This window comes from Plantactinospora sp. B6F1, from assembly GCF_040120695.1.
Classification (GTDB): Bacteria; Actinomycetota; Actinomycetes; order Mycobacteriales; family Micromonosporaceae; genus Plantactinospora.
In genome coordinates this window covers 1-57,310 of sequence record NZ_JBEEAC010000033.1, presented here as the reverse complement: position 1 = coordinate 57,310, position 57,310 = coordinate 1, and the positions used below count along the sequence as shown (strand labels likewise).

Annotated in this window: 48 protein-coding genes, 3 tRNA genes, 1 other RNA gene and 2 pseudogenes (1 of these 54 cut by a window edge); 27 read left to right on the top strand and 27 right to left on the bottom strand. The window is 69.9% G+C overall.

What is annotated here, in order from left to right; all coding sequences use genetic code 11:
- Together ABNF97_RS28375 and ffs are read right to left on the bottom strand one after the other, a co-directional pair.
- Positions 1-1,182, bottom strand: the beginning of a protein-coding gene (locus tag ABNF97_RS28375) for a DNA polymerase III subunit gamma and tau (RefSeq protein WP_349340414.1). It extends 1,404 nt beyond the left edge of the window; the window shows 1,182 of its 2,586 coding nt (coding positions 1-1,182); the start codon lies at positions 1,180-1,182; its stop codon lies beyond the left edge, outside the window.
- A gap of 191 nt (positions 1,183-1,373) precedes the next feature.
- An RNA gene (ffs, locus tag ABNF97_RS28370) (signal recognition particle sRNA small type) lies at positions 1,374-1,463 on the bottom strand.
- 85 nt (positions 1,464-1,548) lie between these two features.
- Between ffs and ABNF97_RS28365 the strand changes: the two genes are divergently transcribed.
- Positions 1,549-1,633, top strand: a tRNA-Ser gene (locus ABNF97_RS28365).
- A gap of 928 nt (positions 1,634-2,561) precedes the next feature.
- A complete protein-coding gene (locus ABNF97_RS28360) occupies positions 2,562-2,846 on the top strand; it encodes a MerR family transcriptional regulator (RefSeq protein ID WP_130465499.1) in 285 nt (94 codons plus the stop codon).
- Between the two features lie 146 nt (positions 2,847-2,992).
- Here ABNF97_RS28360 and ABNF97_RS28355 read toward each other — a convergent pair whose 3' ends face one another.
- The gene (locus tag ABNF97_RS28355; protein ID WP_130465500.1) at positions 2,993-5,434 is read right to left on the bottom strand and encodes an HAD-IC family P-type ATPase; all 2,442 of its coding nucleotides are present in this window, start codon (positions 5,432-5,434) and stop codon (positions 2,993-2,995) included.
- 155 nt (positions 5,435-5,589) lie between these two features.
- Between ABNF97_RS28355 and ABNF97_RS28350 the strand changes: the two genes are divergently transcribed.
- Positions 5,590-7,374 carry a sensor histidine kinase gene (locus ABNF97_RS28350; protein ID WP_349340413.1) on the top strand — a complete coding sequence of 595 codons (1,785 nt, stop codon included), beginning with the start codon at positions 5,590-5,592 and terminating at the stop codon, positions 7,372-7,374.
- Between the two features lie 59 nt (positions 7,375-7,433).
- On the opposite strand, the gene ABNF97_RS28345 is transcribed toward ABNF97_RS28350, so the two are convergent.
- A complete protein-coding gene (locus tag ABNF97_RS28345; protein WP_349340412.1) occupies positions 7,434-8,249 on the bottom strand; it encodes a hypothetical protein in 816 nt (271 codons plus the stop codon).
- 168 nt (positions 8,250-8,417) lie between these two features.
- On the opposite strand from ABNF97_RS28345, the gene ABNF97_RS28340 reads away from it, so the two are divergent.
- The 4 genes and pseudogenes from ABNF97_RS28340 to ABNF97_RS28325 form a co-directional block, all read left to right on the top strand.
- Complete coding sequence (locus ABNF97_RS28340; protein ID WP_502930560.1) at positions 8,418-8,930, top strand: hypothetical protein; 513 nt, start codon at positions 8,418-8,420, stop codon at positions 8,928-8,930.
- A 101-nt stretch (positions 8,931-9,031) separates the two neighbouring features.
- Positions 9,032-9,676: a flavin reductase family protein gene (locus ABNF97_RS28335; protein ID WP_349340410.1), complete on the top strand. Its 645-nt coding sequence runs from the start codon at positions 9,032-9,034 to the stop codon at positions 9,674-9,676.
- 154 nt (positions 9,677-9,830) lie between these two features.
- Positions 9,831-11,201, top strand: a complete 1,371-nt coding sequence (locus tag ABNF97_RS28330) for a glycoside hydrolase family 18 protein (RefSeq protein ID WP_349340409.1) — start codon at positions 9,831-9,833, stop codon at positions 11,199-11,201.
- Positions 11,202-11,231: 30 nt separating this feature from the next.
- Positions 11,232-11,546: pseudogene (locus ABNF97_RS28325) on the top strand (NUDIX domain-containing protein); the annotation flags it as partial.
- Positions 11,547-11,688: 142 nt separating this feature from the next.
- Here the strand turns inward: ABNF97_RS28325 and ABNF97_RS28320 are convergent.
- Positions 11,689-12,171, bottom strand: coding sequence for a hypothetical protein (locus ABNF97_RS28320; protein WP_349340408.1), 483 nt, complete (start codon positions 12,169-12,171; stop codon positions 11,689-11,691).
- A gap of 350 nt (positions 12,172-12,521) precedes the next feature.
- Positions 12,522-12,646 (bottom strand) — tRNA-Ser (locus tag ABNF97_RS28315).
- 413 nt (positions 12,647-13,059) lie between these two features.
- On the opposite strand from ABNF97_RS28315, the gene ABNF97_RS28310 reads away from it, so the two are divergent.
- The 3 genes and pseudogenes from ABNF97_RS28310 to ABNF97_RS28295 all read left to right on the top strand — a co-directional run bounded on the left by ABNF97_RS28310 (position 13,060) and on the right by ABNF97_RS28295 (position 16,722).
- Complete coding sequence (locus tag ABNF97_RS28310; RefSeq protein ID WP_349340407.1) at positions 13,060-13,950, top strand: DUF4231 domain-containing protein; 891 nt, start codon at positions 13,060-13,062, stop codon at positions 13,948-13,950.
- A gap of 1,349 nt (positions 13,951-15,299) precedes the next feature.
- Positions 15,300-15,503 (top strand): helix-turn-helix domain-containing protein, encoded by a 204-nt coding sequence (locus tag ABNF97_RS28305; protein WP_349340406.1) that lies wholly within the window; start codon positions 15,300-15,302, stop codon positions 15,501-15,503.
- A 10-nt stretch (positions 15,504-15,513) separates the two neighbouring features.
- Positions 15,514-16,722: pseudogene (locus tag ABNF97_RS28295) on the top strand (tyrosine-type recombinase/integrase).
- Positions 16,723-17,589: 867 nt separating this feature from the next.
- On the opposite strand, the gene ABNF97_RS28285 reads toward ABNF97_RS28295, so the two are convergent.
- Complete coding sequence (locus ABNF97_RS28285; protein ID WP_349340403.1) at positions 17,590-18,474, bottom strand: hypothetical protein; 885 nt, start codon at positions 18,472-18,474, stop codon at positions 17,590-17,592.
- Between the two features lie 332 nt (positions 18,475-18,806).
- Here ABNF97_RS28285 and ABNF97_RS28280 point away from each other — a divergent pair, with 332 nt between their 5' ends.
- Together ABNF97_RS28280 and ABNF97_RS28275 are read left to right on the top strand one after the other, a co-directional pair.
- Entirely contained in the window at positions 18,807-19,295 is a 489-nt protein-coding gene (locus ABNF97_RS28280; RefSeq protein WP_349340402.1) for a winged helix-turn-helix domain-containing protein, read from the top strand.
- Positions 19,274-19,879 (top strand): transposase, encoded by a 606-nt coding sequence (locus ABNF97_RS28275; protein ID WP_349340401.1) that lies wholly within the window; start codon positions 19,274-19,276, stop codon positions 19,877-19,879. Before ABNF97_RS28280 ends, ABNF97_RS28275 begins: the two co-directional genes overlap by 22 nt.
- A 97-nt stretch (positions 19,880-19,976) precedes the next feature.
- On the opposite strand, the gene ABNF97_RS28270 is transcribed toward ABNF97_RS28275, so the two are convergent.
- A tRNA-Ser gene (locus ABNF97_RS28270) sits at positions 19,977-20,066 on the bottom strand.
- Positions 20,067-20,142: 76 nt separating this feature from the next.
- Between ABNF97_RS28270 and deoD the strand changes: the two genes are divergently transcribed.
- Entirely contained in the window at positions 20,143-20,850 is a 708-nt protein-coding gene (gene deoD / locus ABNF97_RS28265) for a purine-nucleoside phosphorylase (protein WP_130465509.1), read from the top strand.
- A gap of 67 nt (positions 20,851-20,917) precedes the next feature.
- Here the strand turns inward: deoD and ABNF97_RS28260 are convergent, their stop codons facing one another.
- From ABNF97_RS28260 to ABNF97_RS28245, 4 genes are all read right to left on the bottom strand, one after another.
- A complete protein-coding gene (locus tag ABNF97_RS28260; protein WP_207230857.1) occupies positions 20,918-22,093 on the bottom strand; it encodes an FtsX-like permease family protein in 1,176 nt (391 codons plus the stop codon).
- A 101-nt stretch (positions 22,094-22,194) separates the two neighbouring features.
- Entirely contained in the window at positions 22,195-22,866 is a 672-nt protein-coding gene (locus ABNF97_RS28255) for an ABC transporter ATP-binding protein (protein ID WP_486485000.1), read from the bottom strand.
- A 62-nt stretch (positions 22,867-22,928) separates the two neighbouring features.
- Positions 22,929-24,122 carry an efflux RND transporter periplasmic adaptor subunit gene (locus tag ABNF97_RS28250; RefSeq protein WP_349340400.1) on the bottom strand — a complete coding sequence of 398 codons (1,194 nt, stop codon included), beginning with the start codon at positions 24,120-24,122 and terminating at the stop codon, positions 22,929-22,931.
- Positions 24,119-24,661 (bottom strand): hypothetical protein, encoded by a 543-nt coding sequence (locus ABNF97_RS28245; RefSeq protein WP_349340399.1) that lies wholly within the window; start codon positions 24,659-24,661, stop codon positions 24,119-24,121. Before ABNF97_RS28245 ends, ABNF97_RS28250 begins: the two co-directional genes overlap by 4 nt.
- A 131-nt stretch (positions 24,662-24,792) precedes the next feature.
- On the opposite strand from ABNF97_RS28245, the gene ABNF97_RS28240 reads away from it, so the two are divergent.
- Positions 24,793-25,449, top strand: coding sequence for a response regulator (locus ABNF97_RS28240; RefSeq protein ID WP_130465513.1), 657 nt, complete (start codon positions 24,793-24,795; stop codon positions 25,447-25,449).
- The gene (locus ABNF97_RS28235; RefSeq protein WP_130465514.1) at positions 25,446-26,678 is read left to right on the top strand and encodes an ATP-binding protein; all 1,233 of its coding nucleotides are present in this window, start codon (positions 25,446-25,448) and stop codon (positions 26,676-26,678) included. Before ABNF97_RS28240 ends, ABNF97_RS28235 begins: the two co-directional genes overlap by 4 nt.
- 111 nt (positions 26,679-26,789) lie before the next feature.
- Here ABNF97_RS28235 and ABNF97_RS28230 read toward each other — a convergent pair whose 3' ends face one another.
- The 4 genes from ABNF97_RS28230 to ABNF97_RS28215 all read right to left on the bottom strand — a co-directional run bounded on the left by ABNF97_RS28230 (position 26,790) and on the right by ABNF97_RS28215 (position 28,642).
- Positions 26,790-27,266, bottom strand: coding sequence for a nucleoside deaminase (locus ABNF97_RS28230; protein WP_349340419.1), 477 nt, complete (start codon positions 27,264-27,266; stop codon positions 26,790-26,792).
- 74 nt (positions 27,267-27,340) lie between these two features.
- Complete coding sequence (locus tag ABNF97_RS28225) at positions 27,341-27,877, bottom strand: tRNA adenosine deaminase-associated protein (RefSeq protein ID WP_130465516.1); 537 nt, start codon at positions 27,875-27,877, stop codon at positions 27,341-27,343.
- A gap of 160 nt (positions 27,878-28,037) precedes the next feature.
- Positions 28,038-28,205, bottom strand: coding sequence for a hypothetical protein (locus tag ABNF97_RS28220; RefSeq protein WP_165436896.1), 168 nt, complete (start codon positions 28,203-28,205; stop codon positions 28,038-28,040).
- Between the two features lie 110 nt (positions 28,206-28,315).
- Positions 28,316-28,642 (bottom strand): hypothetical protein, encoded by a 327-nt coding sequence (locus ABNF97_RS28215; RefSeq protein WP_130466391.1) that lies wholly within the window; start codon positions 28,640-28,642, stop codon positions 28,316-28,318.
- Between the two features lie 362 nt (positions 28,643-29,004).
- Here ABNF97_RS28215 and ABNF97_RS28210 point away from each other — a divergent pair, with 362 nt between their 5' ends.
- Positions 29,005-29,781: a M23 family metallopeptidase gene (locus ABNF97_RS28210; RefSeq protein ID WP_349340398.1), complete on the top strand. Its 777-nt coding sequence runs from the start codon at positions 29,005-29,007 to the stop codon at positions 29,779-29,781.
- 28 nt (positions 29,782-29,809) lie between these two features.
- Positions 29,810-30,814 carry a prephenate dehydrogenase/arogenate dehydrogenase family protein gene (locus ABNF97_RS28205; RefSeq protein WP_349340397.1) on the top strand — a complete coding sequence of 335 codons (1,005 nt, stop codon included), beginning with the start codon at positions 29,810-29,812 and terminating at the stop codon, positions 30,812-30,814.
- Here the strand turns inward: ABNF97_RS28205 and mtnA are convergent.
- Positions 30,786-31,871 (bottom strand): S-methyl-5-thioribose-1-phosphate isomerase, encoded by a 1,086-nt coding sequence (mtnA, locus tag ABNF97_RS28200; RefSeq protein ID WP_349340396.1) that lies wholly within the window; start codon positions 31,869-31,871, stop codon positions 30,786-30,788. The two genes, ABNF97_RS28205 and mtnA, sit on opposite strands and share 29 nt — an antisense overlap.
- 105 nt (positions 31,872-31,976) lie before the next feature.
- On the opposite strand from mtnA, the gene ABNF97_RS28195 reads away from it, so the two are divergent.
- Positions 31,977-33,050, top strand: coding sequence for a PHP domain-containing protein (locus ABNF97_RS28195; RefSeq protein WP_130465520.1), 1,074 nt, complete (start codon positions 31,977-31,979; stop codon positions 33,048-33,050).
- On the opposite strand, the gene ABNF97_RS28190 is transcribed toward ABNF97_RS28195, so the two are convergent.
- Positions 33,036-34,010, bottom strand: coding sequence for a DMT family transporter (locus ABNF97_RS28190; protein ID WP_349340395.1), 975 nt, complete (start codon positions 34,008-34,010; stop codon positions 33,036-33,038). The two genes, ABNF97_RS28195 and ABNF97_RS28190, sit on opposite strands and share 15 nt — an antisense overlap.
- A 115-nt stretch (positions 34,011-34,125) precedes the next feature.
- On the opposite strand from ABNF97_RS28190, the gene ABNF97_RS28185 reads away from it, so the two are divergent.
- Both ABNF97_RS28185 and ABNF97_RS28180 read left to right on the top strand, forming a co-directional pair.
- A complete protein-coding gene (locus ABNF97_RS28185) occupies positions 34,126-34,722 on the top strand; it encodes a Uma2 family endonuclease (RefSeq protein WP_349340394.1) in 597 nt (198 codons plus the stop codon).
- A 79-nt stretch (positions 34,723-34,801) separates the two neighbouring features.
- Positions 34,802-36,472: a DUF885 domain-containing protein gene (locus ABNF97_RS28180; protein WP_349340393.1), complete on the top strand. Its 1,671-nt coding sequence runs from the start codon at positions 34,802-34,804 to the stop codon at positions 36,470-36,472.
- 206 nt (positions 36,473-36,678) lie between these two features.
- Here the strand turns inward: ABNF97_RS28180 and ABNF97_RS28175 are convergent, their stop codons facing one another.
- Positions 36,679-36,966 (bottom strand): flavin reductase, encoded by a 288-nt coding sequence (locus ABNF97_RS28175; protein WP_349340392.1) that lies wholly within the window; start codon positions 36,964-36,966, stop codon positions 36,679-36,681.
- Complete coding sequence (locus ABNF97_RS28170) at positions 36,963-37,133, bottom strand: hypothetical protein (protein ID WP_349340391.1); 171 nt, start codon at positions 37,131-37,133, stop codon at positions 36,963-36,965. Before ABNF97_RS28170 ends, ABNF97_RS28175 begins: the two co-directional genes overlap by 4 nt.
- A gap of 346 nt (positions 37,134-37,479) precedes the next feature.
- Between ABNF97_RS28170 and ABNF97_RS28165 the strand changes: the two genes are divergently transcribed.
- The 4 genes from ABNF97_RS28165 (at position 37,480) to ABNF97_RS28150 (ending at position 39,166) form a co-directional block, all read left to right on the top strand.
- Entirely contained in the window at positions 37,480-38,298 is an 819-nt protein-coding gene (locus ABNF97_RS28165) for a helix-turn-helix domain-containing protein (RefSeq protein ID WP_349340390.1), read from the top strand.
- The gene (locus ABNF97_RS28160; protein WP_349340389.1) at positions 38,258-38,449 is read left to right on the top strand and encodes a DUF397 domain-containing protein; all 192 of its coding nucleotides are present in this window, start codon (positions 38,258-38,260) and stop codon (positions 38,447-38,449) included. The genes ABNF97_RS28165 and ABNF97_RS28160 overlap by 41 nt, the downstream gene beginning before the upstream one ends.
- A gap of 193 nt (positions 38,450-38,642) precedes the next feature.
- Positions 38,643-38,906, top strand: a complete 264-nt coding sequence (locus ABNF97_RS28155; RefSeq protein ID WP_349340388.1) for a hypothetical protein — start codon at positions 38,643-38,645, stop codon at positions 38,904-38,906.
- Positions 38,903-39,166, top strand: a complete 264-nt coding sequence (locus ABNF97_RS28150; RefSeq protein WP_349340387.1) for a type II toxin-antitoxin system RelE family toxin — start codon at positions 38,903-38,905, stop codon at positions 39,164-39,166. The genes ABNF97_RS28155 and ABNF97_RS28150 overlap by 4 nt, the downstream gene beginning before the upstream one ends.
- Positions 39,167-39,185: 19 nt before the next feature.
- Here ABNF97_RS28150 and ABNF97_RS28145 read toward each other — a convergent pair whose 3' ends face one another.
- From ABNF97_RS28145 to ABNF97_RS28130, 4 genes are all read right to left on the bottom strand, one after another.
- Complete coding sequence (locus ABNF97_RS28145; protein ID WP_349340386.1) at positions 39,186-39,737, bottom strand: Uma2 family endonuclease; 552 nt, start codon at positions 39,735-39,737, stop codon at positions 39,186-39,188.
- Positions 39,738-39,805: 68 nt separating this feature from the next.
- Positions 39,806-41,977 carry an ABC transporter transmembrane domain-containing protein gene (locus tag ABNF97_RS28140; protein WP_502930559.1) on the bottom strand — a complete coding sequence of 724 codons (2,172 nt, stop codon included), beginning with the start codon at positions 41,975-41,977 and terminating at the stop codon, positions 39,806-39,808.
- Positions 41,974-43,707, bottom strand: coding sequence for an ABC transporter transmembrane domain-containing protein (locus ABNF97_RS28135; RefSeq protein ID WP_130465529.1), 1,734 nt, complete (start codon positions 43,705-43,707; stop codon positions 41,974-41,976). The genes ABNF97_RS28140 and ABNF97_RS28135 overlap by 4 nt, the downstream gene beginning before the upstream one ends.
- A gap of 35 nt (positions 43,708-43,742) precedes the next feature.
- A complete protein-coding gene (locus tag ABNF97_RS28130; protein WP_349340385.1) occupies positions 43,743-44,411 on the bottom strand; it encodes a TetR/AcrR family transcriptional regulator in 669 nt (222 codons plus the stop codon).
- 198 nt (positions 44,412-44,609) lie between these two features.
- Between ABNF97_RS28130 and murD the strand changes: the two genes are divergently transcribed.
- The gene (gene murD, locus ABNF97_RS28125; RefSeq protein ID WP_349340384.1) at positions 44,610-45,989 is read left to right on the top strand and encodes a UDP-N-acetylmuramoyl-L-alanine--D-glutamate ligase; all 1,380 of its coding nucleotides are present in this window, start codon (positions 44,610-44,612) and stop codon (positions 45,987-45,989) included.
- Positions 45,990-46,052: 63 nt separating this feature from the next.
- Here murD and ABNF97_RS28120 read toward each other — a convergent pair whose 3' ends face one another.
- The 3 genes from ABNF97_RS28120 to ABNF97_RS28110 all read right to left on the bottom strand — a co-directional run bounded on the left by ABNF97_RS28120 (position 46,053) and on the right by ABNF97_RS28110 (position 53,882).
- On the bottom strand, positions 46,053-48,086 hold the full coding sequence (locus tag ABNF97_RS28120; RefSeq protein WP_349340383.1) for a cell wall-binding repeat-containing protein: 2,034 nt from the start codon (positions 48,084-48,086) through the stop codon (positions 46,053-46,055).
- Between the two features lie 258 nt (positions 48,087-48,344).
- Positions 48,345-49,364, bottom strand: a complete 1,020-nt coding sequence (locus ABNF97_RS28115; protein ID WP_349340382.1) for a hypothetical protein — start codon at positions 49,362-49,364, stop codon at positions 48,345-48,347.
- A 138-nt stretch (positions 49,365-49,502) separates the two neighbouring features.
- Positions 49,503-53,882 carry an ExeM/NucH family extracellular endonuclease gene (locus ABNF97_RS28110; protein ID WP_349340381.1) on the bottom strand — a complete coding sequence of 1,460 codons (4,380 nt, stop codon included), beginning with the start codon at positions 53,880-53,882 and terminating at the stop codon, positions 49,503-49,505.
- A gap of 458 nt (positions 53,883-54,340) precedes the next feature.
- Here ABNF97_RS28110 and ABNF97_RS28105 point away from each other — a divergent pair, with 458 nt between their 5' ends.
- Together ABNF97_RS28105 and ABNF97_RS28100 are read left to right on the top strand one after the other, a co-directional pair.
- Positions 54,341-56,239, top strand: coding sequence for a VanW family protein (locus tag ABNF97_RS28105; protein ID WP_349340417.1), 1,899 nt, complete (start codon positions 54,341-54,343; stop codon positions 56,237-56,239).
- A 139-nt stretch (positions 56,240-56,378) separates the two neighbouring features.
- The gene (locus ABNF97_RS28100) at positions 56,379-57,182 is read left to right on the top strand and encodes a trypsin-like serine protease (protein WP_130465535.1); all 804 of its coding nucleotides are present in this window, start codon (positions 56,379-56,381) and stop codon (positions 57,180-57,182) included.
- The last annotated feature ends 128 nt before the right edge of the window (positions 57,183-57,310 follow it).

Below are 57,310 nucleotides of genomic sequence, written 5' to 3'. Positions count from 1 at the left end.
CGGCGGAGCGGCGTCGCCGGAGAGGGTGAGCCGGCGCTCCATGCGTTCGAGGCGTTGCAGCAGGCTGCCGGTGGAGTCCTCGGCGCCGGGCAGCAGCATCCGGGCGCAGATCAGTTCGAGCAGCAGTCGCGGTGCGGTGGTGCCACGCATCTCGACCAGGCCGTTGTGCACGATGTCGGCGCACCGGGACAGCGTGGCCGGGCCGAGTCGTTCGGCCTGGGCGGCCATCCGCTCGATCTGGTCGGCCGGGCCGTCGATCAGGCCCTTGGCGACCGCGTCCGGCACCTGGCGCAGGACGATCAGGTCACGGAGCCGTTCGAGCAGGTCAGAGGCGAACCGGCGCGGATCGTGCCCGGCCTCGGCAACCCGGTCGATGGTGGCGTACGCGGCGGCGCCGTCCCCGGCGGCCAGCGCGTCGCACATCTCGTCGATCAGGGCGACGTCGGTCACCCCGAGCAGGGCAACCGCGCGGGAATAGCTGACCCCCTCCGGGCCGGCACCCGCGATGAGCTGGTCGAGCACCGAGAGCGAGTCCCGGGCGCTGCCGCCGCCGGCCCGGACCACGAGCGGAAAAACCGCCGGCTCGATCTTGACGCCCTCGGCCGAGGCGAGCTGCTCCAGGTAGGGCCGGAGCACGCCCGGCGGGATCAGCCGGAACGGGTAGTGGTGCGTCCGCGACTTGATCGTGCCGAGGACCTTCTCCGGCTCGGTGGTGGCGAAGATGAACTTGACGTACTCCGGCGGCTCCTCGACCAGCTTGAGCAGGGCGTTGAAGCCCTGGGTCGAGACCATGTGCGCCTCGTCGATCACATAGATCTTGAACCGGCTGCTGGCCGGGGCGAAAAAGGCGCGTTCGCGCAGTTCCCGGGCGTCGTCCACGCCACCGTGACTGGCCGCGTCGATCTCGATCACGTCGATCGAGCCGGCCCCGTCGGTGGCCAGGCTCTTGCAGGAGTCGCAGACCCCGCAGGGCTCCGGGGTCGGCCCCTGCGCGCAGTTGAGCGAGCGGGCCAGGATCCGGGCACTGGAGGTCTTGCCGCAGCCACGCGGGCCGGAGAAGAGGTAGGCATGGTTCAACCGGCCGGTACGCAACGCCTGGGACAGCGGCTCGGTGACGTGCTCCTGGCCGATCACCTCGGCAAACGTGCGGGGCCGGTACTTGCGGTAGAGCGCCAGTGCCACTCGTCCCGCCTCCTCTCGACCGGGCCATTCTCCACCCGCCGCCGCGCTGCCGAGTGCCAAGGTTGTCACGCGCCCCCGACGATTTCCACGTCGACCACCCGTTCGCCGACCGGTGGGCGGCGAGGGAGCCCGTAGGAGGCGGGCGGTGGGCGGTCTGGGTAGGTGGCTGCCAGGGACGCTCAGCGGGAAGACAAGGCCCCCCGTGCACCCGCCAGAGCTCGCTTATCCTTGCTGCCTTCCGGCCCTGGGGAGGTTCACGAGGTGACGCCACACGGGGGGTGCCGCCAAGTGTACCCGGCCGCTCGCGGGATCTTCGGGGGACCGGCCGGGGTGGGCGTACGGCGGGGAGCCTGTATCCTGTCGGACGGAGGATTCGCCTAGAGGCCTAGGGCGCACGCTTGGAAAGCGTGTTGGGTTCACACCCTCACGAGTTCGAATCTCGTATCCTCCGCTCGCCTGAGCAGCGCAAACGCCCGGCAGATCCTCGCGGATCCGTCGGGCGTTGATTTTGAGGCCGCAGTTGACCGCCGGCCACGGGTTCCGTCGGGACGTCGACAGGCCGTCAGTATCGAGGCCCCGACCAACTACTCGTGCCGAGGCCGCTCGACGAAGCCACTCTTTCAGCAAAAGAGCACGATCTTGCCCGGCGGCGGCGTGGGTGGGGCGGATGGCGGGTGGGCGGGACAGCGGTCTGTCCGTCGCGCCCGGTGGCAGGCCGTGGCGGGGTTGGGCCAGGTGCGTTGATGATCTTTGCTCGACGGCAAGCTGGGCGCGGCCTGCGAGCAAATCTATGTGTTAAGTAGTAGATATTCTCGCCGACAGCGGCTAGTCTTCTTCAGGTCAAGGGTGAAGAAAAGACGCTGACGCAGCCGCCCCACCCGAGGGCGGAGGGGCAGGGCCGAGGATCGTTCCGGCTCCGCTCGGCAAGTAGTTGGTAGGTAGTGCCCGGACGTGATCCACGACCGGGCAGTGACAGCGGGTGGGGCCGATGTGGGATTCAGGGCCGCACCCGAGGTGAGGGACGTCCGTCGCACGTGTGCGGGGCCATGAAGTCGCGTGGGGCTCCGACACCGGCGGACAGCACGGAAGTACGACAGAGGAAGTCAGAGGAAAGGGAGGGCTCGCACACCGTTGGATCGCCCGCTGCCGGCCGCAGTGCCGGGCTGGCGCGGACACCGCAGCTTCCATCGAACGAGAGGTGGTCTCCGGTCACGCTTATGCGATCCTCGCACCCGCTCCCGTCACGCACGGGCGGTGCGGATACGACAAGCCGGCAGCTCTGCCGGTAGATGGTGTTATCGACCCGTAACCCCTGGGCCCCGGCGCTTTCCAGCGCCGGGGCCCTCGTGATGGAGGTTTCATTGGCCCAAACCGACGACATGCTCGACGACGAGGACTATCCGGCATACACGATGGGCCGCGCGGCGGAAATCGTGGGTTGCCCGCCGGATTTCCTGCGCCGGCTCGGCGAAGCGAAACTGATCGACCCGTACCGCTCCGGTGGCGGACACCGCCGCTACTCCCGCTATCAGCTGCGGCTGGCCGCGCGGGCGCGGGAGCTGTGCGACCAGGGCACCGACATGGCGTCCGCCTGCCGCATCATCATTCTCGAGGACCAGCTCGCCGAGGCCCTGCGACAGAACGAGCGCTACCAGCAGGGCTGACCGCACCCGCCCGGGCGGCGCGCCTGGAACGACACGAAGACCGCACGGTCCCTCCCGCCAGGGCAGGGACCGCCCGTCGTTCCTGTGCCGCCAATCAGTCCAGTTTCGAGGCACCGCCCGCTGGCGAGTAGGCATCGGAGAGGTTGTCAGCGCGCTTCCCGGCGTACCGCCGGGTTGTCGGCACCGGTGCGGCGCAGCGCGACCCGGACCAGTTCCAGCAGCGTTCCGGCCGCGACCGCCAGCCCCGCCGCCACCACCGGCGCCGTCGTCCCGACCAGGCTCAGCTGGAAGAACTCCTGGAGGAACGGCACCACCAGGATGGTCAGGAACGCCAGGCCGAGGGCGAGCACCAGCAGGATCCGCCACCAGGTGTACGGCCGGGCGATGATCGCCACCACCCAGAGCCCGACCAGGAACAGGGTCAGCGTCGCGGCCGAGGTCTCCGCGGCCAGGTCGCCGTCGTAGACGCTCCGGGCGAACAGGTACGAGGTGATCGTCGCCGCCATCGCCACCGCCCCGGACGGTACGGCGAACCGCAGCACCCGGCCGACGAAACCGGGCCGGGCCCGCTCGTGGTTCGGGGCCAGCGCCAGAAAGAACGCCGGGATGCCGATGGTCAGCGACGAGATGATGGTCAGATGCCGGGGCAGGAACGGGTACGGCACCTGGCTCAGCACCACGATCACGGCGAGCAGCACCGAGTAGACCGTCTTGGTCAGGAAGAGGTTCGCGACCCGCTCGATGTTGCCGATCACCCGCCGTCCCTGCGCGACCACCGCCGGCAACGCGCCGAAGTTGTTGTCGAGCAGCACGATCTGGGCCACCGCCCGGCTGGCCGGACTGCCCGAGCCCATCGCCACCCCGATGTCCGCGTCCTTGAGCGCGAGTACGTCGTTGACCCCGTCCCCGGTCATCGCCACCGTGTGCCCGGCGCCCTGGAGCGCCGCCACCATCTCCCGCTTCTGCTGCGGCCCGACCCGGCCGAAGACGGTGTTCCGGCGCACCGCCTCGGCGAGTTCCACCGGATCGGTGGGAAGCTCCCGGGCGTCGACCGGATGCTCGGCGCCGGGCAGCCCGAGGCTGCGGGCCACCGCGCCCACCGAGAGCGCGTTGTCGCCGGAGAGGACCTTCACCACCACCCCCTGCTCGGTGAAGTAGCGCAGCGTCTCTGACGCCTCCGGCCGGAGCCGCTGGGCGAGCACCACCAGCGCGACCGGGTGCAAGGAGGGCCCCCCGCTCATCGTTTTCTGTTGTATAGGGGGCCCTTCCAAACACATCAGCCGGTGCGGCGCGTGCGCATGCGGGGTGTTGGCGCCGGCCCGGGCCAGCAGCAGCACCCGCAGGCCCCGGGCACCGTACGCGTCGACCTCGGCCAGGGTCGGATGCCCGGCCGGCAGGAGTACGTCGGGGGCGCCGAGCCGCCACTGCGCGCTGATCCCGTCCGGGCTGGTGAGAGTGGCCCCGCCCCACTTCCGGGCGGACGAGAACGGGATCCGCTCCCCGATCCGCCACGCCGCCCTCGATCCGATGCCGTGCGGCGGCGCCGGGTACGCCTCGACGATCGCCCGCAGGCTGGCGTTCGGCCGCTCGTCGGCCGCGCCGAGCAGACCGAGCAGCTCCGACACCGGGGCGGTCGGATCGAGCTGGCGTACCTCGGAGACCGTCATCGCCGCGTCGGTGAGCGTGCCGGTCTTGTCCAGGCAGACCACGCTGACCCGGGCCAGCCCCTCGATCGCCGGCAACTCCTGCACCAGGCAGCGCCGCCGGCCGAGCCGGATCACCCCGACCGCGAACGCCACCGAGGTGAGCAGGACCAGCCCTTCCGGCACCATCGGCACCAGCCCGGCGACCATCCGTCGGATCGCCTCCGGCAGGTCGTCGGAGTTGACCAGGTACTGGCTGGCGATCAGGGCCAGTCCGGTCGGGACGATCAGCCAGGTGACGAACCGCAGGATGGTGTTGAGCCCGCCGCGCAGCTCCGAGTTGACCAGCGTGAACCGGCTGGCCTCCTCGGTGAGCCGGGCCGCGTACGCCGCCCGGCCGACCCTGGTGGCCCGCATCGCACCGGCACCGGCGGTGACGAAACTGCCGGAGAGCAGCGGGTCGCCGACCCGCTTCACCACCGGATCGGCCTCGCCGGTCAGCAGCGACTCGTCCACCTCCAACTGCTCCGCCTCGACCACCACCCCGTCGACCGCGATCTGGTCGCCGGATCCCAGCTCGATCAGGTCGTCCAGGACCAGGTCGGCGGAGGTCACCTCGACGGCCTGACCGTCCCGGCGTACCACCGGACGGGCCGCACCGACGATCGCCAGCCGGTCCAGGGTGCGCTTGGCCCGCAGCTCCTGGACCACCCCGATCAGGGTGTTGGCGATGATCACACCGCCGAAGAGGGCATCCTGGATCGGGCCCACCGCGAGGATCACCCCGAACAGCACGCCCATGATCGCGTTGATCCGGGTGCAGAGGTTCGCCTTGACGATTTCCCCGACGCTCCGCCCGGACCGCACCGGTACGTCGTTGACCTGTCCCGCGGCGATCCGCTCGGCGACCTGGGCGGTGCTCAGCCCGGCCTCGGTTGTCAGCATGGCCCGAAGCTACGAACCCGGGCCGTCGATCGGCTGCGCCCGATCGTCAGCCGCCGACCCTGACCTTTCTCAGGGTCGGCGACGCCGATATTTCCGGGTCGGCGGGGCGGCGTCCCGGATCGTCGGGAGCGGCGCCGCTGCGTACCGTCGGAACGGTGCGAGCCGTGGCGCAGGCAGACCGGATCGGCCGCGAGCTGCGGCGTTACCGGGCCCTCCTGCTGGACGTACTGCTCTGGGCGGCGCTGGCCGCCGCCGTTGCCTGGTCCTGGACCGGACATCGGGCGTACCCGGTCGGGCTGCTGCTCGGCGGCCTGGCGCTCTGGGGTGGCGCGGTCGCGGTCCGGCGACGCCTGCCGCTGATCCCGCTCTTCGCCGTGGTGCTGCTCTGCACGGTGGACGGGAACTACTGCCTCGGCCTGCCGCTGGTCAGCTACCTGCTCGGCCGGCGGATGGACAGCACCTGGCCGGCGGCGGCGAGCTACTGCGCGCTGGCGGTGCTCGGCACCCCGCTGGTGTTGAGCTGGTCCGGCTTCGTGGACTGGGCGACGATGGCCGGCGCGCTGGTCTACGCCGGACTGTTTCCGTGGCTGGTCGGCCGCTACCGGCGGCAGCAGCGGGCGCTGATCGCCGCCGGTTGGGAGCGGGCCGAGCAACTCGAACGCGAACAGCGGATGCTGACCCGCGAGGTACGCCTCCGGGAGCGGGCCCGGATCGCCGAGGACATGCACGACTCGCTCGGCCACGAACTGAGCCTGCTCGCGCTCCGGGCCGGTGCGCTGGAGCTCTCCGCCGATCTGGACGAGCGGACCCGGGCGGTCGCCGGGCAACTCCGGGCCGGCGCGGCGGCCGCCACCGAGCAGCTTCGGGACATCATCGACGTACTCCGGGACGACGCCGCACGACGGATGACGGGACCGGATCCGACGGCCGGTCCGGTACGGCCGGCCGGCGGGGACATCGCCGACCTCGTACGCCGGGCGCAGGCCGCCGGGATGCCGGTGCGGCTGCACGACAGCCGCCCGGCCGAACCGCTGCCGCCGTCGACAGGGCGGGCCGTCTACCGGGTGGTGCAGGAGTCGCTGACCAATGCCAACAAGCACGCGCCCGGCGCGGCGGTCCGGGTCCGGCTCGAAGCCGCCGGCACCGGGGCGGTCCTGGTCAACGTCACGAACGCGCGGCCGCCCGGTGCGCCGCGGTCCGCGCCGGTCTCGGTCCGGGGCGGGCGCGGCCTGGTCGGGCTCCGCGAGCGGGTACGGCTGGCCGGCGGCACCCTGCGCACCGGCGCGCGGGACGGCGGCTTCGAGGTGGTAGCCCGCCTGCCCAGCCACGCCAGCCGCCCCGCGACGGCAGCACCGGCGGATCCGCTCTCCTCCGCCAGCCGGAGCAGGGCGCCGAGCGGGGCGTCCCGGACGTCCGGCCCGCCGCCAATGGCCGCCGCCGCCAATCACCGTCACGGCCCGCCACTGGCGACCGGGTCCGCCGCCGAACAGCGTCACTGCCTGCCACTGGCGACCGGGTCCGCCGCCGAACAGCGTCACTGCCTGCCGTCAGCAGCCGGGTCCGCCGCCGAGCAGCGTCGGCGGGTGCACCGGGAGGCTCGGCGGGGACTGGTCGGCGCGGCGATGGTGCTGGCCACGTTCGCCGCGACGCTCGGCGGTGCCGCCCTCGGCTACTACCTCTACGCGACCAGCAACTCGGTACTCAGCCCGGAACGGTACGCGGCGCTGCGGGTCGGCCAGGACTGGGCCACCGCGATCCCGTTGCTGCCTCGCCGGGAGATGCTGGAACCACCCGACCCGGATCCACTGCCGACACCGGTCGACGCGGACTGCCGGTACTACCGCTCGCACGGGGACGTGCTCCAGCCTCGACTGGACGTCTACCGGCTCTGTGCCGCGCACGGCCGGCTGGTGGCGAAGGACCAGCTCCCGCCCTCGTGACCAGTTGTTCGTCACCAGCTTCGGCCGCCGACGGTGTCGTGTCGAGTGGACGTGTGGGGTCAGCGGTGTCGGACCCAGACGTTGGGTTCGACGTAGGTCCCCCGATCGGCGCCCAGGTCGATTCGGAGCGTGCCCAGACCGTCCGGGATGACGTACTCGCCGGAGTCGGGAAACTCCAGGCCGGTCCAGCGCTGCCATTCCGCCACGGTGCCGGTGATCACCTGCGACCGGGGTGCCGTCGCCAGGATCCGCCCGCCCAGCCTGACGTGGGTACGCAGCCACGGGTCGAACGGTGTGCCGTCCGGTCTGGTCCAGCCGGCGTACCGGTCGATCGGGGTGAGTGGATAGCGGGCCTTGCGGGTCGGCCGTACCGGGCAGATCACCCGGTGCTGCGCGGGGACGAGGTCACCGAGTGCCCGCAGCAGCTTTCCGGCCAGTCCCTGCCCCTGCCGGTCCGGGCGGACCTGCGCGGCCAGGATCGCCAGCGTGTCCGGCGAATGACCTGCGTCGTACGCGCCGAGCGCCCGGGCCAGCGCGTCGGTGTAGCCGGTCGGCAGGTCGTCGACGGCACCGCTCCAGCACAGCGGCACCGCCCAGCCGGCAGCCACGATGCCACCGCCGTTGCCGGCGTCGTTGTTGTCGTCGTCGGCGTCGGCGTCGTTGTTGCCGGCGTCGGCGTCGGCGTCGGCGTCGGGGGGTCGGTCGGCGTCGTCGAGGAGTACGAGTTCCAGTCCGGCGAAGAGTTCGCGGATCCGGCCGAGGAGTCGGGCGGTCCCCTGGTCGTGGAAGATGAACTCCGGCCAGCCGTCGCCGAGCCAGGCCAGTTCGCCGCTGGTTCGAGGCCGCGCGTGCAGGGGCTCGGCGATGATCACCATGGCTGGAATTGTGCCGGTGCGCTGCGCGCGGCGTAACCGACTTTGCTCGTACACATGTGCTATCCACAGGGTGTGGACGGCGGTCCACACCCCGACCAACCGGACTAATCAGGGATAAACTACGCTGTGCTCCCGGAGGGTTACATGGAGGCACGGAAAGTCGTACGTCTGGTGGCGGTACTCGTGGCGGGTGCGGTGGCGGTCTGTCACGCGTACCGGACGGTGTCGGACGAGCCGGCGACGACGCCCGGCTACGGGCCGGACGTCCTCCATCTCAGGGGCGTGCGCGACATCGAGTTCGGTGACACCGAGCAGGAGCTGCTCCGACGCGGTGAACTGCACGCCGAACCCGCCTCCGCCTGCGGCCCGCGCCTGACCGACCCGGCCACGGTCAGCCCGGTCTTCGCCGACGATCGGCTGGTGCTGCTCTGGGCCAGCCCCCCGGTGCGCACCCCGGAAGGGGTAACCGCCGGCACCCCAGTGGACCGGGTCGAGGCCGCCTATCCGGCCGCCACCCGGCTGACGGCGCCGCCCGGCAGCTACCGCTACGACGGGCTACTGGCGATGCAGGGCGACCGGGCCTACCTGTTTCTGCACGATGGACGGACGGTGCGGAAAACCGTCGCCGGCTACACCGACTACGCGAAGCGCCTCTTCGACGAGGGCTTCGGCACCTGCTGACCGCTCCGGGCCAGGGCCCGGGATCTGCGGGGCAGACCTGCCGGAACGCCACGTCCGATGCCCGCCAGCAATCGTCCGCCCCGGCCGGCGAGAGTTGCCGCATGCACATCGTTCCCGGGCTCAGGGTGCTGTACTTCGGCACCCCGGTGGTATTGATCAGTTCCCGTAACGAGGACGGCAGCGCCAATCTCGCGCCGATGTCCTCGGCCTGGTGGCTGGGCCAGTCCGGCATGCTCGGGCTGGGCAACAGCGGCCAGACGACGGCCAACCTGCGACGGGAGCGGGAGTGCGTACTCAACCTGCCGTCGTCGGCGATGGTCGACGCGGTGGACCGGATAGCGCTCACCACCGGAAGGCGGGACGTGCCGGCGCACAAGCTGGCGCAGGGCTACCGGTACGAGCCGGACAAGTTCACCCTCGCCGGGCTGACCGAACAGCCGTCCGAGCTGGTCCGGGCGCCCCGGGTCGCCCAGTGCCCGATCCAGTTGGAGTGCCGGGTCATCGCGGTACTGCCGATGGCGGAGCCGACGCCCGAATGCACCGCCTTCCAGGTCGAGGTACTCCGCGCGCACGTCGAGGAGTCCCTGGTCATCCCCGGTACGCAGTACGTCGACCCGCTGGGCTGGGATCCACTGATCATGAAGTTCTGCGAGTTCTTCGGCGGCGGCCGCAACGTGCACCCGTCGAGGCTCGCCGACGGCTGGCGGATGCCGCACCGGCTCCCGGCGCTGTCGACGTCTGAGTGATCCGACCAGGCGTCGTACCTTCGGTGCGATCCGGCGCGGCGCACTTGACCACCCCACATCGACGGCCCTACCTTTCAGGACACCGGAAACTTTCCTAACTGTTCTGCCGACCGCCGGTGTCCTGCCGACGCTCCATCCCCGTTCAGGAGTGCGTATGCGCGGATCTCTTCTCCGTCGACTCAGTACCGTCACCGCGGCCACCGCCGTCGCCGCCCTGCTCGCCAGCGTCGCCGTACCCCCGGCTTCGGCCGCTCCCGACGCGGCGTCCCGGCACGACGGCGGCCAGCGGGACGACTTCGTCAAGGTCGGATACTTCACCCAGTGGGGCATCTACGGCCGGGCCTTCACGGTCAAGAAGCTGCACGACTCCGGCGCGGCCAGCCGGCTGACCCACCTCAACTACGCCTTCGGCAACGTCAGCCCGGACGGTCGGTGCTACGTCGACGGCGGGCCGGGCGAGGGCGACGCCTGGGCCGACTACCAGCGGCCGGTACCGGCGCAGGAGAGCGTGGACGGCGTCGCCGACACCTGGGGCGAGCCGCTGAACGGCAACTTCGGGCAGCTTCAGAAGCTGAAGGCGCTGCATCCCGACCTGAAGGTGCTGATCTCGCTCGGCGGGTGGAGTTGGTCGACACACTTCTCCGACGCCGCGCTGACCCCGGAGTCGCGGCGGACGTTCGTCGCCTCCTGCATCGACCTCTACCTCAGGGGCAACCTGCCCAATCCGGACGGCAGCGCCGGTGGGCCCGGCTCGCTCGCCGGAGTCTTCGACGGCATCGACCTGGACTGGGAGTGGCCGGGTTCGCCCGGTGACGTCGACACGGTCCACCGGCCGGAGGACAAACAGAACTTCACCGCGCTCGTCGCGGAGTTCCGCCGCCAGCTCGACGCGCTCGGCAAGCCGGCCGGGAAGCACTACGAGCTGACCGCGTTCGTGCCCGCCAACCCGGCCGCGATCGACGCCGGGTTCGAGGTACGGAAAATTTTCCGGCACCTGGACTTCGCCACGGTCCAGGGCTACGACTTCCACGGCACCTGGGAGCCGATCGCCAACCAGCAGTCCGCGCTGCGGGTACCGGCCGGTGCGACCGAGCCGGACTTCGCGGTCGACCGCACCGTCGACGCCTGGCTCGACCGGGGCGCCGAGCGCCGCAAGCTGGTGCTCGGCATCCCCTACTACGGGCGCGGCTGGACCGGGGTGACCGGCGGCCGAAACGGCCTCTTCGGCATCTCCACCGGCGGCGCCGCCCCGGCCACCTTCGAGCCCGGCTACGAGGACTACAAGGTGCTGAAGACCAGGGTCGGCAAAGACGGCTTCAGGGTCTACCGCGACCTCCGCGCCGGGACGGCATGGCTCTACGACGGTACGACCTTCTGGACGTACGACGACCCGGCCGTCGTACTCCAGAAGACGCTGTACATCCGCGCGGAGCGACTGGGTGGCGCGATGGTCTGGTCGCTGGACGGTGACGACGAGCGGGCCACCCTGACCAGGACCATCGACCTCGGCCTCTGGACGCCATAGCCGAAGGCGTACCCGCTCTACTGGTCAGGTGCGGCAGCCGGCCACCTGCGCAGCGGGGAGAGCTACGAGAAGGGGGCGAGACGGGAACTCAAGGAGGAACTCGGCATCGAGGTGCCCCTCGAGTACGTCGGCAAGTTCTACTCGGTGCCCGATCGGGAGATGGTCGGCATCTTCCTCGGCTCGTACGACGGACCCCTGCGGGTCGAGAAACACGAGGTCGAACGGGTCGAGCACTTCAGTCCGGAACGTCTGGCGGAGAAGTCTGCGGACATGCGGATCACGAGCTTCGTCGAACGCGCGCTCCCGCTCATCCTTCCCCGCCTCAAGCGCCCGGACGAACGCTAGGGCAGCCGCCGTCCGTGATCAGTGCCGGCCGGCCCATGCCCGCAGAGCAGGCCGAGCGCATAGATCACGAGCGGCCCGCCCGCTGCCGGCGAGGCAGTGGACGGGCCGCAGCCGCCCCCGTGATCAACTTGAGGTCAGGTCGTCATGCCCTGCCCTTGGCGTACGGCGTGCAGGTGGTGGAATTGCCGACACAGATCCTGGAGTAGACCGTGTACCCCTCGGCGATGTTGCCGCTGCCGTCCGGGGTGCCCAGGTTCAGTTCCCGGTTCTCCCCGATGTCCACGGTAAAGGTGTCCGTGTCAACGTGCTTGCCCGTGGTGTCGTAGACGACCACCGTGACCTTGCCCTTGGACGCCATACCGACCCTGACATAGACCCACAGCTTCTCGCCGTACGCCTGGAAGTGCACCTGATAGTCGATCTCCGACCCGGCGCCGACCTTGTTGAGCCAGGCCCACGTGTCGATGCCACCGGCGTCCTGGTTGGACGCCTGGGTCCTGGTGTACTTGTTGTAGGTGGCCGCCTGGGCGGGACCACCGGCGAGCAGGAGACCGACCACTGCGCACAGCGCCGTGATCGGCACCAGGAACCTCTTGCGGATTCCCCTTCCCGTTGAAAAGCGCACCAACTACCTCCAGCCATGTCGAACCCGTTGGGACGACCCAACGCGTGTTTGCGGACAACGGCGACCAGTGTGCGGAGCCGCATGTGCAACACGGTTGAAGGATCATTGAAAGCGCTGGTCAGGCCATGGTTGGCGCGCATCGTCCGGGCCGCCGGATGGTCCCGGGCGGCGGGGCGCGTGCGAGACGCTCGCCCCGCCGCACCGGGATCACCGAGCTGGCTGCCGGACGGACCCGCCTGACACGGGTGGTTGCGCGTTGCGGGAACACCGACCGCCAGGTCCGAATCCCGTCCATTCAGCCGAACGCCCGGCAGGTCGGAAACGACCTGCCGGGCGTTTCGCCTGTTCAATGGCGGTGGTGAAGGGATTTGAACCCTTGGAGGGCGTGAACCCTCACACGCTTTCGAGGTCTGCCGGCCAGCGTCCATCGTCCACCAAAGGCGTCCATGACCTGCCGCAATAGCCAACACCGACCAGCGCCGGACGCTCCTGAACACGCCCGAATGAGACGAAGAAGATTCGTCCAAACGGGACGGTCATGCGCGTCGACGTGCCTGGTTGCCGTGCGGAGGCGTCCGTGGAGGTCCGGAGTGGCGATCCGATGCAGGCCAGGATCGGACCCACCATGGCCCGACGCTCGGGCACAGACTCGGAAAGCGTGTTGGGGTTGAACCCTTAAGAATCTTGCCTGAATCCTCGCCGGTCCCGAGGGGCTGCGAGCGGCGCGCTGTGGGAAGTGCCGTGGAACGACCCCCAAGGCCACACACCTTGATCGAGCTGATCATCAAGGTCGCGCATCCTACCGTAGCCAAGTGATCACTTAAAGTAGTAGGTCAAACACTCGACCGATAATTGACAGCCTTCTATCCACTACTAGAATTTCGTTATATGGGCACGGTGCCGATGGAGCGCGGAACCGCAGCAAAGCCATATAGGGCCACCATTCAGGACATCGTCAACCAGCCTGAAAAGGACTGGAGTCCGGTCTTTCTGAAGAGTCAAATCGCTTCCGCAGAGGAACGCCTTCACCTCCAAGGAATCTGGCTGAGGATCGGCAGAGCCTGGGCTATCCTCGGCAACATAGCACTATGGACTATAACTGTCCTGACGGATATCCTGCAGTGGCAACGAGCCGCGCCTATGGTTCCGATCTTGTATGGCGCGGCGATAGTCTCTACGCTCGCTTCTCCCGTTGTCGTGTATCAACAATATAAGAGGGTGCGCTCAAATCGGCTCGGAATCAAAAAGACGATACTCATCCTCCGCGAGAAGCAAACGCAACAAGATGGGTACACCGAGGAAGCTGGCAAAGGAACACTGGTTAGGCAGCGTCGATATCGGGACGACATGCCGGACATCATCGCACAGATGCGGGAACAAGCAGGTCGACTCCGCTCCACTCACAATAGATACCAGACAGTAATCATTGTCGGTTCGATACTCGCCTCGGCGATAACTACTGCTTCGGTATCCTTCGACGTTACTAGATGGGTAGCGGTGGCGGTTACGGCCGCCGTCGGGCTATCTGCCGGCTTTACCGGATACTACAAGTTCCACGAGAATAGCTACAACCTTCAACAGACGGCCGACTCGATTGAACGCGAGTATGAGGCAGTTGAGCTCCGCGTTGGACGATATGCAAAGCTAAATGACGCAGACGCCTACTCGTTGTTCGCGGAAACCGTAGAGCGCTTGCGTGACGAGCAGAACAAGCGCCAGCAGCAACTCGATCAGCCAGTCGAGACGAAGCGCGAAGACACGCCTACAACAACGGCCTAATGAGCCATTCGAATGTTGGCTATTCAGCTTATCGGCGTTTCAGCTTTTGCAATAGTTCTCATCATCTCATTTGTGGCCACCCGGCAAGCCGATAATGGCGGAAGCCGTCGAAGGTCGATGCTCAGCGTCCTCCTGGCCGCAGGGACGGTTGTTCTCCTGGCTGGGATTGCCTTACTCTTGCTGCCTTAGGCCGTTTCCGCCAGCGGTGCTTCTGTAACAGGTCACCAGGCACACAACCCACGATTCCGTCTCACTGAATCCACATGAGCCTCAATATATGGAGAGCCACCGGAAGCGCCGAAAGAACTGTCGCAAACTACGGAGGCCATCGACGGGCCGTTGAACCACCTCATCGCACGACTAGGGCTTAGTGCGAGTAGCCCATCCGACGAACCGTATGAACAACGCGACCATGTCAGGTCCCGGCCCAGGGTTGAGGTTGTACGGATCTTTGATTGCCTGAACAGCGCGCCGGTCAAGTAAACGGATAGCCTGCTAGATTCGTTTCGGAACTCGTCGATGAGAGAAAGGCGGGCCGGTTCCGCATGGCCAGGGGCGCCGCAGGATCGGCAGAGCCAGATTGGTCGGATGGACATATGAGGTTGTACGACGAGTGATGATCGACGGGCGAACAATAGGTGCACCGGCACAACGTCGTCATCGCTACTGACTTGCTGGCATGGACACTGGCACCGCCAGTCCCGAAGTGGAACCGCCGAATTGCGGGCCGGGTCCGTCTCGATGCAGTTGTGTCTGCTGTCCCCGACGGCCAAGGCAGTGACGCAACGAACGCATAGACTGACAGGAACTGACATGTTACTTATGGCTGAACCTGACATCCAGGATACGACGCTCCTTCAATCAGCGACTGCAGGTCCGGCCACGGAGCCCTAGTCACGCGGCCGGACCGCCTCTCCCGCTGGTCCCAACGCGGATGCGGGACCATCGGCTTAAGGGACGCTAGACAACCGCGCCGTGTCTAAGCTTCCGATCACGAGAGACGATGACCAGTGACCTAGTGTTCGCCAATGTGTATGCGGACGAGGCGCTGATGTCAGTCACCCAGCAGCACTTCGTACTGAATCGCCATGAGGTCGGAGCGCATAATGAAGCGGGTCGCCTCGAAAGGCGTGCCGTTGTCGTCGGTGGCGGTGTGCAGTACGAGGATCACGGGTCCGTAGGGTGGCGATTTGAGGGCAAGGGCTTCCATCTGAGCCGGCCGGCAGAAGCCGCCCACCGCCCGCACTCACCGACCGCTCGAAAAGACCAGCCTCAGCCGAAAGGCGCTCCACACGGCAATAAAGGCAGGCAACACCCGCTCCACCGCAACACCGACCGGGGAGGAATCCGTGAGCACCGCCGACAACCGCGTCGTACTCACCATCGAAGAAGCCGCGAAGCGACTCGGCATCGGCCGAACCACCATGTACACCCTCGTGATGACCGGCGAGATCCGCTCCGTCACCATCGGCCGACTTCGCCGCGTACCCGTCCGCTGCCTGCACGAATACGTAACCACCCTGCTCGACCAACCCATCGCCCCGGCCGCCTGAGGGGACGTACATGGGACGCAAGCCTGCTGGCGCATCGAGCATCTACAAGGGCGGTGACGGCTACTGGCACGGTCGGGTCACTGTGGGGGTGAAGAACAACGAGCCCCCCGACCGGCGCCACGTCCAGGCCATGACGGAGGCGGAGGTGATCCGCAAGGTCCGCGCCCTGGAGCGGGAGCGGGACAGCGGCAGGTCCGCAAGGTTGGCCAGCGTTGGACTGTAGAGAAGTGGCTCACGCATTGGGTCGAGAACATCGCGGCCCAGTCTGTGCGTGAGAACACGCTCTCCGGATATCGCGTCGCCGTACGGAGGCATCTGATTCCGGGCGTTGGTGGCCACCGAATCGACCGGTTGGAGCCCGAGCATCTTGAGACGCTTTACCGGCAGATGATGCGGAGCGGGAGTGCACCGGCAACGGCGCATCAGGCGCACCGCACGATCCGCACAGCACTCAACGAAGCTGTTCGCCGAGGTCACCTCACCCAGAATCCGGCCGCATTGGCGAAAGCGCCGCGACTTTCCCATGAGGAGATCGAGCCGTACTCCGTCAGCGAGATTCAACGGCTACTGGCCGCCGCCAGCGAACGACGCAATCACGCCCGATGGGCAATCGCCCTTGCACTCGGCCTGCGTCAGAGCGAAGCGCTCGGCCTCAAGTGGTCGGACGTCGACCTGGAGGCCGGAGTACTGACCGTGCGGCGTGGCCGGCAACGCCCGAGATGGCGCCACGGATGCGGGGACAGGTGCGGCCGGAAGTTCGGCGGACACTGCCCGGAGCGCGTACCGCTTCGGGCGGAGACTACCGAAACAAAGTCGCGTGCGGGCCGCCGGAGCATTGGTCTGTCGGACGAGTTGGTCATGCTGCTCCGGCAGCACCGGAAGGAACAAGACCTGGAGCGCGACCAGGCGGCGCAGCTCTGGCGGGAAGGCGGGTGGCTGTTCGCTACGCCGATCGGCGAGCCGGCAACCCCCGGACCGACTACGACGAGTGGAAGCGGCTCCTCAAGCTGGCTGAGCTACGGGACGGCCGGCTACACGACGCTCGGCACACAGCCGCAACCGAACTGCTCCTGCTCGGCGTACCGGAGCGAGCCGTGATGGGGATCATGGGCTGGTCGAACTCTTCGATGGCCGTCCGATACCAGCACACCACGGCACAGATCCGGCGAGCATCGCGAAGCGGATCGGCCGCTTGATTTGGTCAAACGAGACACCTTAAATGCTATGTCTGGCGGTCTGGTCCGTCCGCTGGCCAGACCGCCAGACGGGACCAGCCTCGACCTTCCATCGAATCGCTTGGGATGACTACACCGCTAGCGGCTCCCAAGCACTCCCCGCGAACGGCCTATAGCCAAACGGAACAGTTCCAGATATCCGAACGAGCAACCGTAGGTGGATTGGCGCCTCGGGACCATTGACATGCCGCACAACGATTTTATAATTGCCGCCCGCGCGCACTGCATGAACATAGTCGAGCAAGAGATCCGGAACCCAGCCAAGAGGGGCTCTCTCTTTATCGGCAGCCACCAACGCCCGCTCATTCTTGGGATTCATCGGCTCCGGTACAAGAACCAGCTGATCACCTTGTCGGAGGCGCCGAAGTCGGACCTCCACATCGGGAGTCATCGCCGATATGTAACGGATTCCGTGGACCAAAAAGTTGTATCGCGTCGACGCGTCATCCTCTAAGACAGGTTCAGGGAAAACCATGATCGCATCGCCTGCTCTACGCCCCTCTGACCGAACTAGCTGCTCCCAAGGAGTTGCATCTTTCGAGGCGAGGTCAAGCGTCCGCACATAGCGCGCGAAGTCGGGTCGTCGTGGATCCATTACGCGCTGGGAAAACAATGGAAACAACCGGGTTGATGAGTAGGAACGGCTCAAATCCGGAAAACTAACAAAGGGTTTGAATCCTGGAACTGAGTAAACATTTTGAACGTAACCAAAGGTGTATTGCTGTCCGTCGTACGTCAGAATCCCGACAGGCTGTATGGTCCGAAGCTCCGGGTGCTGCCATGCCACCGCCAACCTACGCATTGCGCGAACACCCCCGCCTGCCGCCCGGGCGGGGCTCGTCGACATGCCGCTAGCAGCCATCGAGGACCCTCCTTCGGTTCGCCATCACGACCTGTTCGATAAACGTACTGACAACCTCTGACATCCCTGGGACCCGTCGAGTGATCTCACCAACGTCAGTTGATGTGATATGCATCACACGGTCGAGCCAGTGATCACGAACCTCAGAGTTCACCATGCTGAGAGCCAAACGGGCTGCCTCAACAAGGGTGGGACATCCCCGGGTTGGGTCGTGCTCGAAGCGCCAGGCAGTCCCTCGCTCAACCCAGGCGGCGATCTTGCCAGCCTCAAGGAGGCCCGCCATACGCCCTTCAACCAGCGTTGAACCAAGTGCGCGGGCATGATCAAACGATCCCGCAAGGGCACCGGGCAGCTCACCAGAAGGCGGTCGGACTACCGCCCAGTTCTCATCATGCCGATCGCGGTTGGCAATAATCGCATCGAAGGTGACATATCCGACAAAAACATCGAAAGCATTGAACCAATCCGGCACCGCAGCGCCCGGGGGAGGGCCATAATCAGCTAGTGCCCGATGGATGTTTTCCAAAGAGTGCCCAGCGCGTGTCCTGTTACCTTGCTCATATCCTGGGACGTAGTCTACCAAGAGCCCGTCCATGAGAACGACTCCTGGCTGCAACTCCCAACCAAGCGGACAGAGATTCAGTGACACGCAACCATTTTCACCTTCACGCTCTGCAAGTTCTATGCGAGCAGAGGGGATTTCCATCTTGAGAGCCAACTCACCGCTAACCTTCTCAGAAAAGTCCTCTCGCTGAGACCACGTACGACCGCCCACCTTGTGAACATTATTTGCTTTGAACAGCCAGCAGTTTTCTGATCCCGGTTGGGCGAGCCAATACTTCTCATCCGCCCCAATAGTCTCGACCCTGATCAATTTCCAATCAGTGACGTCATGGATCGGGAAATACTCGAATATGGTTGTCTCTCACCCCCCTTCGCCGCCACATGGAAAAGATCACAAATATAGCCGGCTAACATTGTATCGGGCGATCACGATGCAGAAGCGCACGGTGACCGCCCCTTCGTCCAGCCATCACCAGCCGAAAGTCTTCACCGAACTCCTCCGGGCGGCACCCGACGCAGGACGACAGGAAGCAGCCAGGCGTGAGGCTACTGAGACGACGAATGAGACTACAGAGGTTGAAAGGCTGACGTCCTTCGACGTGTCCGCGTGATCTGTGTCGATGGTTTGGGTAGGTCGGGGTGATGAGGTATCCGGCTGGTGGTGGCATGAACGCGGCAGCGCGGGTCCGGCGTGAGCAGGTCCGGATGCAGGCCGCGGCCATGTTCGAGGAGTCCAGATCGACGACGCAGATCGTTTCTGAGCTGCGGGTTTCGGAGAAGTCCGTCCGTGAGTGGCGACGTAGATGGGTAGCCGGCGGAACGAACGCTCTGGCGTCGGCTGGGCCGGGCGGCTCGGACTGCAAACTCTCGGCTGGCCAGCGGAAAGATCTCGCGGAGATGCTCGATGAGGGTCCTCGTGCCCACGGCTGGGAGGACGCCCGTTGGACCCTGGCCCGGGTCGCCGAGGTCATCGAACGCCGCTTCGCGGTCGGCTACACCCTGCGTGGGGTGTCCTATCTGCTGCACCGCCTGGGCTACAGCCAGCAGGTCCCAACCCGCCGGGCGGTCGAACGTGACCCGGAGGCAATCACGAGCTGGCACCGTAGGCGGTGGCCGTCGGTAAGAGGTTAGCGGCGACGCGGGACGCCTGGATCTGCTTCCAGGACGAGGCCGGCCAGGTACTGCGGCCGCCGGTGAGTAAGACCTGGGCCCGACGCGGACGCACGCCCGTCGTCGAGGTCTGCGGCAAGGGCTCTGGTCGGGTCTCCATCGCCGGTCTCGTCTGCCTTAAGCCTGGACAGCGAGGCCGGTTGATGTGGCGCACCCGGCTGCACCGCGGCCGCGCGGGCGAACGCGGCAGCTTCAGCGAGGACGACTACATCGCCTTCCTCGACCAGGTCCACCAACGCCTCCACGCGCCGATCGTGCTGATCTGGGACAACCTCACCGTGCACGTCAGCCGGCGTATGCACGCCCTGATCGCCGCCCGGACCTGGCTGACCGTGATCCGCCTGCCCGCCTACGCACCCGACCTCAACCCCACCGAAGGCGTCTGGCGCTGGATGAAACGCGGCCTCACCAACATCGCCGCCAACGGCGTCGACCACCTCGCCGACCTGGTCAGACAACGCCTACGCGCCTGCCAGCAACAGACCGACCTCCTCGCCGGCTTCCTCGCCAACACCGGCATGACCCTCGACCCCGAACTACCGTGACGACCCAAACGTCAGCCTTTCAACCTCTGTAGCGATCTTGAGGTAGCGAAACGCCCGGTTCGTCCTTGCGGACTTGCCGGGCGTTTTGCCTGTTCAGTGGCGGTGGTGAAGGGATTTGAACCCTTGGAGGGCGTGAACCCTCACACGCTTTCGAGGCGTGCTCCTTAGGCCGCTCGGACACACCACCGCCGAGTAGGGTACCCGACGCCGCAGGGCGACGTCGCGGCGGTATCGACCGGAGCGACCTGGCAGGATGACGCCACATGAGTACGCACATTGGCGCCAAGCCCGGTGAGATCGCCGAGCGGGTCCTGATGCCGGGCGACCCGCTGCGGGCCAAGTGGATCGCGGAGACCTACCTCGAGGACGCCAAGTGCTACTCGACGGTGCGCGGCATGCTCGGCTTCACCGGCCGCTGGTCCGGCACCGAGGTCTCGATCCAGGGTTCCGGCATGGGGATGCCGTCCGCCTCCATCTACGCCCACGAGTTGATCAACGAGTACGGTGTGAAGTCGCTGATCAGGGTCGGCTCCTGCGGCGCGCTCAGCGAGGACCTCCAACTCCGGGACGTGATCGCCGCCAGCGGCTCGTCGACCGACTCGAACATGAACCGGATGCGGTTCGACGGGTTGATCGACTACGCCCCGGTCGCCGACTTCGGGCTGCTGCGTACCTCGGTCGAGGTGGCGGAGCGGCGCGGCATCGCGATGCGGGTCGGGCCGATCCTGGCCGCGGACGCCTTCTACACCGACCGTCCGGACCTTTACGACACCCTCGCCGATTATGGCGTGCTGGCGGTGGAGATGGAGTCGGCGGCGCTCTACACCATCGCGGCCCGGTTCAGGGCGCGGGCGTTGACCCTGCTGACCGTGAGCGACCACATCAAGCGGGGAGAGCAGACCACCGCCCAGGAGCGCGAGCAGACGTTCAGCCAGATGGTCGAGATCGCCCTGGACACCATCGTCGCCTGATCCTCAACGCAAGGAAGGGCCCCTTCTTACACAAGAAGCGATAGGAAGGGGCCCTTCCTTGCAGCCGTCAGGGCGTGGCGAGTGCTTCGGTCGGGGCCAGCCGGGCGGCCCGGATCGCCGGGTAGAGCCCGGCGAAGGCGCCGATCAGCAGGGTCGCGCCGACCCCGCCGGCCATCGCCCAGCTCGGTACCACCGTCGGCCAGTCCCGGGACAGGGCGTAGCCCGAGGTCACCCCGATGCCGATCAGCACTCCGCCCACTCCGCCGAGCGCGGAGAGCAACAGTGACTCGGCGAGGAACTGGGTGCGTACCTGGCCTCGGGTCGCACCGAGCGAGCGGCGCAACCCGATCTCGGCCCGCCGTTCGAGCACCGAGATCACCATCGTGTTCGCGACTCCGACCCCGCCGACCAGCAGCGCGACCGCGCCGAGCCCGAGCAGCAGCCCGGTGAACGCCTCGTCGGTGGCCTGCTGCGCCTCCAGCGCGTCGGACGGCCGGGACACCTTGACCTCGTTCGGCGCCTCCGGGTTGGCGGTGGCGCCGAGTACCGCCTGCACCGCCTCGACCGACGGCTCGGCCGAGCGGGTGTAGACGGTGGTCGGGTGCCCGTCGAAGCCCAGGTACGACGCCGCCGCCTCCCAGCCGACCAGTGCGGAGAGGTCCAGCTCCGGCGCCAGCGGCACCGGGGCCAGGATCCCGACCACCGTGAACCACCGGTTGCCGAGGTAGACCTGTACCTCCGGTCCGGCGCGGCCCAGCCCGAGCCGTTCCGCCGTGGTCGCCCCGAGTACGACCGCCGGATACCGTGCCGTCGCCCCGTTCAGCCAGGTGCCGCTGGCCACGGTCGCTCCGACGGTGTCGAGCAGGTCCAGTCGGGCCGCCCGGGCGGCGATCCCGCCGCTCTCCACCTCGGGGATCCGGTCCGAGCGGTAGACCCGGGCCTCGACGAGCAGCCCGGTGGCGGACACCTGCTGAACCGGGCCGATCCGGCCGATCATCGCCACCGACTCCTCCGGCAGCTGGGCAGCCTCGCCGAACATGGTGTTGCCGGGCGCGACGGTCAGCAGGTTGGTGCCGAGCGAGTCGAGCATCCGGTCCAGTTCTGCCCGGGACGAGGACGAGATCCCGACCACCGCGACCATCGCGGCGATGCCGATGGCGATGCCGAGCGCGGAGAGGAACGCCCGCAGCGGCCGGGTACGCAGCCCGACGCCGCCGACCCGGAGGATGTCCCGAGGCCGCATCCGGGCCGGTACCAGCCGGGGCCGTGCCCCGCCGTTCGCCAGCCGGGGCCGTGCCCCGCCGTTCGCCAGCCGGGGCCGTGCCCCGCCGTTCGCCCCGGCCATCAGCGGACCCCGTCCGAGCCGTCGGTGAGCACCAAGCCGTCGCGCATCTGCACCTGCCGGGGCAGGCTGGCCGCGATCTCCCGGTCGTGCGTGATCACCACCACCGTGGTACCGGCGGCGTTCAGCTCGCGCAGCAGCGCCAGTACCCCGGCCCCGGAGGTCGAGTCGAGGTTGCCGGTCGGCTCGTCGGCCAGCAGCAGCGCCGGGTTGCCCACCACCGCCCGGGCGATCGCCACCCGCTGCCGTTCGCCGCCGGAGAGTTCGTGCGGCCGGTGGTCGAGCCGGTGTCCCAGCCCGACCCGGACCAGCGCGGCCTCCGCGCGCCGCCGCCGCTCCCCGAGGGGTACGCCGGCGTAGAGCAGGCCGTCCGCCACGTTGTCCAGCACCGGGACACCGGGCGCGAGGTGGAACTGCTGGAACACGAAACCGATCCGGGACGATCGCAGCGCGGAGAGCTGCCGGTCCGACAGCTTCGCCACGTCGTACCCGTCGATGTGCACGGTGCCGGTCGACGGCCGGTCGAGGGTGCCGATCAGGTGCAGCATGGTGGACTTGCCCGAGCCGGACGGCCCGACGATCGCCACCAGTTCACCGGGCTGGACGGTCAGGGTGACGCCACCGAGGGCCGTCACGCCGCCCGGATAGATCTTCGTCACCCGGTCGAGCACCACGACCCCGTCGGTACCGGCCGGCGGCTCGGCCAGCGCGGCACCCGACGCCGCCAGGTCCCGGCTCACTTCGGCATCCCCACGGTCGCTCCCTCGACCAGCCCGTCGCCGGTCACTTCCACCCGCCCGGAGGCGAAGAGTCCGGTCTGCACCGCCACGATCCGGGTCGCGTCGCCCTCGACGATCTCCACGCCGTAGCCGCCCTCGGCGAGGGCGAGCAGCGCGGCGACGGGTACGGTGAGCACGTTCTCCCGCTGGGCGGCGGTGAACGCCACGTCGACGGAGGCGCTGTCGAATCCGGCCAGTGCCTTCGGGTCGGCGGCGGTGACGGTCACCTCGATCTTGGTTTCCGGCTCGCCCTGCCCACCGTTCGCGCCGCTCTCGGTCTCGATGATCGTCTCGGTGGCCGCGATGGTGCCGGCCACCTCCTTGCCGTCCGGCAGCGTCACGGTGACCTTGGCGCCCCGCTTCGCCAACCGCTGGTCCGCCACGTCCAGCGAGACGGTGACCACCCGGGCGGTACCGCTGTAGCCGAGCACCCCGGCGCCGGGCTGCACCACGTCGCCGACCTCGGCCTCGACGCTGTCCACCCGGACCTGACCGGTGGCGTAGACGACCTGGCCCAGCTCGACCCGGCCGGTCTGGTCGAGGCCCAGGTCCTCCTGCCACTCCCGCACCGCCTCGGCGGTGGCCGAGGTGTACTCGTCGTCGACGGTGAACCCGTCGTAGCCGAGCGCCCGCAGGTTCTTCTCGAACTGCTCGACGTCCGCACCGCTGTCACCTGAGCGCAGCGTCCGGTACGCCGGCAGCCCGCCGTAGAGCAGTACGACCTTCTGGTTGTCGATCGAGTAGAGCGGCTTGCCCCGGCTGACCCGGGAGCCGGCTGCGGCGACCACGGTGATGGTGCCTCCCCTGCGGGCGGCCAAGGTACGGGTCTCGCCGTACCCCAACTCGCCGTCGGCGGTCTCCGAGTCGACCAGCGTCTGCCGGGTGACCTGGGCATTCGCCGGTGGCAGGTTGCTGGCGGTGGCCGTACCCGGATCGCCGCCGCCGAATCCGACGGCGGCCGCCACCCCGGCGGCGACCGTGAGCGCGGCGGCGGTCAGTACGGCGACCGCCCGGCCCCGGCCGCTCTGGCGCCGCCGCCCCGGCCGGGTCCCGGCCGCCAGCGCCGTACCCGCGCCGTCGTCCGCTCCGGTACCGATCGGAGCCCCCTCCGGAGACGGGCCGTTCTCGGTCACCGGGGTGCCCGCCGTCATTCGCCACCACCTCTGATCCGGACCGGGAACTCGCCCCGGCACTTCTCCATGGCGGCCTGGAACTTCGGGTCGTTCATCTTCATTCCACTGCCCTGGGGCACCTGCATGGTGCCGTCCGGCCCGGGGTCCGGGAAGTTCGGCACACCGTTCTCCCGCATGCACTTCGCCATCTTGCGCACCTGTTCGACCTGCTCCGGATCGAGCTGAAGCTGGCCGCCGTTCGGCAGCAGGTGGCGGCACTTCTCCATCGCCGCCTGCGTCTTGGCCGGATCGTCGCCCGGTTTCCGCTGGATCCGGATTCCGCCCTGGCCCGGCTCGGGGTCCGGCATCTCCACCCCGTTCTCCCGCATGCACTTGGCAAACTCCAGGCGGCGATCCTCGTCGCTGAGCGCGACCGCACTGGCGCTGGCGGTCGGTCCGGCTCCGCTGCCGCCCTGGGCGGTGGCCACCCCCGGCCCCTCGTCGGCCCGGGCGCAGCCGGCGAGCGCCAGGCCGAGGACGGGGAGGGCCAGCCAGAGGCCCGACATTCGTCGGCGCATGGCACAACTCCTTCCGTGGGCCGGCGCGGTTCGCCGGCCGATACGGACAAAGTCAAGTCGGCGGCACGTATCCGGGGCGTAACCGTCGACGTTTACGACGGGGTTATCCGCGACCGAGTCACCATGGGACGGTGCGGGTATTGGTGGTGGAGGACGAGAAGCTGTTGGCGGATGCCGTCGCCGAGTGGCTGCGCCGGGAGGCGTTCGCGGTCGACGTCGCGTACGACGGCGACGCGGCCCTGGAGCGGCTCGGCGTCAACGACTACGACGTGGTGGTGCTCGACCGGGACCTGCCGGTGGTGCACGGCGACGACGTGTGCCGGGCGGTCGTCGAGGGTGGAGGCGGGACCCGGGTGCTGATGCTCACCGCGGCGGCTGCGGTCCGGGACCGGGTCGCCGGGCTGGCGCTGGGCGCCGACGACTACCTGATCAAGCCGTTCGCGCTGGTCGAGCTCTCGGCCCGGGTCCACGCGCTGGTCCGGCGGGCCCGGCCCGCCGCGCCGCCGAAACTGACCCGGGCCGGTCTGGTCGTCGACCCGGCCCGGCACGAGGTCTACCGCGACGGCCGGTACGTCGCCCTCTCCCGCAAGGAGTTCGCGGTACTGGCCGAGCTGATGCGGGCCGGCGGTGCGGTGGTCTCCGCCGAGGAGCTGCTGGAGCGGGCCTGGGACGAGCACATCGACCCGTTCACCAACGTGGTCCGGGTGACCGTGATGAAGCTGCGCCGCAAGCTCGGCGATCCGCAGATCGTCGAGACCGTGCCGGGAGTGGGGTACCAGATCCGGTGAAACGACTGACGATCCGCGCCCGCCTGACAGTGGTCTACGGCGGCCTCTTCCTGCTCGCCGGGATGGTGCTGCTCGCCGTCACCTACGTACTGGTCGAGCAGCGGATGCCCGGAACGTTCGGGGTCACGCTGAACTCGGCCCGGCTGCCCCAGCCCTCCGCCGACCGGGTGATCACCCCGGAGAGCGCCGAGCAGCTCCGGGTCTTCGCCCGGCAGATCCAGGACGAGGCGCGGGAGAACGCCCTGGAGACCCTGCTCACCCAGGGCGGCATCGCGCTCGCCGTGGTCTCGGCGACCGCCTTCGCCTTCGGCTGGTTGATCGCCGGCCGGGCGCTGCAACCGCTGCACCAGATCACCGGCACCGCGCGGCGGATCGCCGGAGCCGGCACCGCCGGTCGCGGGCTCCACGAGCGGATCGCGTTGGACGGCCCCCGGGACGAGGTCAGGGAACTCGCCGACACCTTCGACCTGATGCTGGAACGGCTGGACCAGTCCTTCGACGGTCAGCGGCGGTTCGTCGCCAACGCCTCGCACGAGCTGCGTACGCCGCTGGCGCTGAACCGGTCCCTGCTGGAACTCGCGGTCACCCGGCCGGACGCGCCGGCCGAGCTGAAGCAGCTCGGCGAGACGCTGCTGGCGGTCAACGAGCGGCACGAGCGGCTGATCGACGGGCTGCTCACCCTGGCCGACTCGGATCAGCAGGTGGTGGAGCGTACGCCGCTCGACCTCGCCGAACTGGCCGGACACGTGGCCGAGCAGATGCGTACGGAGCTGCCGGTGCACCGACACCTGGGGCCGGCGCCCACCGCCGGAGACCCGGTACTGCTGGAACGGCTGACCCAGAACCTGCTGGAGAACGCGCTCCGGCACAACGTCCCGACCGGCGGCCAGGTCTGGCTCAACACCGCCACGGTCGACGGCTGGGCGACCCTGGTGGTGGCGAACACCGGGCCGCTGGTGCCGGGGTACGAGGTCGAGACGATCTTCCAGCCGTTCCGGCGGCTGCGTCAGGAGCGGGTCGGCGGCGGGCGCGGCTTCGGTCTCGGGTTGTCGATCGTCCGGGCGGTCGCCGGCGCGCACGGCGGTTCGGTCCGGGCCGAGCCCCGGCCCGGGGGTGGGCTGGTCGTGACGGTCCTGCTGCCGGCCGAGCTCCCGGTCCGGGCCGTTCCGGCGTACGCCCCGCCGGCCGTTCCGGCGACGATCGTCGCGCCCCGGGCCGGGCTGCCCTGACGCCGGCTGCTCCGAGGGGCCGGGCTGTGCTGGCGCGAGAGTTTTCCACAGGCGTGCCGAGTTATCCACAAGGGTGTGCACAACGTGGGCACGTCCTGTGCAGAACCGGGGTCAGCGGAAGAAGGCGCGGAGCGCGGCAGCGCATTCGGCGGCCAGGACACCGCCGTACACCTCGGGGTGGTGGTTGAGTCGCCGGTCGCGTACGACGTCCCAGAGCGAACCCACCGCACCGGTCTTCGGCTCCCAAGCGCCGAAGACGAGCGTGGAGATCCGGGCGAGGACCAGCGCACCGGCGCACATCGTGCACGGCTCCAGGGTCACCACCAGGGTGCAACCGGTCAGCCGCCAGGCGCCGACCGCCCGGGCGGCCCGGCGCAGGGCCAGGATCTCGGCGTGCGCGGTCGGGTCGCCGGTCAGTTCGCGTTCGTTGCGGGCGCTCGCCAACTCCGTACCGTCGGGGCCGTAGACCACGGCTCCGACCGGGACGTCGTCGGCGGGCGGCTCGACGGCCGTCACCTCGGCCGGGCGGCTGGGCGGGGCGCCGACCGGCCCGGGTGCGGCGCGGGAGACCTCCAGCGCGCGCCGCATCCACGCCTCGTGCCGGTGCCGGCGCCCGGTCAGCGGCGGGTCCGGCTCGCCGCCGGGTCGGCCCGTCGGTCCAGTCACGCCTCGCGGAGGTCCTCGACCTGGTTGCCGCAGCCGATGATCTGGCAGACCTCGGCCGTCACGTCGGCCGGGAGCATCCCCTCGTGCGCGCAGAGCGCGAGCAGGCGATGGGCCGAGATGCCGAGGTCGGCGAGGAGGTCGGCGTCACCGACCGGGTCGGCGTCCGGATCGACGGCCGGTTCGTTCTCGTCGTCGTCACCGGTCGGCCCGGCCATCCGCTCCACCGGCTCGACCACGTCGTCGATGCCCAGGACCGGGGCCTTGATGTCGCCGACCAGCAGGGCGCCGAGCCGCGACTCCTCGGCGAACGCCGAGTCCGAGCCGAAGATACGCAGGTCCTCGCCCTCGTCGAGACGCATGATGGTCAGGTAGGCGTCGTCGGCCTCGACGAACAGCAGCGAGATCTCGGCGTCCTGGTCGACGTCGCGGAGCAGCTCGGCGACCTCGTCGATGTCCGCCGCACCATTGAGATCAACTTCTGTCGCGGCCCAGCCGGACGGGCGGCGCACCACCGCCGCAGCAAAGTACGACACGGTCCCCCCAATTACCCAGCGGCCCCCAGCCGCACATCACGCCGACTTCACGGTGCCCAGCCGGCTCTCTGTCACGCGTGACGGTATCCGGTCGTATCCGGCAGAGCCCACGCAACGCCCCGAAGGAGAGGCGGGGAATCGAGGTGGACGGGGCTGCCGGTCAGTTCGCCAGGCGGCGACGGGTGGCGATCAGTTCACGCAGGCGGTCGACGCGGGCACGTCGAGGGTGTTCGCGCTCCCGCACCGACTTCGCCCCGGCAAGCTCGGCGAGGAGCTGCAACCGACGACGGCTGCGTTCAGGGTCGAGCCGATGCTCTGTCCAGGCCATACCGCCGAGAGTGCCGAGTCGGGCCCGATTCGTCAAGACCGATCGCGGTGCGCAGCGATCGCATCACTCAGCGCGGCTGTCGTGCCGGATACCCGCGGATGTCGTGCCGGCTACCACAGCGGCCAGTCGGCGCTGGTGGACCAGCGCGTCGCGAGGGCGGCCGCGGCGATCGCCCAGCCCACGCCGGTGGCCAGGGCGATGCCCGCGCCGGCTCCCCGGTTGCCCCGCTGCGTCAGCAGCAGCGCGACGAGCCAGGCCACCCCGCCGGCCAGCAGCGTCCAGAGCACGTACCCGCGCAGGCCGTGACCGAGCAGGCCGAAGGCGACCAGCCAGGCAGCGGCGGAGGCGGCTCCCGCGACGACCGAGCCGGGGCGTACCGGATGGGGCTCCCGGTAGGTCGGGTGGGTGTGCACGGGCGGCGGGCTGGCCGGGAACAGCCCGGACGGAGTGTGGCCGAAGGGTCGCGGCTGCCAGACCTGCCGGGGCCCGACCCCCGGCGGTGGCGACCCGGGCTGCGGCTGCCCGGGGTGCGGTACGCCGGACCGGGGCGGCAGAGCCGGCTGTCCCGCCATGACACCGCTCCTCTCCACCCCACCGGTGACTCCACGCCGTTCGCAGCCTACCCGCCGGGCACCGGCGGACGAACGGATCGCGACCCGGGCCGGCCAGCAACCCGGTACCCCGCTGACGGCACGGACGAGGCCGGTACGGCGGACCCGACGGCGGTACGGATGTCGTCCGGTACCGGCGGCTCCGGGTACGGCCGGCGCGCTCCGGACCGGTCTGCCACTATGGCCGAATGTCATGGGGAGGATCAGCCGGACCGGGCCGGATCGGCCGTCGACCGCTGTGGGTCACCGTCCTGCTGGTGACGGTGACGGCGCTCGCCGCCGGCTGCGCCGGTACCCGGCAGCCGACCGGCGCACCCGCCTTCGAGCCGATGGGGACGTCGGCCACGAGTCCGGCCGCCGAGGGCATCCCGAGCGCCGCGCCGACGACCGGCCCGCAGCCTTCCGATCCGGCGTCGAGGAAGCCGACCCCGCCGCCGACGACCAGCGGCGCCCACCGGTACGTCTTCCCGGTCCGGACCGGCAACGTCGCCTACCATCCGACCCACTCGGTGTACCCGGCCACCGACATCTTCGCCAACTGCGGCGCGCCGGTGGTCGCCGTCACGAACGGCCAGATCCTCGAGGTGAGCCGGGTCGACCGGTACCGCAAGACCGGCCCGCAGGGCCCGAACAACGGCGGCAAGGCGGTCTCGCTGCTCGGCGACGACGGGGTCCGCTACTACGGTTCGCACCTGACCAACGTCGCCGACGGGATCGAGGCGGGCGTCCGGGTGCGCGCCGGTCAGCAGGTCGGCACGGTCGGCCGGACCGGCAACGCCAACAACGTCTGCCACCTGCACTTCGGCATCTCACCGCCGTGCCAGAAGACCGCCGACTGGTGGATCCGCCGCGGCGTGGTCTGGCCGGCGTCGTTCCTGGACGCCTGGCGTAAGAAGCGGAACACGTCACCGGCCGCGAAGGTGCGGCAGTGGCGCGCCGACAAGGGCTGCCCGACGGCGCCGTAGCCCGGGCCGGTGTGCGAGAGTTCCGGTCGTGGACGTCGCGGTGATCGGGCTCGGTCTCATCGGCGGTTCGGTGCTGCGGGCACTGGCCTCGGCCGGGCATGCGGTGCTCGGCCACGACGCCGACCCGGCGACCAGGGCCACCGCCCGAACCGCTGCCGCGCAGGCGCCGCCGGCGCACCGCTGGCAGGTCGCCCGGACGGTACGCGACGCGGTGGCCGGCGCCGAACTGGTGGTGATCGCCGTACCGCTGCCGGCGGTTGCCGGGGTGCTCGACGAGCTCTCCGCCGCCGGCTACACCGGGTTGGTCACCGACGTCACCTCGGTAAAGGAACCGGTACGCGCCCTGGTCGACCGGCACCTGCACGGCGGTACCGACCGGCGGGCCGGGTTCGTCGGCGGGCACCCGATGGCCGGCCGGGAGACCTCCGGGTTCGGTGCCGCGGATCCGGCTCTCTTCACCGGCTGTGCCTGGGTGCTCTGCCTCGAACCGGGGCTGACCCAGCTGGCGGACTGGCTGGAGCTGGCCGCGTTGCTGACCGGTATCGGTGCCCGGGTGGTACCGGCGGTCGCCGCCGAGCACGACCGTGCGGTGGCTGCCGTCAGCCACGTACCGCATCTGCTGGCCACCGCGATCGCGGCGGTCGCCGCCGGCGATCCGCTGGCCGGCACCCTCGCCGCCGGCTCGTTCCGGGACGGCACCCGGGTCGCGGCGACCCGGCCCGACCTGGTCGCCGCGATGTGCGGCGGCAACGCCGCCGCGGTCGGGCCGGCGCTGGACGCGGTACTGCGGGAGTTGGACGGCGCCCGCAGCGCGCTCGGTTCGGCGGACCCGATCGGCGCGCTGCGGGACTGGCTGGCGCCCGGTTCGGCGGCCCGGCGGACCTGGCCGGCCCGACCCGGCGCCCCGGTGGACCTGCCGGCCCGACCGGACGCGCTGCTCCGGCTCGGCCGGGCGGGTGGCTGGGTGACCCGGGTCGCCGAGGACCGGCGTACGGTCACCGCGGTCAGACCCGCTCCCCCCGATCCAGCCTGATCACCCGCCGCTCGGTGACGATCGCCGTGACCAGCTCGTACGGGGTCACGTCGAAGGCGGGATTGACCGCGTCGGCGCCGTCGGGCCCGGCCGGTCGATCACCGCCCGGCCCGCCCGCTCGACCGGCCTCCGTCCCGGTCTCCGACCCGCCTGGTCGACCGGCTTCGGGCTGCCGGGAGACCCGGCCCTCCGGCGGGCGTGGCGTCCGGCCGTACGACAGCACCTCGTCGGCACCCCGGTCCTCGATCTCGACCTGGTCACCCCCGGCCGTGTCGAGGTCGACGGTCGACTCCGGCGCGACGACGACGAACGGGATGCCGGCCCGGCGGGCGCCGAGCGCGTGCGCGTACGTGCCGATCTTGTTGATCACGTCGCCGTTGGCGCAGATCCGGTCGGCGCCGAGCACCACCCCGTCGACCTCGCCCCGGGCCATCAGGAACGGGCCCGCCCCGTCCACCGCCACCCGGTACGGCACCCCGGCCCGGCCCAGTTCCCAGGCGGTCAGCCGGGCGCCCTGCAACAGTGGCCGGGTCTCGCTGGCCAGTACCGCGCCGAGCGCGTCCCGCCGGTGCAGTTCGAGTACCACCCCGAGGGCGGTACCGCCGACCACCGCCGCCAGCGCGCCGGTGTTGCAGTGGGTGAGCAGCCGGGGCCGCGCGCCACAGAGTTCGGCCAGCAGGTCGGCGCCGAGCCTGGCCATCGCTGCCGAGGCGGCGATCTCCTCGTCCCGGATCGCCAGCGCCTCGGCGAGAACCGCGTCGGCGCCCTCCGGCAGCCGGGCGGCGGCCCGGCGTACGCCCCGGGCCAGGTTCACCGCCGTCGGCCGAGCGGTCTCCAGCCGGCGTACCGCCGCCGCCACGTCGCCCGGCTGGTGTGCGGCGAGGGCGACGCCGAGCGCACCGGCCACGCCGAGCGCCGGGGCGCCGCGTACCGCGAGCCGCTGGATCGCCCCGACCAGGTCCTCGACGGCGGTCAACCGGAGGACGGTGAGCCGACCCGGCAGGGCGGTCTGGTCGATGAGTTCGACGGCACCGTCAACCCAGTCGATCGTGCGCATGACGGCCAGGGTACGGCGGCATTCCGGGCCGGGCGAGCCGGCGGCCGCCCCGGCGCCGGCCGCTGGCCGGACGGAATGCTGGCCTCCGCGGCTAACCTGATCGGCATGACCGGCCGCGACCCCATCGCCGACCTCCGTCGGATCGCCTTCCTGCTGGAGCGGGCGAACGAGGCCAGCTTCCGGGTCAAGGCGTTCCGGTCGGCCGCGAAGACCCTGGCCGAGCTGCCCGCCGAGGAGCTGGCGACCCGGGCCGGGGCGGGCACCCTGACCGAACTCTCCGGCGTCGGCGACGTGACCGCGCGGACCGTGACCGAGTCGCTGCGTGGCGAGGAGCCGGTCTATCTGCGTCGGCTGCTCGCCACCGAGGGGCTCGACCTGGACGAGGAGGCCGCCGCGCTGCGGGCGGCGCTGCGCGGTGACTGCCACACCCACTCCGACTGGTCGGACGGGGGTTCGCCGATCGAGGAGATGGCACTCGCCGCCGTCGAGCTGGGGCACGAGTATCTGGTACTGACCGACCACTCGCCCCGGCTGACCGTGGCCCGGGGGCTGACCGCCGCCCGGCTGCGCCGGCAGCTCGACTACGTCGCCGCGGTCAACGACGCGCTGCCGGAGGGTTTCCGGATCCTCACCGGGATCGAGGTCGACATCCTCGACGACGGCTCGCTGGACCAGGACGAGGAACTGCTGGCCCGGCTCGACGTGGTGGTCGGCTCGGTGCACAGCAACCTGCGGGACCCGAAGGCGCGGATGACCAGGCGGATGCTGGCGGCGGTCGCCAACCCGCACCTGGACATCCTCGGGCACTGCACCGGGCGGATGGTCGCGGCCCGACCGCCCGGGGTGACCGGTCCGGGCGACCGGGGACACCGGGCGCGCACCCGGCCGCCGAGCGACTTCGACGCCGACGCCGTCTTCGCCGCCTGTGCCGAGTACGACAAGGCGGTCGAGATCAACTCCCGTCCGGAACGGCAGGACCCGCCGAAGCGGCTGATCCGGCTGGCCGTCGAGGCGGGCTGCCGGTTCGCGATCAACACAGACGCGCACGCACCGGGCCAGCTCGACTGGCAGCGGTTCGGCTGCGAGCGGGCCGCCCGGTGCGGCGTACCGGCGGAGCGGGTCGTCAACACCTGGTCGGCCGAGGCGCTGCTCGACTGGGCCGGCTCACACTCGGGCTGACGGGGTCAGCTCCGGCGGCATGCCGGCCGGCACGGCCGGTTGGCGTCGCCGGCTGAACAGGCCCTGCGAGACCGCCACCCCGGCCAGTACGATCGCCGCGCCGACCGGCTGGTGCCAGGCCAGGTGCTCGTTGAGCGCCAGCACCCCGATCAGGACGGCGAAGATCGGGATGACGTAGGTGACCGTCGAGGCCGTGCTCGCCCCGGCCACCCGGATGTTGCGCAGGTTGATCACGAAGGCGAGGCCGGTGCCGAGCGCACCCAGTGCCAGGACGCTGGCGATGACCTCACCGGAGAGCCGGGTCGGTGCCGGCGGGGCACCTCCGATCAGCGGTGCGGCGATCGCGAGCTGCGCCGTCGCCATCAGCAACTGCGCCGCCGAGAGCGCCAGCCCGGACTCGGCCCGGCCGGCGACGAAGCGTTTCTGGTACGGGATGGCCACGCCGTAACAGGCCGCCGCCCCGAGGCAGAACAGCTGGCCGGTGAACTGGGCACCGCCGAGCCCCTGCCACACGCCCAGCACCACCAGCACCCCGACGAAGCCCAGCCCGAGTCCCACCCCCCGGCGCACGGTCATCCGCTCGGTCCGGAACACCAGCACCGCCAGCGGGAGCACCACCAGTGGGGTGGTCGCGTTCCAGATGCCGGCGAGCATCGAGGAGACCCGCTGCTCGCCGTAGCCGAAGAGGGTGAACGGCAGGGCGATCCCGACCGCCGAGTAGAGGGCGGTGTGCAGCCAGAGCACCGGATCCCGGGGCAGCCGGTCGCGGAGCACCGCCAGCACGACGAGCAGGGTGATGGCGCCGGCGCCGACCCGGCCGAGGGTGACGTAGACCGGGTGCATCTCGCGGATCCCGACCTTGATGAAGAGGAAGCTCGATCCCCAGATCGCACCGAGGACGAAGAAGCCCGGCAGCCACGACCGGAGCGCGGCCTTGTCAGGGGTGGTAGCGCTTGTCACTCCTGACACTCTGCGCCAGGGGTACGACATTGTCTCGCGATTTTCGGACCTCGTGGCGGGCGCCACACGTCGTCCGGTCCGGTTGGTAACGTCGACTGCGTCGAGGAGGTGACCCATGGCGATGCCGGCACAGTTCGATCCGCTGGTCGACTTCGACGGCATGTGGACAACCCAGCTCGCCGACCGCTATCTTCCGCTGCCGGAACTGCCTACCGCACGTTACGAGTGCATCGACGGAAGGTTAGTGATGACCCCGGCAGAAGTCGGCGCCAACAGCTACGGCGAGATGACGCTCGCCCACCTGCTCCGACCGGCCGCCCAGGCAGCCGGGTTCTATGTATATGGCCCGGTCAATCTCACGTTCGAGTTGCGGCAGTGGATCCAGCCGGACGTCACGATCCTGCACGCCCTGCCGCAGACCGACGAAGAGGACAAGTGGGTGCCGGTCCGGCTCTGCACGATGGCGGTCGAGTTCGTCTCACCCGGCAGCCGGAAGCAGGACTTCGTCGACAAGCCGAAACGCTGTGCCGAGGGCGGGGTGCCGTACTTCATGCGGGTGGAGATCGTCCGCCGGCTCCGGCACGCCTCCGTCGAGTTCTTCACCCTGACCGACGGCGCATACCAGCGCACCGCCGAGGCGGTCTGCGGGCAGCGACTCCGGGCGAGCGAGCCCTTCGAGATCGACTTCGATCCACGCGAACTTCTGCCCTGACCGGTCCGGCCCCCGCCGCGCACGCCGAGGGGCGTTACGCGGATGAATGGAGCCTGGCCGATCACGTAGGGTTCGGGGCGTGGGACGAATCAACGAGTTGGCCGACCGCTACGTCGACGAGTGGGCCCGGCTCAATCCGCTCGGCGCGACCTTCGTCGGCATCGCCGGATACGACGACCAGCTCGGTGACCTCTCGCCGGACGGCCTCGCGGCACAGGCCGAGCTGACCCGGCGTACGCTGGCCGCCCTCGACGCCACCGAGCCGGACTCCGAGGCGGAGCGGACCGCCAAGGAGGCGATGCAGGAGCGGCTCGGCCTGGAACTCGCCCGGTACGACGCGGGCGAGACCGCCAGCGAACTGAACGTCATCGCCAGCGGACTGCACGAACTCCGGCAGGTCTTCGACCTGATGCCGGCCGAGGGCGCCGAGGCGGTCGGCAACATCGCCGCCCGGCTGGGCCAGTTCGCCGGGGCGCTCGACGCGTACAAGACCACGCTGCGTACCGCCGCGGAGGCGGGACACGTCAGCTCCCGTACCCAGATCGTCGAGGTCGCCAAGCAGTGCGACATCTGGACCGACCCGGGCGGCGACAACTTCTTCCACTCCCTGGTCGAGCGGCTGCAGGCCGACCCGGCGCTCGCCGCCGAGCTGCGCCGGGGCGCCGCGGCGGCCACCGCCGCCACCGCCGAGTTCGGGCACTTCCTGCGCAACGAGCTGGCCCCGCTGGGCCGGGCCAAGCAGGCCGCCGGGCGGGACCGGTACGAACTCGCCTCGCAGTACTTCCTCGGTGCCCGGGTCGACCTGACGGAGACGTACGCCTGGGGGTTCGAGGAGCTGGCCCGGCTGGAGGCCGAGATGCGCGCGGTGGCCGCGGAGATCGCGGGCCCCGGCGCCAGCACCGACGCGGCGGTTACCGCGCTGGACGCCGACCCGGCCCGGCGGATCCAGGGCAAGGAGGCGTTCCGGGACTGGATGCAGGCGCTGGCAGACAAGGCGATCGCCGAGCTGCACGGCACGCACTTCGACATCCCCGAGCAGGTCCGCCGGATCGAGTGCTGCCTCGCGCCGACCAGCGACGGCGGCATCTACTACACCGGCCCGAGCGAGGACTTCTCCCGGCCGGGCCGGATGTGGTGGGCCGTGCCGCAGGGCATCACCGAGTTCTCCACCTGGCGCGAGGTGACCACCGTCTTCCACGAGGGCGTACCCGGGCACCACCTCCAGATCGCGCAGACCCAGGTCCGGGCCGACCTGCTCAACCGCTGGCAGCGACTGCTCTCCTGGTCGTCCGGGCACGGCGAGGGCTGGGCGCTCTACTCCGAGCGGCTGATGGACGAGCTGGGCTACCTCGCCGACCCCGGCGACAAGCTCGGCATGCTCGACGGGCAGGCGTTCCGGGCCGCCCGGGTGATCGTGGACATCGGCATGCACCTGGAGCTGGAGATCCCCCGGGACAACCCGTTCGGCTTCCACCCGGGCGAGCGCTGGACGCCCGAGCTGGGCTGGGAGTTCATGCGGGCGCACTGCCGGGTACCGGACGAGAACCTGCGGTTCGAGCTGAACCGCTATCTGGGCTGGCCGGGGCAGGCACCGTCGTACAAGGTCGGCGAGCGGATCTGGTTGCAGGCCCGGGAGGACGCGAAGGCGCGCAAGGGCGCCGACTTCGACCTGAAGGAGTTCCACCGGGCGGCGCTCGACCTGGGCTCGCTCGGCCTGGACCCGCTTCGCGCCGCGCTGGCCCGGATCTAAAACCATCGGGTACTGGTACGAGACGAATGTGAGTTACCGATCAACGATCCGCTGCGACTGAACGATTTTCGGGTCCGGCTTCCAGGCTGTTGGATCTGATTGGTAGCGTGCCGGTTTTCTTGTCTGGCCCGCGCAACGCGACCCGCCCCGGACCAGGGGGAAAGGCGGGTGGTCCGGGGCGGGCCTGATCGGGTGATGAGGCGGGGTCAGTGGCGCCGGGGCACCCAGTGCAGGATCTGCCCGGCGATCAGTGCGGGGTGCGTGTCGGGGAGTTCTTCCAGGGCGCGGGCGAGGTGTCCGGCGAGGTACACCAGCAGGCCCACCCGGTCGCCCTGGAAACCGATCAGCAGGGCGAGCCGTGCCTGTGGACAGGGCCAGGCGTTGCCGCAGTCACGGCAGCGGTACGACGGGTGCGCCGGGACGTGCACGCCGGTGCTGCGACGCCGCCGTGCGGCGAACCTGTACCACCGCTCCTGCGGCCCGACACCGGTCACACCCGCTGGCGTAGCCGAGCGCGATGTCGCTGCGCCGGGGTGAGGTTGCCGGCTCGGCCGCTGGTGTGCCCGTCCAGCCCGGCCCGTTGATTGGTCGTCCGGCGGGATGGCGACGGCGAGGCCAGGGCTTCCAGGCTGGGGGCGACGACCTGCGGCATGGTCGGCACGGCCGGCATGGCGCGGACGGCTGCCCGGTACTCCCGGCGGGTCAGTGCCGGAATCGGTGGCGGTTCCCAGGGTCTCGGCGGTGCCGCCGCCAAGGGATGGGCATCCGGGCAGCGCCAGCGGCACCCGCATCGGCAGTATCGCCACAACCGCCGCCAGTCCCGTCGGTGTATTCGCCGTACTCGGTGAAAACGCATCCGTCACCTCCTGGAAGTAGCCGGGGCGGGGCCGATTCGATGCCTCCGCCGAATTCCACCCTGGACCGTGATCGCGCGGTGACGGAAGATAATCGGCGGGCACAAAGGACGGATACTCCGGATCGCAGGCGGCTACAGAAGGGCACTGAACGTGAGTAATCTTCCGGCGCGGCTCAAGGGACTGCGGGCCGAGCGAGGCGTCACCCAAGATCAGGTAGCGGAGTCGGTGCAGGTCAGCAAGTCACTGATTGCGGCGTTCGAGACGAGCCGGCTCGCCCCGCAACAGGACACGGCGGCGACCCTGGACGCATTTTTCGAGACCGGCGACGAGATCCAGAAACTGTCCACCGAGGCCAGGAAGAACCGGAAGCCGGGCCCGAGCTGGTTCCGACCCTGGCGAAACGTGGAGGAGACGGCGGTGATCCTCCGCTACTTCCAGGCGACCCTGATTCCCGGTCTGTTGCAGACGGAGGCGTACGCGCGGGCGGTTTTCGCCAGCACGGGATTGCACTCCGACGACGAGGTGGCGAACCGAGTTGCCCAGCGAATGGAGCGGCAGGCCGCCATCCTCGACCGGGAAGATCGTCCCGCCTTCGTCTTCATCATCGACGCCGCCGCGCTCCGATGCGGCCCGCCGGAGATATCCAAGGACCAACTGCTGCACCTGGCGGACACCGGTGCCCGGTCGAACATCTTCATCCACGTCGTCCCCGACTCCGCCGGGCTGCACGCCGGCCGCAGCGGATCGTTCACCCTGGCAATCCTGGAGGACGGCGGCACGGTCGGTCTCCTGGACGACTTCTATGAGGACCGGGTGATAGCGGAGCCAACTCGTGTGACGGACCTGGAGCGAACGTGGCACGCTATAGCTGCGGTCGCGCTACCGTGCGACCAGTCGAGAGACTTGATCTTGAGGTTGGTGAATGACTATGACGACCCAGCAGCCGAGCTGGCGCAAGTCCAGCCGTAGCGGCCAGAACGGCGGAAACTGTGTGGAGGTTGCCGACAACCTTCCCGGCCGGGTTCTCGTCCGGGACAGCAAGGACCAGCAGGGGCCGGTGCTGACCTTCACCCCCGAGAAGTGGCAGGCATTCGTGGGCCTGGCCAGCCGGCACCACTGATCTTGGCCCAGCCCAGCAGCTTGCGGCACCTCGAACGGAAGACAGAAAGCCCTCTGCCGTCCCGGCCGAGGGCTTTCTACTCGTCAATCTCGGCTACCGGATGTAGTCACTCTCGCGGGCATCTACGGAGGGTTACAAACGCCTACCCGCAGGGTCCGGCCGCAGTATGACTCCGAGGACTAAGCTCACAGGTATGACGGCTGCCTTCGCAGACGACGAACCTTCGATCCCCGATGACGTGGATTGGGACACGATGCTCAGCCGGGTCCGCGCGATCGCCGACGACGAGAATCGCTCGCCCGGTCTACGTGCATGGGCCAGGGCCCAGATGACTCAGATCCTGGCGATCATCGAAGCCGCCGAAGTCGAACAGGACGCAGCTGACGTGACAGCAGCGCTGGTAGAGCGCGGTGAGTCCGTTCCCGCCGATCGACTGTGGGCGGAGCTGGGGGTGTGAGCGGCCGGTACGAGATCGTGTTCCGACCGGCCGCGGTCCGCCAGATCAAGGCACTCGACAAACCGACCCAAATCAGGGTCAAGGATGCCACCGAGGCACTCCAGGACAATCCACGGCCATCCGGCTGCGTCAAGATGGCGGTCGGCAAGGACCTCTATCGCTTGCGCATCGGCGACTACCGAGTCTTGTACATCATCCAGGACTCGGTGCTGGTCGTGACGGTCGTCAAGGTCGGCAACCGACGGGACGTCTACCGCTGACCAGGCACATCTCCTCGTCTCAGCCGAGGTCGTGTTCGGCCGGGCTGGTGTTGAGCACCCAGGCCAACGGCATGCTCGCCCGCACTACGTAGTGGTCGCCGTCCAGGTGGTGCATGGTGACGGTCTGGGCCTGATCCTGGTCGACCACCCAGTACTGCGGGATGCCGGCGACCGCGTACTCGTTGCGTTTGGTCACCGTGTCCACGCCCTCGGAGCCCGGCGAGACAATCTCCACCACGAGGAGTACGTCGGCGACCGGCAGCCAGACACCGTCAGCCTGGGCCTTGCTCCACACAACCAGGTCGGGAATGCGTCCACCGACGCCGCTCCGACCCTGGATCCGCAAGCCGACCGCCTGCGCGATCCGATCGGCCGGAATTCCGCCGTTGGCAAGCCACACCATCAGCCGCGTCGCGATGATCGCATGGGCATACCCGGGCGGCGGCATGATGGAGAGAACTCCCTCAGGGCTGATCTCGTACCGGTGATGCTCGTCGGCGGCCATCATCGCCGTGAGGTCGTCGAGCGTCACGACCGGAGGCATGTACCTGCCAACAGCCTCTGAGCTCATGCCCGCATCCTACCGGCGCCGGCCGGGGCGATGCCCCGGCCGGCTCAACCCACCTCGTCCTTCGCCCGTCACCCCCGCGGTCGGGGTGTCCCGCCTGGTACGCCGCCCGGCCCGGCCAGTACCGCCGGCTCGATGTCGGCCACCGGCTGGGAGAACTGCGCGTGGTAGAGCCGGTGGTACGCGCCCTGCGCGGCCAGCAGTTCGTCGTGGGTGCCCTGCTCGACGATCCGGCCGCTCTCCATCACCAGAATGAGGTCGGCGTCCCGGATGGTCGACAGCCGGTGCGCGATCACGAAACTGGTCCGGTCCGCCCGCAGCGCGGCCATCGCCCGCTGGAGCAGCACCTCGGTGCGGGTGTCCACCGAACTCGTCGCCTCGTCCAGGATCAGCAGCGACGGGTTGGCCAGGAACGCCCGGGCGATGGTGATGAGTTGCTTCTCGCCCGCGCTGACGTTGTTGCCCTCCTCGTCGATGACGGTGTCGTAGCCGTCCGGCAGGCTGCGGACGAACCGGTCGACGAAGGTCGCCTTCGCCGCCGCGAGGATCTGTTCCTCGGACGCGTCCGGGTCGCCGTACGCGATGTTGTCCCGGATCGTCCCGCCGAACAGCCAGGTGTCCTGGAGCACCATGCCGATCTCGCTGCGCAGGGTGTCCCGACGCAGTTCGGTCAGGTCGACCCCGTCCAGGGTGATCCGTCCGGCGTCCAACTCGTAGAAGCGCATCACCAGGTTGACCAGGGTGGTCTTGCCGGCCCCGGTCGGGCCGACGATCGCCACCGTGTGCCCCGGCTCGGCGACCAGTGACAGGTCGTCGATCAGCGGCTTCTCCGGCTCGTACCGGAACGAGACGTGTTCGAACTCGACCCGGCCGTGCCGCGCCGTGAGCCGGGCCGGCACGGCCGGATCCGGGGTCTGCTCCTCCGCGTCGAGTACGTCGAAGACCCGCTCCGCCGAAGCGACCCCGGACTGGAGCAGGTTCGCCATCGAGGCGACCTGGGTCAGCGGCTGGGTGAACTGCCGGGAGTACTGGATGAACGCCTGCACGTCGCCGAGGGTCATCGCCCCGGACGCGACCCGCAGCCCGCCGATCACCGCGATCAGCACGTAGCTCAGGTTTCCGATGAACATCATCGACGGCATGATGATGCCGGAGACGAACTGGGCGGCGAAGCTCGCCCTGAACAGCTCCTCGTTCTTCGCGCCGAAGGCCGCCTCCACCTCGCGCTGCCGGCCGAAGACCTTCACCAGTTCGTGCCCGGTGAACGCCTCCTCGATCTGACCGTTCAGCGCGCCGGTGTGCGTCCACTGCGCGATGAACTGCTTCTGCGACCGCTTCGCGATCTGCTTGGTCACCACCACCGAGACCGGTACCGCGATCAGCGCGACCACGGCCAGCAGCGGCGAGATCCAGAACATCACCCCCAGTACGCCGACCACGGTGAGCAGCGAGGTGAGCAGCTGGCTGAGGGTCTGTTGCAGGGTCTGCGAGATGTTGTCGATGTCGTTGGTGACCCGGCTGAGCAACTCGCCCCGGGGCTGGCCGTCGAAGTAAGGCAGCGGCAGCCGGTTGAGCTTGGCCTCCACGTCCGAGCGCAGCTGCCGGATGGTGCTCTGCACGGCGCCGTTCAGGATGTAGCCCTGGAGCCAGCCGAACAGGCTGGCGGCGAGGAAGAGCAGGACCGCGAGCAGCAGGATCCGGGCGAGCCGCTCGAAGTCGATGCCGACGCCGGGGATGACCTCCATCTTCAGCAACAGCTCGGCGAAGCCGTCGTTGCCGGCCGCCCGGGCACCCTCGGCGGCCTGCTCGGCGGTGATGCCGGCCGGTAGCTGCCGGCCGAGCAGCCCGGAGAAGATCACGTCGGTGGCGTACCCGAGGATCTTCGGCCCGGCCACCGACAGCCCGACACTGACGACCGCCAGCAGGATCACCACGGTCAGTGACAGTCGGTGCGGCCGGAGCAGGCCCAGTAGCCGCCGGGCCGACGGGCCGAAGTTCATCGACTTCTCGGCCGGCATCCCGGCGGTGGCCCACGCCGGACCGCCCCGGGGAGCGCCGCCGCCCGGCAGCCGGGCCGGTGTCGCCCGGGCCGACTTTCCGTTCTTCCCACTGGCCACGACGGTCTGCCCGCCGGCCGCGCCGTTGTCTCCGCTGGCAACGCCGTTCGTCCCGCTGGTCATGCCGTTCGTCCCGCTGGCCATGCCGTTGTCTCCGCCGGCCATGCCGTTGTCTCCGCTGGTCATGCGGTCACCTCGACGGTTAGCTGGGACTCGACGATCTCGGCGTAGGTCGGGCAGCTCTCCAGCAGCTCGGTGTGCCGGCCCGCGCCGACCACCGCCCCGCCCTCCAGCACGATGATCTGGTCGGCGTCCAGGATGGTGGAGACCCGCTGCGCCACGATCACCACCGCGGCCTCGGCGGTGACCGGTCTGAGCGCGGCCCGCAGCCGGGCGTCGGTACCGAGGTCGAGGGCGGAGAACGAGTCGTCGAAGAGGTAGATCTCCGGGCGGCGTACCAGGGCTCGGGCGATCGCCAGCCGTTGCCGCTGCCCGCCGGAGAGGTTCGTCCCGCCCTGGGCCACCGGAGCGTCCAGCCCTTCCGGCAGCGCCTCGACGAAGTCGCGGGCCTGGGCGATCTCCAGGCTGGTCCAGAGTTCGTCGTCGGTCGCGTCCGGTTTGCCGTAACGCAGGTTGCTGGCGACGGTGCCGGAGAAGAGGTACGGCCGCTGCGGCACCAGGCCGATCCGGTCCCAGAGCAGGTCGGCGTCGAGTTCGCGGACGTCGACCCCGTCGACCAGTACCGCGCCGTCGGTGACGTCGAAGAGCCGGGGTACCAGCCCGAGCAGCGTCGTCTTGCCCGCACCGGTGCTACCGATGATCGCCGTCGTCTGGCCGGCCCTGGCCCGGAACGAGATGTCCCGGAGCACCGGTGCCGCCGCCCCCGGGTACTGGAACTGCACGTTCCGCAGCTCCAGCTCGCCCCGGAGCCGGACCTCGCGTACCGGCTCCGCAGGCGCGACGACCGACGAGCCGGTACGCAGCACCTCCATGATCCGTTCGGCGCAGACCGCCGCCCTGGGCACCATCATCAACATGAAGGTCGCCATCATGACGGACATCAGGATGAACATCAGGTAGGTCAGGAAGGCGGTCAGCGCCCCGATCTGGATCTGACCCGAGTCGATCCGGTGCGCGCCGAACCACAGCACCGCCACGCTCGACAGGTTGAGCACCAACATCACGGTCGGGAAGATCAGTGCCATCAGCCGGCCGACCCGCAGCGCGGTGTCGGTCAGGTCTTCGTTCGCCGCCTCGAACCGCCGGGTCTCGTACGGCTCCCGGACGAACGCCCGCACCACCCGGATGCCGGTGATCTGCTCCCGCAGTACCCGGTTGACGGTGTCGATCCGGGTCTGCATCAGCCGGAACTGCGGCACCATCCGGCGGATCACCAAGCCGATCGCCAACACCAGCACCGGTACGCAGACCAGCATCAGCCAGGAAAGGCCGACGTCCTCGCGCAGCGCCATGATCACACCACCGAGCAGCGTGATCGGCGCGGCGACCAGCATCGTGCAGGTCACCACGACGAGCATCTGCACCTGTTGCACGTCGTTGGTGTTGCGGGTGATCAACGACGGTGCACCGAACTGGCCGACCTCCCGGGCGGAGAAGCCCATCACCCGGTGGAAGATCGCCCCGCGTACGTCCCGACCGAAGCTCATCGCCGTCCGGGCCCCGAAGTAGACCGCGGCGATCGAGCAGGCGATCTGGGCCAGGGTGACCAGCAGCATCCAGCCGCCGATGCGGACGATGTAGCCGGTGTCCCCCCGGGCGATGCCCTTGTCGATGATGTCGGCGTTGAGGCTGGGCAGGTAGAGCGAGGCCATGGTGCCGACGAGTTGCAGCAGCACCACGGCGGTGAGCGGTCGGCCGTACGGCCGCAGATAGGTACGCAGTAGTCGGTTCAGCATCGACGACCCCCCGGAATCGAGGACGCGGTGACCGGTCATGGCCGGTCCGGTCTGTTGTGTTCTGCACAGCGTCCCGAGCCGGACTCGGGCGTGGCGGACTCGGGCTGCCGCATCCCGTCGAGCAGTACGGCGGCGATCATCTCGGGTCTGAGTGGTTCGTTGTCGGAGATCCGGGGGTGCGAGCCGGCGAAGGTCAGCAGTCGCAGCAGTCGGGCCACCTCGGGCAGCGGATAGCGGAAACGGTCGGCGTCCGGCTCCAGCACCCGGATGACGGCCTGGTGGATCTCCTCGTTCGGCGAACGGACCCCGGCGGCACCGCGCCGACCGGACGCCTCGGGCTCCGGCGGCCCGTGCATGCCGACGGAGTGCAGCAGGTTGAAGATGCTGGTGAGCCGACGCTGGAGGATCGCGGCCAGCTGGGTGAGCCGCTGCGGCAGCGGAGTATCCAGGTCGAGTGCCGCCAGCTCCTCCAGCAACGGGGCCGGGTCGAGGGCGGTCTCGACGGCCACCCGAACCAACCCGTCCTTGTGCGGGAAGACCCGGAAGATGGTGCCCTCGGCCACCCCGGCCGCCTCGGCGATCTGCCGGGTGGTGACCTTGACCCCGTGCTCGCTGATCAGGGCCAGGGTGGCCGTGATCAGTGCGGCCCGCCGCTCCTCGGGCGGAAGCGGCCGGGCCCGGCCCGAGGGAGTCTCCGAGTGCACGGCGCAACATTAATGAGTGAGTCACTCACTCACAAGCGATTTTCCCGACTCGCTCGCCCGGCGGCGAAGCTCACACTTCCGGCGACCGACGCCCGGGTCGGCCACCGCCCGGGTCGGCCACCGCCCGGGTCGGCGTCCCCGCCCGGAGCACCGGGCGCCGGGACTAGAGTTTGGGCGCGTACCGGAGGGAGTTTGCAGGTGCAGCTGGCGGATCTGCGCGGGCGTCGGGTCGCGGTCTGGGGCACCGGCCGGGAGGGCGCCGCGGCGATCAACGCGATCGCCCCGGTCGGGCCGGCCAGCCTGGTCGCGGTGATGGATCGGGAGACGTACGCCGCCAAGCCCTGGACGGGCCGGCTCGCCGAACTCGCCCCGCTGCACACCGGCCCCGCGGCCCTGGACGTACTGCTCGGATCGGACGTCGTCGTCCGCTCCCCGGTGATCGGCGAGACCCACCCCTGGGTGGTGCGCCTGCGCGAGCGCGGCATCCCGATCACCAGTGGTACGGCGCTGTGGATGGCCGAGCACGCGGCCAGCACGATCGGGGTCACCGGCAGCAAGGGCAAGAGCACCACCACCAACCTGATCAGTCACCTGCTCACCGCCGTCGACCGCCCCAACGTGATGGGCGGCAACATCGGCGTACCAGTGCTCGACCTGCCGCCCGCGCCGCGCTACGTCCTGGAACTCTCGATGTACCAGTGCGCCGACCTGACCGACTCGCCCGAGGTCGCGGTGCTCACCTCACTCGCACCGGAACACCTGGACTGGGCCGGTGGCGAGGCCGAGTACTACCGGCACAAACTGAACCTCGTCGCCCACCGGCCCCGGTGGGTGGCGTTCAACGCCCACGACGACCGGCTAAGCGCCGAACTCGCGGCCCGGCCCGGCCTGCCACTGCTTCCCGCCGGCTCGGCGACCACCCCCGCGGGCGAGCCCACCTTTCAGGTGACCGCCGAACCCGACGGCACCCGCTGGGTACGCCTCGGTGACGATCGGCTCTTTCCGCGTTCCGCGCTGCCGCTGGTCGGCCGGCACAACGAGGGGAACCTCTGCGTGGCGTTGACCGCGCTGCGGGCGGTCGGCGTCGACTGTCTCGCCGAACGGGACCGGCTCGCCGCCGCGCTCGCGAGTCTGCCGACTCTGGAGCACCGGCTCACCCCGATCGAGGACCCCTCCGGGATCACCTTCGTCGACGACTCGCTCTCGACCATTCCGCAGTCGGCGATCCACGCCATCGAGGCGTACGCCGGTCGCCCGCTGACTGTGATCGTCGGCGGTGAGGACCGGGGCGTGGACTACACCCCGCTGCGCGACTTCCTCGCCGGAGAGCAGATCGTCGCCACCCTGATCGGCATCCCGGACAGCGGCCCCCGGATCCTGGACGTGGTCAAGGACCTCGGCACCATCACCACGCTGGCCGCCCAGGACCTGCCCGAGGCGGTCCGGCTCGGCCGCCAGCGCACCCCGGCCGGCGGGGTGGTGCTGCTCTCCCCGGCAGCCCCCAGCTACGGACGCTTCGACAACTACGCACACCGCTCCCGGGTCTTCCGGCAGGCGATCCAGGACACCGCCGGGTAGATCCCCCCGGACATGCAGAGGGGCCGGTCGGTCGACCGGCCCCTCTGGCATTGCCGTGCGTGTTTACCGCTGGGCGAGCCGGTCCTCCAGCCCGTCCACGGCCGCCTGCAGCTGCTCAGGGGTACGGACCCGGCTGGGGTCCACCGCCGTCGCCGCCCGAAGGCCTGCCGTGCCCCGGTCGAGGCCGACGATCCCGATGTTGGTCGGGTTCTGCACCACGGTGTAGCCACCCGGACCGCTGATCCATCGTCCGGTCGGTGCCTGCTGCCCCGTCGAGACGACGCCCGTTCCCCCGAGGATCAGTGCGGTGTCCAGAGACCCGCTGTGCTCGTCGAAGAAGAGCTCGGGCTGGAAGGAGAGCGTGGACTGGTTGCCCCGGGTGAGCAGCAACGGAGCGTTGATCGTCGCCATCAGGGCACCACCGGCGAGCGCGTCCGGCCAGTCCAGCCCGGTCGCCATGCCGGCATGGTCGGTGCCGCCGAAGAACGCCCAAGCGACGCGGAGGGACGTCTCGTAGCGGTCAGGCCCGTAGATCTTGATCGGGTTGTACGCCGCGGTCGCCGTGGCCCCCTGGACGCCGATACCCACGATCGCCGACGTCGACCGGACCTCGTTGAGGTAGTTCCTGGTCGGGACCGGCAGGTTGTTGCCGGCGGTCAGGACGACCACCGCGGACTGGCCGGTACCGGGAACGTTGAACGAGCCGGCCGCCGCACCCGCCGAGAGCGCGTCCGGGAAGTTGACGCCGGTGGCGGCGAGCACGTACGTCGGGTTCGGGTTGATCTCCTTGGCGATGGCAACCGAGGTGCTGTACCGGTTCTCACCGTCGAGCCGCTTGACCTGGTAGCCCAGCGCCTTGACCTGGCTTTCCACCCTCGTCGAGATCGCGCCCGAGCTACCGAGCAGGTAGACGGTCTTGCCGGTGGGCAGGATCCGTCGGATCTCACCCTCGACAGCCGCGTTCAACCCCGCCGACGGGGTCATCAGCAGCGGACCCTGCTTCGCGGCGGCCAGCGCCGCACCGCCGAGCGCGTCGGCGAAGAGGTCCGACCGGGAGAGCACGACCGCCTCCGCGAACTGGCGCGGGTCGTCCGGGTTGGACGCGGTCGCCCAGTGCGCCTGGGAGACGGCGTTCGCGGTGCCGAACCGGTTCGCTCCGGAGAGCCGGGCCACGGTGTCCGTCCGGCGCGGCTGGTACGACGGCACGCCGGACAGCCCGGGTACCGGCGTCGGGTTCGCCGCCCGGCTGCCGTCGGCAGGCGCGGTCGCCACGCCGCTGCCGTTGGTGAACGCGATGGTGTTGCCATCGGGCGACCATGTCGGGTGATCGTGGCTGACCGCGTTCGACGTGACCGCGACGACGTTGCTGCCGTCGATGTTGGCGGCGTAGATCTGACCGCCGCGTACGAACGCCACCCGCTTGCCGTTCGGCGAGATGGACGGGTTGCTGGCATCGTCCAGGATCGTGTGGTAGCCGCTGCCGTCGAATACGCCGACCTGTGAGGGCCCGGACGGCGCGTCCGCCGAGCCACCCTGGGACTGGTAGACGAAGAGCGGACCGGGCCCGGAGTCCGGGTTTAGGTAGTGCCGCCCGTCGTCCGGGGTGACCGGGAACGGCAGGAAGCCGCCTGAGGCGACCTGCACCTCGATCCGCCATGGAGAGCCCGGCTCCTTGGCCGACCAGAGCACGCCAATGCCCTCGCTCCGGTAGACCGGGCTGCGCCGCAGCACCGGGGCGGGTTCGGTCGCCTCCCGGTAGGGCGAGACCCACCAGTAGTTGCTGCCGTCGTCGCGCCGGATCGTCAGGACGTCGCCGGCCTCGGTGGCAAAGATCGCCCGGCTACCGTCGGGTGCCCAGGCGGCGCCGTGCATGGTGGTGATGTACGACGAATCCTCCTCAAACGGGGTGAGCCGCAGGGTGGATCCGCCGCTGAAGCTGATGGTGTTGGTGCCGTTGCTGCTGGTCAGCGTGCTCGGAGCGCCGGGATCGCCGGGGTGGCTGGCCTGCGCGGCCGGGGCACCGGCGACGACGGTGGTCGCGGCGAGCGCAATGGCCGAGGCGAACGCCAACGGCCGGGAAATGGAACGTGGAGGCAAGGGGACTCCTCGCAACAGATGACGCGTCGCACTGCCCAGATAGGGAGTTTGCCCCCCGCGGGGCGACGCAGGAGCTACCTTAAGGCTTTCTTTATTCGGCGCGCTGCCCCGTTTCCGGTTCACGCGGGAAGATGGTCCGTTAGGCCGATCACACCGGGCCGATCCGGCGGTCCGGTGCTGGCAAACCCCTACTCTGGCACGGTCCAGGCGAGAAATCCGGATTGCCATCCATAAGGGACTGTGCATTGTGCCATCGGTCTACGGCACGTGCCCGGACGGTGCTTCCCCGAGCGCTTTGAGCAGGTTGCGTACCGATCGGATGGCGGAACGAATTTCCTGGAGGTAGCGGTCCGCGCCAGGCTCGACCGGCCCGGGTCCGGGGAGGAGGCTCGGGTCCAGCCCGATCGTGTCCACCTGGCAGCCGTAGCCGAGCCCGAGCGTCAGGATCGCGTCGCAGTGCTGGAACGGCACGTAGATCTGTGAGGTCAGCACCAGTACCCGGTCCCCGGCCGCCGGCTTCAGTTCCGTCGCCCAGAAGTGGTACGTGTCGGAGGTGTGCGCCCGTCGGGTCGCCGGCTCCGTCGACGGCGCGGCCAGTACCCGCACCACCGGCCGGGCGGCGGGACGATAGACGGCGACCGACCAGGACCGGTGGTCGAGCTCGCCCGCCGAGCGCCGTTCCTCGACGACCGGCGGCCACCCGAACGCGGCCCGGACGCCCAGGTCCATCGCGTCCACCTCGTATCCGCCGTTCAGCCGCCTGGCGTGCTCGTCGGTGGGAAGGTGCAGCCGGTCGAGTTCGACCGGGCGCAGCGGGCGGAAGCTGCCCAGCGCGGCGATCTCACCGGCCTCGACGGCCCCGGTGTCGACCAACCGGGCGGCGTAGCCGGTCCGTTGCAGGCAGGACCGGGCCAGCCCGCCGAGCACCAGCAGGTGGTCGTACCGCCGGTCGGGCACCGGGCGCGGACCGGCCAGGCCGAGCGCCTGCGCGGCCGACCGGACCAGATCGGCGACGCCGGGGGCGAGCGCGGTCTCGCCGACCTCGTCCCGCTCGACCGCACCGTGCCGACTGCGGAAGTCCCAGTGCCGGGCGGAGAAGTCGTCGAGCCAGCCCAGCAGCTCGGCCGGATCGAGCCGGTCGGGCAACTCGTCGCCGAACGCGGCCACCAGGTCCCGCATCGGCCGGGACCGGGCCCAGCCGGTCAGCCCGGTCACCAGGTCGTCCCGGCACGTCGCGCCGGCGCCGGCCGGCAACGGTACGGGCTGGTACCCGCTCACCCTCGTCCCTCCCGCCCACGGAAGACGCGCCGCCCGGGGCACCTCACGACGGACGACCGCGGGCCCGGACCGGTCACCGGTCCGGGCCCGCAGTCGTGACACGTCACCTCGACTGTCGGTCCGTACTGAGACCGTCGGTCACAGCCTGGCACACTGTCCGGTCGCCGGGCCCCGGACCGTGTTGGTCCGGCCGTCGTTGCCCGGCGCCGGGGAGTTGGCCAGGCAGCTCAGCGGCCCGCTGATGGTGTTGCCGGCGACCAGCACCGGCTGGCTGCCGGCGTTGCCGACCAGCGAGACCGGGCCGGAGACGGTGACGGTGTCGACCCGTACCCCGGCACTGCTGAGCGCGATCGAGACCGCACCGCTCACCCTGCCCTTCTCCACCAGCACCGCTCCGGTCGCGGCGACCACCGTCACCGGGCCGGAGACCCGGGTGCCGCTCAGGCTGAGCAGCGCCGATCCGGTGGCGGTCACCGGGCCGGAGATGCTGCCGCCGGTCGCCAGCAGCGACGCGCCGGGCAGCACGGTCACCGGACCGGTGACGGTGGCGTTCTCCAGGCAGGTGAGCCCGGAGAAGACGGTCAGCGGCCGGTTGTGCCGACCGGTGATCGTCGTGGTGCACTCCGGGCCGGGCCGGCCGACCGCCGAGCGGGGCGCCGGGTCGGCGGTGACCGGCGAGTTCTCGGTGAGGTAGCCGGTCAGCATGGTCAGGTCGTTGTCACCGGTGGTGACCCGGTCGGTGCCCTCGGCCAGGGTGGCGAAGTTGTCCCCGCCGGCCGCGAGGAACGAGTTCACCGTCACCCGGTAGCTGCCGCTCGGGTCGATCGGGGTGTCGTTCAGGGACATCGACGTGATTCGGGAGCCCTGCGCGGCCTCCGGGTCGTAGGTGTAGCGGAATCCCTTGGAGACGCCGAGCCAGAGCACCGGCCGGGAGGCCCCCGCCGGCTGCCACTGCTGCTCCAGCACCTGCTTGAGCTGGGCCCCGGTGTACGTCTTCGTCACCACGTCGTTGGCGAACGGCTGCACCGAGAACGCCTCCGCGTACGTGACCACTCCGTCCGGGGCGTACAGCAGGTCGGCCCGGAGACCGCCCGGGTTCATGAACGCGATCTGCGCCCCGCCCCGGCCGGCCGCGCTGGTGCCGGCGAGCTGCACGTCGGCGATGAAGTTGCCGAGCACCGACTCCTTGCCCCGGTCCTCGTTGCCGGCCTCGTTGTACGCCCGCCTGATGTCCGCGGTGATCGACCCGAGCGGCCGCTGACCCAGCTCCTGGGCCCGCTCCTTGGCCGCCGCCACGATCTGCGCGACCCCCGGGTGCTGCGGCGCGCCGACCACGTCGACGAGCGCGGCGTCGGCCGCGGTGACCGTACCGGTGGCCGGGTCGAAGGTCAGGTCGACCCGGCCCAGCCGCTTGCCGTAGTCCTCGGCCTGCACCACCGGCCGCAGCCGGTCGGTGCCGGGCACCGGCACCTCGAAGGCGTACGGCTGGTGGGTGTGGCCGCTGAAGATGACGTCGATGGTGGCGTCGGCCCGGGTGAACTTCCCGAAGACCGGGTCGTTCGCCAGCGCCTCGGCCGAGCCGATGTTCTCGGTCGCCGCGCCCTCGTGGGCGAGCAGCACCACCACGTCGGCCTCGCCGTTGGCCGGGTTGCCGTCCTTGAGCTGTGCGGCCACGGCGTTCGCCTCGGCCACCGGCTCCCGGAAGGTGATCCCGGCGATGCCGTCCGGACTGACCAGCGAGGCGGTCTGCTCGGTCACCACACCGACGAAGCCGACCTGGATCCCGCCGACGCTGCTGATCGAGTACGCCGGCAGCACCCGCTCGTCGTCCCGGTAGACGTTGGCCCCGAGCAGCGGAAAGTCGGCCCGGTCGGTCACCCGGCCGGTCAGGTCCGCGACTCCCTTGTCGAACTCGTGGTTGCCGACCGCCGAGGCGGCCAGCCCCATCGCGTTCAGTGCGTCGATCGTCGGGTTGTCGTCGTCGATCGCCGAGACGAAGGTGGAGGCGCCGATGTTGTCGCCGCCGGAGACGAACAGGGTGTTCGGGTTCTCCGCACGGAGCTGGTCCACCAGTCCGGCGACCTGGGCGGCACCGCCGACCGGGCGGCCGTCCGGCGCGTTGCCGGGCGACTCCAGGCGACCGTGGAAGTCGTTGACGCTGAGCAGTCGCAGGTCGACCGGTCCGGTCGCCCCGGTCTCCAGGCCCACCACGATCGGGTTGTGGTCGCTGGCCCGGTACGGGTCCGCGGCGAAGAACGCCGGGTGCCCGTCGTACTGGAAGGCGTACGACTCGTGCGAGTTGATCTGCCAGACGTCGACCCCGGTGACCCGTTCCGCCAGCGACGCCGAGGCGACCGCATGGTCCAGCGAGCCGGACTCGCCACCGAAGACGTAACTGGCCCTGCCGGTGTCGTTCAGGTCGACGTACCCGGCGTCGTAGAGGACCTGCATCGGGTCCTCCCGGGTGTAGGCGTTGAAGTCGCCGAGCAGCAGCACCTGGTCGCTGCCGCTGTCGGCCTTGAGCCGGTCGACGAAGGCGGTCAGCGCACCGGCCTGCCGGACCCGGTCACCGTTGAACGCGCCCTGCCCGTCCCCGCTGTCGGCGTTGTCCCCGGTCGCCGAGTCGGAGCCGCCCTTCGACTTGAGGTGGTTGGCCACCACGGTGAAGGTGGTCGCGCCGGCCGTGAAGGTCTGCGCGATCGGCTCCCGGGCGTTGAACCACACCGTCTCGTCGTTGACCGACCGGGACGCGCCCTTCGGCTGCGCCTTGGCCGGCTTGAAGATGATCGCGGTGGTGATGACGTCCTGCTGGGCCGCGGCCGGCAGCTCCGCCGGGGTACGCACGTAGTCCCAGGTGCCGGCGCCGGCCGCGGTGTTCAGCGCGGCGACGAGCCGCTTGAGCGCCTGCTGCGGGTCGGCGGCGTTGAACCGGACCGAGTTCTCGATCTCCTGGAGGGCGACCACGTCGGCGCCGAGCGCGTTGATCGCCGAGACGATCTTCGCCTCCTGCTTGGCCAGCGCCGCCTCGTCCTCGGCACCCCGGGCGTCGCCGCCGAAGTGCACGAAGTAGTTCAGCACGTTGAACGCGCCGACCTTAAGGTCTCCGCCGACGTCCCGGGGTGCCGGCGTACGCGGGTTGGTCGCCTTGAACGTGGTCCGGGCGGCCGGTGGGGTGTCCGCGCTGACCGGGGTGGTCGGCTGCAGCCGCCACTCGTCGAACCCGTACGACAGCACCGTCGGGCCGAACGCCTCGACCGAGTCGCCGACCCGCAGCGGAGTGCCCGGCGCCAGGTACGGCGGCAGCAGTCCGGCACTGGCCAGGTTGGTGGTCCGGCCGTCGTCGACCAGCAGTCGGGCGAGTCTGTTCGCCGCCGCCACCGCGCGGGCGGCGTCGGTGCCGGGCCGGGCCACGTCGGTCGGTATCACCGCGGGCCGGTCACCGGCGGCGAGCACGACCTCGCCGTACCGGTTGGTGTTGTAGACCTCGGAGACGGTGAACCCGCCGACCGGGGCGACCAGCATGGACTCGACCGACTCCCGGGCCGGGGCGTCCAGCGGCAGCGAGAGCGCGACCGGCGCCGGCAGCGCGACCTGGTGCTCGCAGACCTGCACGTCGCTCCGGGCCGCGATGCTGACCTGGGTGAGTCCGTTGAACTCGCTCGCGGTACCGCTTACCCGGACCCGGTCGCCGAGGGCGACGCTCGGGTGGTTGGCGGCGTTGCTGGTCAGGTAGACGAAGATCCCGTCGGAGGCGGTACCGGCGGTCGGCGCCCGCCCGCCGCTGCCGGCGGTCTGAAGGTAGATGCCGTTGTACCCGCCGGTGCGGTGGTCGCCGGTGACGACACCCTCGACGGTCACCCGGGTACCGGCCAGCGGCGTCGCGTCGCCGGTGCCCTGGACCTGGGCGATGGTGTGGCTGACCGGGGTGTCACAGCCGACCGGGTCCGGATCCGGGTCCGGATCGCCGCCGGTGTTGCGGGTGCCGAAGCTGTTCAGTGCCGGTGCCCGCCAGGTGCCGTCGATCCGCTGGAGGGACTCCCCGATCGGAGTGCCGCTCCCCTCGGCCACCCCGATGTCGGTGGCGGCCTGCCCGTCGGCCGGGCCACCGACCGCGGTCATCCCGCCCTCGTAGCTGAGGAACTCGGCGACGGTGCCGTCGGGGGCGACCAGCGCGATCCCGTCCGGCGAGCCGTTCTGGATGCCGTCCGTCGGGTACGTCGCGACGACCACCCCGGCCGCCGGCACCGTCCCGCTGAGCGTCCGGGTGTGGTACGGGGTTCCGTTGTTGCCGTTGTAGAGGACGAGCTGCCAACCGGTCAGGTCCGTACCGGCCGGGGCCTCGACCTCGATCGCCTCGCCGGTGTCCGTACCGGCGTTGTCGTAATGGATCTCGCTGAGAAAGGGCGTCGCCACGGGTTCGGCGGCGAAGGCCGCCACTCCGCTGGTCACACCGAGCGCACCACTGGTGAGCAGTACGCCCAGCGCCTTGAGCGAGCGTCCGCGTCTGTTCCGGCGCATCACGTTGCCTCCGATAAGGGGGTAGACGGTCGGAGCATATGCGGGCTCGGTGGCGTACCGAGAGCTGCCAGGTGTACGGAACACCATGGATGTTCGGCCGCACCATGTCGGAGATCGGACTATTCGCCGTTTTCGCTCCCGTGCCGCGACCGCTTCCCGGCACCGTCCACTGCGGGTTCGATCGATCCGGAGGCCAGGTCGACGCGGCGGTAATCCGAGGTCAGGCACGTTCTGACCGGACCCGCCGCCGGTCCTGGTCGAGTTTTTGGCTACCGTAGTCGGTCAAGGTCCTTTCCGGGCGGCTGTCGTGCCCGCCCGCCGTATCGCGCTGAGGTGTCGGTGAGGCAGGGGTGTCCGTGAGTCAGTACGGCGACAACTCCGTGAGTCAGCACGGCGACGGGTCCGGCGGCCGGCGCGGCGACGACAGAGTGCCCGCGGACGAGCGGCCGACCGTGCGGATGCCCGCCGTCAAGGTGCCCGCCGAGGAACGTCCCACCATCCAGATCACCGCGGTCAGTCTCCCGGTCGGACAGAACGACGGCGACGGCCCGGGTGGCGGCGCCCCAGGCACCCCGCAGACCGCCACCGCCACCGCCACCGCCACGTCGGCCGGCGGGAAGGCGCCGGGGCCGGGTTCCGGGCCCACCGTTCCGGGGCAAGCCGCCGAACAACCGGCGCCTCGGGCCCGGGTGCGGCGGCTGCTGCTCACCGGTGGCGCGGCCGTCGCCGTGCTGCTCGCCAGCGGTGGCGCTACGGCCGGCTACGCGTACGCCGGTGAGGTGCCCCGGGGCACCAGCGTGCTCGGCGTCGACCTTGGCGGCCGGAGCCGAGCCGAGGCGGTCGAGACGCTCCGCGCCGACCTGGACTCCCGGGCCGGCACGTTCAGCAGGCCGGTCCAGGTGCACATCGGCGACCAGACCGGCGAGGTGTCACCGGCGGCCGTCGGCTTGACGGTCGACGTCGACGCGACGGTGGCGGCGGCCGCCCGGCACCGCCCGGGCCCGTTGAGCCGGCTCTTCGGCTCCCACAGCACCGAGCCCGTGGTCACCGTCGACGCCGAGAGGCTCGACGCCGAGCTGCGGAAGATCGCCGGCGGGACAGGGCAGCGGATGACGTTGCCGGCCATCACGTTCAGCGGTACGACACCCCGGCCGGTCTACCCGAAGCCGAGCAGGGGACTGCAGGCCGAGGAGTCGGCGAAGGCGTTGCGCGAGGGATGGCTGCGCGGGCAGCCGGTGCGGGTACCGCTGGTCGAGACGCACCCGGCGACCACCGCCGAGGAGGTCGACCGGCTGGTCACCGAGCTGGCCAGGCCGGCGGTTGCCGGACCGGTGACGGTGACCACCGACCGGGGGAACTTCACCATCGCGCCGACCGTGATCGCCAAGAGCCTGGTGCTGACCGCCGACAAGGCGGGCAAGATCGTCCCTCGGATGGACGAGAAGAAGCTCCGCGCCGCGCTGCCCGGCCAGCTCGGCAGGGTCGAGGTGAAGCCGAAGGACGCCAGCATGTCGATCCAGGGCAACAAGCCGAAGATCGTGGCCGGCTCCGGCGGTTCTCGGGTGGACACCGCCGCGCTGGCCCGGGAGCTGCTGACGGTACTGCCGAAGACCGACGGCCGTACCGTGCGGGCGCAGCTCAAGCCGGTCGAGCCGAAGATCAGCGCCGAGGACCTGAGCAGGATGGGAATCAAGGAGCGGGTCTCCACCTTCACCACCAGGTTCACCGGCGGTCTCGGCTCGCCGCGCAGCCAGAACATCGTGACGATCGCCCGGGACGTGGACGGCACGGTGGTGAAGCCCGGCGAGACCTTCTCACTCAACGGGCACACCGGGGAGCGGGGCTACGCCCAGGGCTACCGGGACGCGCCGGTCATCCTGGACGGCAAGCTGGTACCGGGGGTCGGCGGCGGCACCTCGCAGTTCACCACCACGCTGTTCAACGCGACGTACTACGCTGGGCTGGAGGATGTGGAGCACAAGCCGCACTCCTACTGGTTCAGCCGCTATCCCCCGGTCATCGAGTCGACCATCTTCTGGCCGGACCTCGACTTCAAGTTCAAGAACAACACCCCGTACGGCGTCCTGATCGACACCTCGCACACCTCCAACTCGATCACGGTGTCGATCTGGAGCACCAAGATCTACGACAGGGTGACCACGGAGTGGAGCCCGCGCCGCAACATCACCAAGCCAAAGGTGATCAAGCTCCAGCCGGGCCCGTCCTGCATCCCCACCAACGGGATCAACGGGTTCACCCAGGACGCGTTCCGGCTCTTCCACAAGGACGGGAAGGTCGTCAAGCGGGAGAAGTTCACCTGGAAGTACCTCGCGGAGCCCCGGTACAGCTGCGGCTGACGATCACCTGGTCAGTGGTATGACATAACCGGGATGACATCGGCACATTGCTATATGGCGATGGAAGTTCATACGCTGCCGGCATCGTGATCTCAGGCGCGCCCACAAGGCGCGCCATCGATGCTCGGAGAGGACCCCCATGGCTCGTTGGCGCTTCCTCAGCCGCATGGCCGCCGTCGCGTTCGCCGCGGCAACCGCCGGCGGTGTCATCCTGGCCGCACCGGCCAGCGCCGCACCGGACAACACCGACGTCACACCCTTCATCGTCGGCGGCACCCGCGCCGCGCAGGGCGAGTTCCCGTTCATGGTCCGACTCTCGATGGGCTGCGGCGGTTCTCTCTACAGCCCCCGGCTGGTGCTCACCGCCGCACACTGTGTCGGGCGTACAGGCAGCAACTCCAGCATCACCGCCACCCTGGGCGTGGTGGACCTCCAGTCGTCGAGCCGGATCCAGGTCCGTTCCAACTACGTCTACCGGGCGCCCGGCTACAACGGCTACGGCGACGACTGGGCGTTGATCCGGCTGGCCAGCCCGGTCAGCGGGCTCAGCACCCTGCCGATCGCCACCTCGACCGCCTACGACAACGGCACGTTCACCGTCGCCGGCTGGGGTGCGACCCGGGAAGGTGGGGCGCAGCAGCGGTACCTGATGAAGGCAAGCGTCCCGTTCGTCAGCGACGAGGTCTGCAACGGTCCCTCGGCGTACGACGGCGACGTCATCGCCGCCGAGGAGATCTGTGCGGGGCCGCTCTCCGGCGGTACCGACTCCTGCCAGGGCGACTCGGGCGGCCCGATGTTCCGGCAGGGCGGCAGCGGCCTGGTCCAGGTGGGCATCGTCAGCTGGGGCTACGGATGTGCACGGCGGAACTATCCTGGCGTCTACACCCAGGTGAGCTACTTCTCCTCGGCGATCGCCTCGGCAGCAGCCAGCCTGGGCGGCTGAGTGGTTGGGGGGTGGTCGGGGCCGTGGGAACCGGCCAACCCCCTTTTACCCGGTCCGTTGCTTGTCCCGAGAAACACGAGTGGCGCCACCCGCATCGGGTGGCGCCACTTCGTGGATGATGTCCGGCG

Excerpts from the sequence above, each read along its gene's own strand:
- ABNF97_RS28145 (WP_349340386.1), bottom strand. The coding sequence starts at position 39,737 with ATGAGCTCAGAGGCTGTTGGCAGGTACATGCCTCCGGTCGTGACGCTC.
- ABNF97_RS28220 (WP_165436896.1), bottom strand. The coding sequence starts at position 28,205 with ATGGCCTGGACAGAGCATCGGCTCGACCCTGAACGCAGCCGTCGTCGG.
- ABNF97_RS28280 (WP_349340402.1), top strand. The coding sequence starts at position 18,807 with ATGAGGTATCCGGCTGGTGGTGGCATGAACGCGGCAGCGCGGGTCCGG.
- ABNF97_RS28355 (WP_130465500.1), bottom strand. The coding sequence starts at position 5,434 with ATGCTGACAACCGAGGCCGGGCTGAGCACCGCCCAGGTCGCCGAGCGG.
- ABNF97_RS28210 (WP_349340398.1), top strand. The coding sequence starts at position 29,005 with ATGTCATGGGGAGGATCAGCCGGACCGGGCCGGATCGGCCGTCGACCG.
- ABNF97_RS28100 (WP_130465535.1), top strand. The coding sequence starts at position 56,379 with ATGGCTCGTTGGCGCTTCCTCAGCCGCATGGCCGCCGTCGCGTTCGCC.
- ABNF97_RS28185 (WP_349340394.1), top strand. The coding sequence starts at position 34,126 with ATGGCGATGCCGGCACAGTTCGATCCGCTGGTCGACTTCGACGGCATG.
- ABNF97_RS28330 (WP_349340409.1), top strand. The coding sequence starts at position 9,831 with ATGCGCGGATCTCTTCTCCGTCGACTCAGTACCGTCACCGCGGCCACC.
- mtnA (WP_349340396.1), bottom strand. The coding sequence starts at position 31,871 with ATGCGCACGATCGACTGGGTTGACGGTGCCGTCGAACTCATCGACCAG.
- ABNF97_RS28110 (WP_349340381.1), bottom strand. The coding sequence starts at position 53,882 with ATGCGCCGGAACAGACGCGGACGCTCGCTCAAGGCGCTGGGCGTACTG.
- ABNF97_RS28155 (WP_349340388.1), top strand. The coding sequence starts at position 38,643 with ATGACGGCTGCCTTCGCAGACGACGAACCTTCGATCCCCGATGACGTG.
- ABNF97_RS28230 (WP_349340419.1), bottom strand. The coding sequence starts at position 27,266 with ATGCGGCGCGCGCTGGAGGTCTCCCGCGCCGCACCCGGGCCGGTCGGC.
- ABNF97_RS28250 (WP_349340400.1), bottom strand. The coding sequence starts at position 24,122 with ATGACGGCGGGCACCCCGGTGACCGAGAACGGCCCGTCTCCGGAGGGG.
- ABNF97_RS28135 (WP_130465529.1), bottom strand. The coding sequence starts at position 43,707 with ATGCTGAACCGACTACTGCGTACCTATCTGCGGCCGTACGGCCGACCG.
- ABNF97_RS28195 (WP_130465520.1), top strand. The coding sequence starts at position 31,977 with ATGACCGGCCGCGACCCCATCGCCGACCTCCGTCGGATCGCCTTCCTG.
- ABNF97_RS28345 (WP_349340412.1), bottom strand. The coding sequence starts at position 8,249 with ATGGTGATCATCGCCGAGCCCCTGCACGCGCGGCCTCGAACCAGCGGC.
- ABNF97_RS28335 (WP_349340410.1), top strand. The coding sequence starts at position 9,032 with ATGCACATCGTTCCCGGGCTCAGGGTGCTGTACTTCGGCACCCCGGTG.
- ABNF97_RS28105 (WP_349340417.1), top strand. The coding sequence starts at position 54,341 with ATGCCCGCCGTCAAGGTGCCCGCCGAGGAACGTCCCACCATCCAGATC.
- ABNF97_RS28310 (WP_349340407.1), top strand. The coding sequence starts at position 13,060 with ATGGGCACGGTGCCGATGGAGCGCGGAACCGCAGCAAAGCCATATAGG.
- ABNF97_RS28160 (WP_349340389.1), top strand. The coding sequence starts at position 38,258 with ATGACGACCCAGCAGCCGAGCTGGCGCAAGTCCAGCCGTAGCGGCCAG.
- ABNF97_RS28245 (WP_349340399.1), bottom strand. The coding sequence starts at position 24,661 with ATGCGCCGACGAATGTCGGGCCTCTGGCTGGCCCTCCCCGTCCTCGGC.
- ABNF97_RS28360 (WP_130465499.1), top strand. The coding sequence starts at position 2,562 with ATGCTCGACGACGAGGACTATCCGGCATACACGATGGGCCGCGCGGCG.
- ABNF97_RS28260 (WP_207230857.1), bottom strand. The coding sequence starts at position 22,093 with ATGCGGCCTCGGGACATCCTCCGGGTCGGCGGCGTCGGGCTGCGTACC.
- ABNF97_RS28140 (WP_502930559.1), bottom strand. The coding sequence starts at position 41,977 with ATGACCAGCGGAGACAACGGCATGGCCGGCGGAGACAACGGCATGGCC.
- deoD (WP_130465509.1), top strand. The coding sequence starts at position 20,143 with ATGAGTACGCACATTGGCGCCAAGCCCGGTGAGATCGCCGAGCGGGTC.